The organism is Dorea sp. Marseille-P4042 (assembly GCF_900290215.1).
In the GTDB taxonomy this organism is placed as follows: domain Bacteria; phylum Bacillota; class Clostridia; order Lachnospirales; family Lachnospiraceae; genus Dorea; species Dorea formicigenerans.
The window spans coordinates 574,912-632,582 of the sequence record NZ_OLMI01000003.1 but is presented as its reverse complement, the minus strand read 5'-3'; the positions used below and the strand labels follow the sequence as shown (position 1 = coordinate 632,582).

Below are 57,671 nucleotides of genomic sequence, written 5' to 3'. Positions count from 1 at the left end.
AAACTGTTCAGACGATTCTCCATCCAGATCTGGTATCCGTATCCGTAAGTTCCTTCGATACTGTCAACCTGTTTTGTGGTCGATTCGCGGATCCAGTCGGCCGGAATAATCTGCTTTTCGTGCCACATGCCGTGGTTTAGATAGAGCTGCCCTAATTTTGCCATGTCTTCCGGACAAATAAAAAGTCCCCAGCCGCCTTTTGTGATGCCTTTTGGGCAGGTCTCCCAGAGATACCGGGTGATGCCAAGAGGCTCAAATAGACGTGGCCGCAAGTATTCCTCCAGCGTCATCTCAGTTTTTGCGTTGACAATTGCAGAAAGGACATAAGTATTCAGACTGTTATACTGAAATTCTGTGCCAGGTTTTCCCGTTACAGGTGCATTTAAATAACTTTCCATCCAGTCATTACCAGAGACAATCCCAGATTCGTTAAATGTTACACCACTTGTCATTGTCAGAAGATGCCGTACTGTGATTTCCGGTCGGAAGATTTTGAACAGTGGATTGACTTTTCCGGGAAAGATATTGTATATGTTTTCATCTAAAGAAAGCTTCCCCTCATCGATCAGCAATCCGATTGCCATACCGGTAATACTCTTACACATGGAATGGGAAATGTGCCATATGCCGCTCCGGTAAGGCGCAAAGCTGCAGTCACAGATTACATTTCCATGTCGCAGTACAAGAAAGTGATGCATATCCGTGTATGGAGATGCAGATAAGTTACTTAGTAAATGTATCAGTTTCTCGGAAGAAACACCCTGGCTCTCCGGTGTAGCGCGCAGGAAAGCCTGTTCATACGGAAGGCTTTCCGGAAACGGGATTTTCTGTGGTGTGAAATCAACTTTACTAACTCCGTCGGTCTTGCCGAGAATCATATTTGTGATCATTTCAATCACAGCAAGCTGCTCTTTTGCCATGGCAGGTCACCTCCATATAAAAAAATAACATGCAGCAGAGCACATCCATCTCTGCTGCACAGTTTGCAAGTAAAGCTCTTGCTTATAGTATAACATTATTCTTCCCCGACTACCCAATCTTTTTTCAGATACCAGACAGCGCCTTGCCAGTAAGTCTCTTCCGGAAGTGGATCCGTAAAAAGATGCTGCCAGCTTTTCTTGATTTTCTGAGCCAGAAGCGGATAAAATGAGGACTTCATAATGTCCAGTGGCTCGCGGACGCCCTGACGCTTATATTCCTGCTCAAAGGCGGCGATTTCTTCATCAGTTCCAACATATTCCATGTTCAGAATTTTATTCCATGTTCTCCGGTCAAAAAGAATCAACTCGTCTTTGGAAATTTCCAGGTGCATACGCCGGCAGCCAGCATTTGGAACTGCCCATTTTTTATCACGGTACATCCAGATTGGTGATTCAGCTTCTTGTGGCTTTGGAATGATCTTTACAGCTTCCTGGCGGAAAAACTTGTAAGCAGTGTCAAAAATCCAGGCAGTGTCTTGATATTTCTTTGTGATATAAGCCTGTTTTACATAGTTTACGCCATCTTTATCTACAATATCCCAGACAAGGTCAGGCTGCGTGCAATACATCGTGATAGTGTCTGAGGCTGATGATATATTATTCTCCGTCATAAAAACGTACCTCCTTGATCCACTCTTTCTTTAACTTCCAGCAGGTTCCGACCATGAGGGACGGATCATCCGGCTGAATCGTAAAAATTCGATCCCAGCTTTTGATAATTTTTTGCCGAAGCAGCGGGTAGAAGTTTCCTTTACTGGTTGTAACTAATGAATCTTCGGAGGCGATTCCATATTTTTTTAACTCTTCCATGTGGGCCTTTTCATCGGCCTCATCCAGCGGCACATAGAAATAATTGACGCGGTAGCCCCATTTGTCAAAATTGCAGATCAAATATTCCCCCTCTGGGATCTCGACTTCGAATATGATTGCGTGTTCGGTTGGCTGTAACATCATATCCTCACTAACACTGAGCCAGATTGGATATTTCAGATCTTCTGGGATATCAATATATTTTCTTGCAGCTTTTGTGTACCATTCATACAATTTTAGATAGAATTCGGAAATGGTGTCATTTTTTGCCTCGATATATTCTTTCTTTACAATATATTGACCTGTTTTTTGAAGCTCATCCCAGACAGCTTCATGTTGTCTTGTCCAAAACCGCATAGAAAAAACCTCCGTTATGATAAGTATAAAAACAGTTTCCTCTCGGGATGCTTTCGTGCTATTGAGAAATGTTTTGAAAATACTTAATTGTTAATTCTATGGTAAAACATCTGAAAAAGGTTTGCAAGACAATAATAAGAATGCTTATTAAATTTGTGGGTTTCGATCATATAAAAAAGATATATGGAAATGTATATGAGAATATGTTTTTTGTGGCAGAATAAAAACTGCGTGGTATAATGAAAAATATATCAGGGAACGTTAGGAAGAAAAGATATGAGAGTACTATTAGTTGGGAATACCGGATACATAACAAAAGAATTTGTGCAGGAAGCTTTTCCCGAGAGCGAAGTATTTATAATGGGGAATTCGCTGCTAAAGACAGAGCGGAAAAAGCATTTGATCGTGCGTCCATTTCCAGAGCAAGATGAAGAGCTGGAAGATATTTTTCACACTTATGATTTTGAACTTATGGTTTATTTTTCTAATTATATTACATTTCATGGAACGATGGAAGGTGAAGCGGAGAAGCTTCGAAAAGTGTTAAGTTATTGTAAACGCAGTAAAGAGATACATGTAATCTATCTAACTGGTCCGGAGGCGGGGTATGCAGCTACGACCGGAAAGACACTTCTTGTCCGTGGAGCCGAGAATCTGTGTTGTCAGTATGGGAAAATGTACCAGATTCCGGTCAAAATCGTAAGAATTCCGTATCTGTATTCCGGAGTTTATAAGGAAGATTATTTTTATAAAGTGTTTGCAGCTATCCGTAGTGGGGAGCCGGTGGAGATTCAGGAATCACCTGATCAGCCACTCCAGTTTTTGAACTCCATGGATCTGGCAGAACTTTTGGAGAAAATGAGTGATAACTGGGACGAGGAATATCACTATCTGAATGTACCAAATGTATTTTCAAATACTTTTCGGGAGCTGGAACAGAAAATAAAAGAGATAGATGCAAGTGTACGGATCGAGAATAGAGGACTTCCCCCGGTTGAAAAAATTCCACCGGATGATAGAGTTGTACGTTTTAAGTATGGCTGGTTTCCAAAGATTTCACTTCTGGAGGATTTTTCCGACATCTATGATCAGTATCTGGACGCTATCGGAGAAAAGGAGCGGCGGATCGATCGCTGGAAAATCTGGCTTGATAAACACAGGCCAATAGTAAAAATAGTAGAACTGGTCGCTGGATTTTTCCTATTCGAATTTTTGAATCATCTTGCCGGAAATCAGGCGCAGTTTAAGATGATTGATCTGCGGCTTGTATTTATTGTGCTTTTTGGAAGCTTGTATGGAATTAACTACGGGATTGCGGCTGCAGCTCTTGAGACGGTTTCGCTTTTGGCAGCTTATGAAAGAGAAGGTGTAGGGTGGACAACATTGTTCTATGAACCGTCCAACTGGATCCCATTTATCTTTTATTTTGCAGTAGGAGCAATCTGTGGATATGTACGGATGAAAAATAAAGAAAATATAGAATTTGTTACGGATGAAAATAAACTGATCCAGGAAAAGTTTTTGTTCATGCGAGATATGTATCAGGATTCTATCTATGACAAGAGAACGTACAAGAAGCAGATTATGGGGAGCCGGGACAGCTTTGGAAAGATTTTTGATATTACAAGAAAGCTGGATACGGTGCTTCCACAGGAGCTTTTTATAGAAACGATACATGTGATGGAGGATATGCTGGAGAACCATGCAGTTGCTGTGTACTCCCTTGGAAAAAACAGTGAGTTTGGACGATTGGAGATTGCATCGAAAGAAATTAGAAGTGAGTTTCCCAATTCTATACGGATCAGTAAGTATCAGGCAGCTATTTCGGAGCTGGAAGATGGAAATGTGTGGGTAAATCGTGAGCTTCTCCCGGATTATCCGGCTTACATGGCAGGAATCAGGAAAAACAAAGAACTTGTGATGATTGTCTGTATTAAGGAAGTCCGCAGCGATCAGATGACGCTTTATTATATGAATCTGTTCAAAATCCTCTGCGGATTGGTGGAAGTGGCACTGCTTCGTGCACTGGAGTATCAGGAGGCAGCGAAGAATATGCAGTATGTGGAAGGGACACATATTTTGAAGACATCCTATTTTATGGAACGATTGGAAACATTTCATGCGATGCAAGATGAGATGGTGGCGTCCTATATTCTGTTGCGGCTGGAACATCCGGGCAAGTCAAAAGAGGAGGCAGATCAGATCCTGCAGCACCTGATCCGTGCGAATGACGTATGGGGGATTTCTGAAGAAGGAGAATTATACCTGATTCTGTCTCAGACGGACAAGGAATCACTTCCAATTGTAAGCGGGCGGCTTAAAAAAGCCGGAATCATCACCTATGAGACCGGTATCGCCCAGATTGCACGAGGTGGAGGAGAAGTATGATTCAGATTGTAGTTGGAATAGTACTGATTCTTTTGCACATCATCTGTTGTATTCTTGTATGGGTAGGAATCTGTACTCATATTATAAATGTAAAGAAATATCTCATGTTCCCGGTCGTTTTTGTTCCGGTGTGGGGAGTTTTGTGTGTGTTGATCCTGCATTTTCAAATCTGGATACAATCAGATCAGAGAAAAGAAGTAGGCGTAGAGAAGATGAAGGTAAATGAAGAAATTTACAAAAATATCTTTCAGTCCGGGACGGAACAGGAGGGAAATATTGTTCCGCTTGAGGAAGCGCTGATCGTAAATGAGCCGGAACTTCGAAGAGAGTTGATCATGAATGTTTTAAATGACAATCCAGAGGAGTATGTGGAGCTTTTGAAACAGGCGCGTATGAACGAAGACGTGGAGGTTGTACATTATGCCATCACTGCCATGGTAGAGCTGTCGAAAGAGTATGATTCAAAGCTTCAGGAGTTGGAGAGGCTTCATCAGATTTCGCCGGAAGATCCGGAAGTTATGGAGCAGTATTGCGAATTTATGGAGGAATATTTAAGCCAGGGACTTCTGGAAGAACAGATAGAACGAGTACAGAGGCAGCGATATGAACAGCTTCTGGAAAAGAAGTTAAAACATCAGGAAGATCTGCACACTTGCGTATGCAAGGTCAAGAATCTGATGAAGCTTGGAGATTTTGGAAAAGCACATGAGATTTTACAAATTATAGAGAAAAAATGGCACCGACACGAAGCGTATTGGATTTTGAAGGTTCAATATTGCGTAGAACAGAAGCAGGGAGAAGAACTGAAAAGAACACTAGATAAGATGAAGAAAGAGCACATTTATCTTTCTTCAAAAGGAAGGGAGGATCTGGCCCTTTGGATCGATTCATAAAGAGTATGAAAGCATTTCCATTTAAAGGAATGTTGGTAATATGGGGAATATTCATGTTGATGGGGGTTGTGCTTTTTGCGGAACGCTCTGGCATCCATTATGAAGGAAGCAAAAGCCAGAGTGCATATCTAAGTGAGAACCAGATTGTGACGGAAAAAGAAGCAGTAAAAGAATTAAAAAAGACTTGCCTGGTCATTATGGACAGCCAGCAGGAAAGCAGCCAGCTTGCGTGGGAACAATTTGAGCGGATTTTTCAGGATATGAAAGTAGGAACAGATGTGGCAGATCTTAAGACCGATACGCTTCCAAATCTGGATTCCTATGAGACAGTGGTCGTACTGATGAGTGACCTGGAGCCATTAAAGGAAGGTATTATTGAAATCAGCAACTGGGTGAAAAGCGGCGGAAGTGCCATGTTTGCCATGGCACTGCAAAAGGACACGTATGCGTCACTGATTGAGCAGAAATTGGGAATTATCTCTTCTGGATATGAAAATAGTTTTGTGGACAGCATTTATTTTGATTCGGATTTTTTGATTGGCGGAGGAAAAAACTATGCAATCACGGATGGATTTGATTCTGCGAGACAGCTTGAGTTAAGCGAGAAGGCACAGGTCTATGCGTGGGCAAAAGAGCCGGGAGGAATTCCTTTAATATGGGAAAATGCATACGGCGACGGAAAGTTTGTAGTAGATAATTTTGGGTTATATGAAAAAGCGGTAAGAGGCTTTTATGCAGCGTCTTACAGTCTCCTGACAGATATAGGAGTCTATCCGGTGATCAATGGATCGGCCTTTTATCTGGATGATTTTCCATCACCGGTACCAAGTGGTGACGGGACATATGTCAAACGAGATTATGGGACAAGTATTCAGGAATTTTATTCGAATATCTGGTGGCCGGATATGCTGAATCTTGCATCCCAATACGGACTTAAGTATACCGGAGTGATGATTGAGAACTATGAAGATAAAACTGACGGAGAGATCACGAAGCAGACGGACAATGAGCGTTTTCAATATTTTGGAAATATGGTACTTCATCAGGGTGGTGAATTAGGTTATCACGGTTACAACCATCAGCCATTGTGTCTGGGTGATACAGATTATGGAGATGTTCTTCCGTATAAAACATGGAAGAATGAAAAAGCAATGGAGTCTGCTATGTCAGAACTTATGCGGTTTGGTAAAAAAATGTTCCCGGGAACGCAGATGTCGGTCTATGTTCCTCCGTCAAATGTGTTGTCAGAGCAGGGGCGGAAGATGCTGGCGCAAAAGTTTCCGCAGATTAAGACGATAGCTAGTAATTATTTTGCCGGAGAATGTGCTTATACACAGGAATTTGAAGTGTCAGATGACGGTATCGTAGAACAGCCAAGAATCATTTCCGGAGCCATCCTTGATGATTATATGCAGATGGCAGCAGTGTCTGAATTAAATATGCATTTTGTGAACAGTCATTTTATGCATCCGGATGACTTGCTGGATGAAGACCGTGGGGCAAAGCTTGGCTGGGAAAAATTAAAGAACCGGTTGGAGGAGTATATGGACTGGCTCTATGATTCAGCACCAGAACTTCGTAATCTGACCGGATCAGAATTGTCCGGGGCGATTGAACGATATGGTGCACTGACGTATGAGAAAAATGTGACAGATAAAAGTGTGGAACTGAAGCTGGATCATTTTTATGATGAAGCATATCTGATGCTCCGGTTCAACGATGGGATACCGGGCAAAGTTACAGGTGGAGAACTGGAGCATGTAACAGGAAATCTTTATCTGCTGCATGCAGTGAATGATGAAGTTACGATTGAGAAGAAATAAGAGGACAGTACGTTGAGAATTTGTTTGATTTTGGAAGGATGTTATCCATATGTGCACGGAGGTGTATCCACATGGATGCATCAGTATATCAAAGAGATGAAAGAGCATGAATTTGTCTTGTGGGTCATTGGAGCACATGCCGAAGATAAAGGAAAGTTTGTGTATGAACTCCCGGAAAATGTGGTGGAAGTAAAGGAAGTATTCTTAGATGATGCTTTGCATGTGAAAGATACCGGGAAACTTCTACATATATTTACCAGGGAAGAACAAGACAGCCTTCGTGAGCTGATGGATTGTGGGAGACCGGACTGGGAAGTACTGTTTCGCTTGTATCACGATAAGAAGATCAATCCAATGTCATTTTTAAAAAGTGAAGAATTCCTGGAGATTCTGGAAAAAAGCTGTCAGGAGAAATATCCGTATACTGCGTTTGCAGATGCATTTCACACGATGCGGTCTATGCTGCTTCCGGTACTGTATCTTCTTGGAAGTGAAGTGCCACAGGCAGATGTCTACCATGCAATCTGTACTGGTTATGGCGGTATGCTGGCATGTCTTGGCGGCTATGTTTATCAGAAAAAAGTGCTTCTTACAGAGCATGGGATTTACACAAGAGAGCGTGAAGAAGAGATTATCCGGGCAAAATGGGTCATGGCTACATACAAGAAGCAGTGGATTTCATTTTTCTATATGCTGTCGGACATTATATACAGCCGGGCATTTCAGGTTACGGCGCTGTTTACGAATGCCATGCGGACACAGATACAGATGGGCTGTGATGAGAAGAAATGCAGAGTGATTGAAAATGGAATTAATTATGAGCGCCTGTCCCAGATTCCGCTGAAAGAAGAGGATGGTCAGGTAGATATTGGGGCAGTGGTCAGAATGGCACCGATTAAAGATATCAAGACAATGATCTATGCTTTTTTTGAACTATGTGCAAGGCGGAAAAATGTAAGATTACATATCATGGGTGGTGTGGATGATGAAGAATATGCCCAGGAATGTTACACGCTTGTGAAACAATTAAAGCTTGAAAATGTTATTTTTACAGGACGAGTTGATATTGTAAAATATATGGAAAAACTGGATTTTACGATTCTGACCAGTATCTCGGAAGGGCAGCCGTTGTCGGTTCTTGAATCCCTGGCGGCAAGAAGACCATGTGTAACAACGGATGTAGGATGCTGCAGAGAGCTTTTGGAAGGAAAAGAAGGAGATTTTTTTGGACCGGCAGGGTACTGTGTGCCGCCGATGTACCGGCAGGGACTCGCAGCTGCCATGGATAAGATGTGTGAATCCAGAAGCTTAAGACTTCGCATGGGAGTAAACGGACAGAACCGTGTAAATAAATATTACCGCCACGAACGAATGATGAAGGAATATAAAAAATTGTACGGGGAGGTGGAGACTGCTTATGGCTGGAATCGGATTTGAACTGAAAAAGCTGTTTAAAAAGAGTGGTCTTGCTGCAACCGCAAGAGCTTACGGATATGCCGGTATTATCTGCGCCGGACCGATGATTCTTGGAATCGTACTGCTTCTTGGAATCATGTTCCTGTGCAATCAGACGGGTGGAACGAGATTTGAGAGGGAACTGTTGATCTGCATGGTCACATACTCGTTACTGGCTTCCCTGACTGTGACAAGTTTTCTTTCTATGGTCGTGACCAGATTTCTGGCAGATATGTTATATGAAGAGAAGCTTGAGGCAATTCTTCCTTCTTTTTGGGGTTCTACTGGAATTATGTTAATAGCCGGAGGAATTCTGTACGGAATATTTTTAATCTTTTCCGGTGTGTGACTTGTGGATAAACTGTTGTGTTTTGGGTTGTTTGGTGAGTTGATCGTGACCTGGAATGCTATGAGTTACCTGACTGCGATCAAAGATTACAAAGGGATTCTACTGTCATTTAGTGCAGCACTTGTTGTTTCTTTTGTCGTTGGATTTTTATTGCTTATCGTCGGTATGCCACATATAGAAGCGTTGATGATTGCAGTCTGTGTCGGTTATGGGATCATGCTTCTGTGGGACGTGGTGCTTTTGTACCGGTATTTTCCATCAAGTGATGCCAGTGCATTTTTATTTCTGCGGTGGGTAGATGAATTTCAGCCACTGGCATTTACAGGATTATTTGTGAATCTGGGATTGTTTACCCACCTTGTGATTATGTGGGCAGGACCACTTGGGGTGCAGGTGAAAGGATTATTTTACGGAGCGCCGTACCATGATGTGCCGGCATTGATCGCATTTCTTACGATTCTGATCACGACAGTAAACTTTGTCGTTTCGGTAGAAGTGAATTTCTATCCAAAGTATCGTAATTATTACAGCCTGTTCAACGATAAAGGTGCAATTAAGGATATTATGCAGGCAGGAAATGAAATGCGGGAAGTGCTGAATATGGAGTTGAAGTACACGGCGGTAAAACAACTGCTGACAACGGCGCTTGCTATTTCCATCGGAGGAATTTTATTGAAATATCTGCCTCTCGGATTTAATGATCTGATGGAAGGGTATTTCCGGACCTTGTGTGTCGGCTATGGAATCTATGCAATTGCCAATACCATGCTTCTTTTATTATTATATTTTACGGATTATAAAGGGGCATTTGCAGCGTCCGCAGCATTTGCCGGGTGTACAACCGTATTTACCCTATTGTCACTACTGTTTTCACAGGTGTATTATGGATTTGGATTTTTGCTGGGAAGCGCAGTGTTTTTCCTGATTACTGCTTTGCGGCTCGGATATTTTACACAACGGCTTCCTTATTACATATTAAGTGTTCAGCCAATTGTAGAGGAAGATAAGTCAGGACGATTTACGCGATTGGGGACTTTTTTGGAAGAAAAACTAGAAGGAGGAGAAGACCCAGGTGAAAAGAAATAGACTCATATCGGCAGTATGTGTACTGTCGCTTGCTTTATCACTTTGTGCGGGCGGCTGTTCAGAGAAAAAAGAAGAAGCAACCTCTGACATTAAGACAGAAACGCAGACAGTGAAAAAGGCGGAGAAAGAAGATATTAACAGTGTGCATCTAAGGGATAAGGACACGCTGTATGCAGATGATGATGAGACCAGTGTAGTGACGATGTATCTTACTGTCTCCCGGGGAAATGCTTCAGAGAATACAGATCATTCCTGGAGTGAGATCAATAGCTATTCAGTAGAAGATTATGAAAATATGGGAGTGGACCGTTATCAGGTGGCAGGACTTTTACAAGTCGGGGATGAGAATGGACCGACCAGTGGAAATGTGGGATATGCAGAAGAAGTTCCCAATGCAACGGTTCAGATCCGCGGACAGACCTCCAGCAGTAATGCGCAGAAAAATTATAAGATTGAGTTAAAAAAGAATAAAGGAACGTGGCGTGGACAACGGGTCATCAACCTGAATAAGCATCAAGGAGAAGGAATGCGTTTCCGCAATAAGATGGCTTACGACTTGATTAAAGGCATTCCTCAGATGATGGGACTTCGCACGCAGTTCGTACATTTGTATGTCAAAGATAACACAGATGGAAGTTCCGATGTCTTTCAGGATTATGGCCTTTACACGCAGGTGGAACAGTTGAATAAGACAGCGCTTAAGACGCATGGTCTGGATTCAAAAGGTCAGCTTTATAAAGTCAATTTCTTTGAGTTTTACCGGGAAGAAGATGTGATCAAAACGACAGACGATCCAGGATATAACCAGGAAGCATTTGAAGAGCGGCTGGAGATTAAAGGTGATTCCGACCACACAAAGCTGATTCATATGCTGGATGCAGTAAATGATTATTCGATCCCTATTAATCAGGTGCTGGAACAGTATTTTGACGAGGAAAATATCGTATATTGGATGGCGTTCCAGATTCTGACTGGAAATGTGGATACTCAGAGCCGGAATATGTATCTGTACAGTCCTCAGAATTCAGATACATGGTATTTTATCGACTGGGACAATGATGGATTTTTCATGCGATCGGAATACGGGCTCCGCGGCTGGTCCGACCAGGGAAGCTGGGAGTGTGGAATCAGTAATTACTGGGGAAATGTACTGTTCCAGAGATGTCTGAAATCAGATTCATTTCGGAAAGAATTAGATAAGGCAATCATTGAGATGAAGGATTATCTCAGTGAAGAACGGTTGAGCACGATGATCAGCCAGTATGAAAATGTGGTGAGACCATATCTTTATTCCATGCCGGATCAAATGCATGCGCCTCTGACACAGGCCCAATATGATACGGTGGCAGCAGGAATTCCGGAAGAAGTGGAGAAGAACTATGAATTGTATTTGGAAAGTCTGGAAAAACCACAGCCATTCTACATTGGAACCCCGGCTATTCAGGATAATGCGCTGAATCTGAACTGGGATGTGTCCTATGATTTTGATGCTGAAGATATTACTTATACCGTAGAACTTGCGACAGACTACCAGTTCCAGAACGTGATCTTCCGGCAGGAAGGAGTGGCAGTTCCGGAAGTACAGACAGGTATTCCGGCAGCAGGCCAGTACTTTGTACGGGTACGTGCAACCGATTCATCTGGAAAGACACAGGACGCATTTGATTATTATACAACCGACAATGGCAAGAATTATGGTATGAAATGCTTCTATGTGACAGCAGACCAACGTATTGAGGAAGATATTTATGAAGAAAATTAAGAATATCAGTCATGCCAGGATTGCAGAACATATGAAGCAGTTAAAAAATGCTGAGATACCGGAGCATGCCGGAACGGCAGAACATTTTCGGAATGAGTGGAAATACTTGATCAGTACGAGTGAGAAGGAATTATTGGAACTTCGTATGAAACATTTACTGAAAAAAGATCCACATGCTTCAGATGGGGGCTATATGATCCGGAGCCTGTACTTTGATGATTATTGGAACAGTGCTTATGAGGAGAAAGAATCCGGCGTACTGATGCGTAAAAAGTACCGGATCCGAATCTATGATTACAGCGACCGTTCCATTAAGCTGGAGCGAAAAAAGAAATTTGGCAGTTACATTTACAAGGAAAGCGCACCACTTACGAGAGAAGAGGTGGAAAAAATCCTGGCGGGGGAATATGAATTTTTGCTGCACAGTCCATATTCTCTGTGCAGGGAGTTTTATATTGAATGTGTCAGTAATATGATGCGGCCTCGGACTATTGTAGATTATGACCGGGTGCCGTGGATCATGGATGCAGGAACGGTGAGGATTACGTTTGATTGCGACGTGCGGGCAGCTGTGGGAGGGTATGGTATATTCAATCCGACACTTGCTACACTGCCGGTTCTGGAGCCTGGAAAGCTTGTAATGGAAGTGAAATTTACAGAGCTGCTTCCGCAAATCATACGAGATCTTCTGCCACCGCAGTCAGCAGAGTTTACAGCAGTATCAAAATACGTATTGTGTTATGAAAAGACCCGGTATCTGAATGGATTTGAATATTGGGCAGAAAATTAAAATACAGGAGAAAAACGAATGAGTGTACAGGATGTAATAAAAAAATCAGTACTGGAATCCGGTGTATTCGATAAATTCGATGTTCCGGGAATGCTTACGGCACTTGCCATAGCGCTGCTCCTTGGCGGAGTAATCTACTTGGTCTATCGAAAATTTTACGTAGGAGTGATTTTTTCCAGAAGCTTTGCAATCACACTTGTAGGAATGACGGTTCTTACATGTATGGTCACACTGGCAATCAGTACGAATATTGTGATTTCCCTTGGTATGGTTGGTGCATTATCTATTGTACGTTTTCGTACAGCAGTCAAAGACCCGATGGATCTTCTTTATCTGTTCTGGGCGATAACGACAGGAATTACAGCCGGTGCAGGTATGTATGTGCTTGCGGTACTGGCGGCAGTGATCATGATTGTTATGATTTATTTATTTTATCACAGACAGCAGAGTGGAAAGATTTATATTGTAGTAATTCATTATACCGGAGATGATGCCGGAGATGAAATCATACGCAGCTTTGGAAAAATTCGTTATTTTATCAAATCAAAGACGATGCGGAAAGAAAAGACAGAGATGGCAGTTGAAGTATTCTGCAGGCAGAATCAGATGGACTTTACGGAAAAAATCCGTAAGATTGAAAATGTGGATGATGTAACGCTGATCCAGTATAATGGCGAATATCACGGATAAAGGTAACTAAAAAAGGTCCACCGGACCTTTTTGTCATATGCTTGGCAACGTAAGAAGCCCACGGGTCATGTGACCTGTGGGCTTCTTGCCGTTGTTTTTATAGTTATCTAAAGGAATGAGAGTTAAGTGCGTTTTGCACTTTATGAGGGGGAGATAGTTGATATTGATTGATGTCTCTCTCAACTATCTGTCATTAAGTATACAGAGGAAATGTGTCTAAAGTATGTGCGTGGCCTTAAAGAAATCGAAAATTTCTTAAGGAAATCTTATGGAAGTCTTATGGGCATATTTACATTGTTATACTACTGATTGCTTATATCAATCAAATGAAAAAGTAACCGCCCCCAGCCAAGGATACGGTTACAATAAAAAATCTTTGGACTAACCGCTTATCGGTAGCACCTTTCTAATTACAATATAGCAAAATAATTATTTAGTGTCAATATAAATTATTTGTATTTATAATATACAATAAGAATTATTGCGTGAAACATAGATTATAATGTTTCGTAGGAAACGAGTTCCTCCATTGTTATTCTGGCATCGTCGAAACGATTCGGGGCGCCGCCTTCGGTACTGTCATAGCCGATTACCAGAATATTGATCGGCTCCAGATTATCTGGAAGCTTGAACTCTTCTTTAATTACATCTGGCTTGAAGTAGCATACCCATACGCTGCCAAGACCAAGATCTGTTGCCTGAAGCATCATGTGGTCAGTCAGAATTGCAGCATCGATATCGCAGCTGTTTTTCTCATCGAATGGTCTTACCCACGCTTTATTGTGGTCAGCACATACAATAATAGCCAACGGAGCACCGTAGATATTTGCAGCTTTTCCGATCTTTTCAAAGCCATCCACGCTCTGGATAACAATCAGGTGAACAGGCTGTTTGTTGGCAGCTGTCGGCGCAACGTGGGCAGCTTTTAAGATTTTCTCAAGCTTTTCAGGCTCTACTTTCTGGTCTGTATATTTTCTTACAGAATAACGGTTCGTAATAATCTCTTCAAATTTCATAGTTAAAATCTCCTTCTAAAAATAAGCAGTTGTAACGCTTTTTGATATTCACTTGGTTTTTTTATTGTTGTATTTCACTTGTTTTTGTATTTACTTGATGTCGTTTCAGGTACCTTATGTTTTTATTATATTGCTTATTTTCGAATTGACAAGAACGCACTATTTTGTAATATACTATAGGAAAGGGAATATAATTTCTTCTCAGAAATATACTACCCATTTGGTAAGTATAAAAATGGAAAGGTTTTGAAAGGTTTATGAAAAAGAAGATAATGGTCGAGAAAAGTACCTGTTCTGTTGGCGCTACAATCCAATTGATAGGTGGAAAATATAAGGCAGTGATTCTATGGCATCTGATGGGACATACTTTGCGCTACAGCGAATTGCATAAATTAATAGCGGCAGCAACTGACAAGATGCTGGCGCAGCAGCTTCGGGAACTGGAGCGGGACGGACTTGTGCACAGAGAAGTCTATCCGGTGGTGCCGCCGAAGACAGAGTACTCACTGACAGCGTTCGGAGAAAGTATCGCACCTATTTTAGATGCTATGTGTACCTGGGGAAAAGAGCATCTGGAGCTGGTAGAGCTGGAGAAAAAAGTATAGAAAATAAGGATACTCTGATGATAAAGTATAGAAAATGGGAGGGAAATCTATGCAGCGGAAAATAATAGAATTCTTATCTACTGTCAGTGGAAAAATAACAATAATTGTTGTTATAGGCATTCTTGCCGTGGCAGGGATACAGACTGTAAGGAATCAGGCTGCAGAAAGTCAAGCGGAAACGGATATTGCGGATGATTCGGATGATTCAGATGAAAGTGTTCAAAAAGAAGTACCTGAAGCGGTGAAGCTTACTGGAAAAGAGTATATAGGAAATGAATTATATTATTACAGAGAAAAGCCAAAGGTACCGGTTGGCTGCATAGAGGCGGTTTTTTATGATTTGGACGAAGACGGGCAGGACGAGATTGTGTCCGTTGAAAATAAAGACACGGATTTTGATTTTGTCCCGACCCTTCACGTATATAAAGAAAAAGGGGATAAATGGAAAGAAGCAGCATCGACAGAAATTGACTTGTCGAAAATAATAGACGATGATTCATTTGCTCAAAAATACGTGAAATTATTTACATATGATAACCAAATTGCAGTTCAATACAAAACAGGAGTGAACGAATCTGTTGTGGATATATATTCATATTCTGATTCCGGGGAAATAAAATGTAAATTGGATGCAAATGTCCGGACAACAGATCTGCACCGTGACGGAGATATTTTTTGTGAGTTGTTTACGCAGAAAATCACAAAGGAATGGATAGATGAATATCAGTCTGGCTGGTCGGTAAAGAGTCATGATTGTTATGTTGTTAATTTTGTCAATTATTCTAATCTGAGCACATACCAGGCAGATGATTTTGGGTTTTCATATCCGTCTTATTACGATCAATATGTAGATTTTACGCCAAAAACGGAGGAAGACAGAGGAGAACAGTATTTAAGAATATGTGCGGATGTAAAAATGTTATCGCCTGTTGAGTATGGAGGAAAGAAAGTATCTGTATTCGATATAGCAGAAACAGCATATGAACCAAGAGATTATATGACTGACTATGAATATAGTGATTTTCCAACTTTGGAAATGTCGGAGGTCAAGCTTTTATGGAATAATGAAGAAAAATGTATCCAGTATACTATGGCTGGAGATGAAACTGCTGTTTTATATGAGGTTGCATCTGAAAATCGTAATTTGAAAAAATTCAGTGTTTATATGATGATGGTGAGTGATTCAGAAGAAGTATGTTACCATTTTAAGACTAATTTGGAAGGAACGACCTATCCTGTAGAAGCAGGAGAATAAAATTTATGTACAAATCATATACGCAAAAAAAGAAACCTTGTAATCAAGGTTTCTTTTTTAGAGGCGCCAACCAGATTTGAACTGGTGATAGAGGTGTTGCAGACCTTTGCCTTACCACTTGGCTATGGCGCCATATCGAATGCTTATTTAGAATAGCAAAGATTTCCGGTTTCGTCAACCCCAAAATGAAAAAATATTTCGAAAATTCGAATCAATTTGAAGTAGTCAGGATTATCATTAAAATTACCGGCAAAAAGACTTTCGAAAAATTTCATAATTTGACGTTATTGACAATGGCGTTACAGATAGTATAATTTGTAATATTGATGTCACGAGACAGTCTTTTGACATTATGGTTGGACTTTTCTCCAACGTTATTATTACGAATAAAAGGTGTGAAAATTATGGAAAAAGATAAAGATTTCCTAGGGACAGAACCGATTGGAAAGCTTCTGCTCCGGCTGGCAATCCCAACGCTGGCAGCGCAGCTTATTAACATGCTGTACAACGTGGTGGATCGAATTTACATCGGTCATATCCCGAAGGTAGGAGCTTTGGCTCTTACGGGTGTCGGCGTGTGTATGCCGCTTATTATGATCGTGTCAGCATTTGCAGTGCTGGTAGGAAATGGCGGTGCGCCGAGAGCTTCTATTTACATGGGACAGAATAATAAGGAAGATGCGGAGAAGACACTTGGTAATTGCTTTGCAACACAGATTTTGGTGGCAATCGTGCTGACAATTGTGCTGCTTCTTGGCAATCGCACATTTCTACTGGCATTTGGAGCCAGTGAGAATACGATTTCATATGCGGCAGCCTACATGAACATTTATGCAGTGGGAACGATTTTTGTGCAGTTGACACTTGGGTTAAATGCATTTATCACTGCGCAGGGATTTGCAAAGACAGGAATGTTATCTGTGCTGATTGGTGCAGTGATCAACATTGTGCTTGACCCGATTTTTATCTTTGGATTACATATGGGCGTGCGAGGCGCAGCGCTTGCAACAATCATATCACAGGCATGCTCCTGTATCTGGGTCGTCAGCTTTTTGTTTGGAAAGAAGACATTTTTAAAGATACAAAGAAAGAATATGAAGCTGGAAGCAAGAATTATATTACCAAGTCTTGCGTTGGGACTCGCAACATTTATTATGCAGGCGAGTGAAAGTATTATCACGGTGTGCTTCAACTCATCTTTGCTAAAATATGGCGGGGATATTGCAGTTGGAGCCATGACGATCCTGACCAGTGTAATGCAGTTTGCGATGCTGCCATTACAGGGACTTGGACAGGGAGCACAGCCGATACTCAGCTATAATTATGGAGCAAAAAATGTAGACCGCGTTCGGGGAACATTTCGCCTGCTGTTAAAGGTAAGCGTTGGATATGCAGTGATTCTGTGGTTATGTGTAGAACTTTTTCCACAGATTTTCGTCAGCATGTTCACATCAGACGCAGCACTGCTTGCATTTAGCAAGACAGCACTTCGTGTATATATGGCAGCAATGTTTATGTTTGGAATCCAGATCGCATGCCAGATGGGATTTACCTCTCTTGGCTGCGCGCCAGAATCCATTATTGTCGCAGTAATGAGGAAATTCGTACTGTTGATTCCATTAATTTATATTGTTCCACACATCTGGAGTGCAGATCGAACCATGGGAGTATATCTGGCAGAACCAATCGCCGATTTCTTCGCAGTAACATTCACCATGATCCTGTTCAGTAACCGGTTTAAGAAAGCATTGAAAAAAATAGAAAAGTAAAAAAAGGACACCCTAAATCAATAATGGGGACGTAGTACTTTGAACGTTCGACTTGAATACGTCCCCCATTATTATTCTATATGTAATGTCTGCCGTTCATTCCGCTTCCACCACAGCAGAGTCCGCTTCCACCGCAGCATAGGTTACAGACGAGGTTGGCGATACATAGTTTTACGCACCAGTCGCCGCTGCTTGAGAAGGTTGTCTGGTAAGGTTCTTGTTGCTGGCGGTACCAGTTTCCACCATTTTCCAGTCGTTGTACGAGGGTGGTGTACTGTATATTGTTCGGTTCCATACGAGCTGCTTCGCGTGCATGCTGTAGGGCAATGACGTTATTGCCGATACCGGAGTTAGCGATGGCACTGTAGTAATACCATTGCGCAGTCTTGTTATCAATTCCGTTTAGGACATTGATTGCTTCCTGGTAGCGGCCGTTATTAATGAAATTGGCAGCGGCCTGCATATGAAGGTCACCTTCGTTACTGGTTGCGCCGGATCGTCTCTGCTGATACTGACCGGAGTAACCGCGGAAGTTTCCGAATCCTCCAAAGTCAAATCCTCCAAAGTCAAATCCGCCGAAGTCAAATCCTCCAAAGTCACCGTAGCCGCCATTAGGATTATTTCCATCGTAACCGCCGGAAGAGCTTCCGTAACCATTTCCATAGGAACCGGTAGTACCGTATTCGCGTTCATGCATAATCTGCTGGTAAGCCTGCTGGACTTCTTTGAATTTGGCTTCTGCCTGATCTTTGTTCGGGTTATTGATATTTGCATCCGGGTGATATTTTCGGCTTAGTGCCCGGTATGCTTTTTTTATTTCGTCATCAGTAGCGCCGCGGGAAATGCCAAGGACGCTGTATGGATCATTCATGATTGTTCTCCTTATTCTGGTTTTCATATCGTTTGGACGTAACCATAGTATACCTGCACCACACCCCGGAATACAAGATGTTTCTTAAAATATCTGCGTGAAGCAGAATCGGAAGCTGTTCAAATTCTCTGGAACATTCGGCCATCATCATGGTCAGAAGAGTGCGGCATTCTGTGACGAACTGTTCTGGAGTTTTTTGCAAAAATGCTTCCTTTAGCGGATTGTAGCTGTTATTTCCAATATCCTTTTCTACATCTTCATAGGCGTCCATGAGGTAAATGAATTTGCCAAGGAAGAATCCGATTTTTCGAAGAGATAATTCCCATGCGTCTGGTTCCCAGGCAAAGATTTCAGCCATGATATCACCGAAAAGTCCTGCCATAAGGTCAAGATTTGTCTCACCTTTTTTTTCATATTGATTGATTTCTTCTAATTTTGAGTGGATTAGCCGGACTTTTTCCGGGTAATTACTTTCAATCTTTTTGATCTTCGGCTCCAGCGCTTTTGCAGCAATATATCCTTTTTTCTTTCGCTCATCGGTCCAGTCGTCCTTACATTTATAATAGGAAAGAATGAGATTCATGGAAGCTGCATAATCTGTATATTCGTTAATTTTTGTCGGATGTTTCTCAAGCGGGTGCGCAATGCAGCGAGTCTCACCGGCTATAGTCTTTGGTTCGTAAAGCCCGGTGAGCAGGACAATGAGAAATGTCATGTCGTAGGACAGTGTCAGTTGGCCACGCTTTCCGTAACATTCTTTCAGACGGCGACAAAGACCACAATAGTACGCCTGGTACACATCGTAGTCTTTGAATTTCATTTCAGCTTTGTTGATTGCAATATATCCAAACATAAAAAGCCCCTTTACTTAGCTCTTCTTGATAAATGTTGTGTTACATTTCGGACAGCGGATTTCAATACGGCCTTTGCCTTTTGGTACGCGTATTTTCTGTTTACAAGTCGGACATTTGTAAATGTGATGTGTCTTTCTCTGTGCCATTATACTTTTCTGTGAGGCGAAGAAATGTCGAACTTTCGCTGCTTTTGCCAGATAAGCCTGGTTCTCACAGGCACGTTTATAAGTTTGTCTTGAGAACATACGGAAATATGTGTAGATCAAAAGTGCCCAGCACAGCAGGGATAATACACTCCCCAGTCTTGCAGGTACAAAGTTCGCCAAAAGCATCAGTACTAAAGAGACTATAATTGTAAATTTCCCAAAGGAATCTAATCCATATCTTCCATACATAAAGCGTTGTAATTTTTCTTTCATCAGTATCGTCCTCCTATGTAAATATCATACGCGCAGGCAAAAGAAAGTCAATAAACTGCAAATTAAAAAATTATAAAATAATTGCAGCAGGTAACGCAGATGTGCTACTATAGAGGAATAAAAAAGGAGCAGCGTATGAGTAAGAATAGAAGAAGACCACATCGTGGCCGCAGAGAAAAGAAAAAGAAAGCCGGCATGTTATCCAATATCATCCTGATCGTGGCACTGGCTGTATTTTGCGTTTCAGCCTTTCAACTTGTGAAGATTGTCGGAGGTTATGCAAAAGGCCGTGATGAATATAAGAAGATTCAGAGCATTGCGATTAATAAAGAAGACAGTGAGCCGGAAAAAGGCTTTTCTGTTAATTTTGATGAATTAAAAGGAATCAATCCGGATACAGTCGGGTGGATCCGTTTTTACCCGGAGCCATCAATTATTAATTATCCGATTGTTCAGACAACAGATAATGAAAAATATTTACACAAAACATTTTCGGAAAATGATAATACACTTGGAACGATTTTTTTGAATGCGGACAATAATGCAAATTTCAATGATCGTAATTCAATCATATATGGGCATCGTATGAAGGACGGTTCTATGTTTCGAAAGTTAGATGAATATAAAGAGAAATCTTTCTGGGAAGCAAATCCGTATTTTTACATTTACACGCCGGACGGAAGAGAGATTGTATATCATATTTACAGTGCGGCGACAGTCAAGGATACAGACGATGTGTATCTGACAGGCTTCGAGAACGACGAAGCATATCAGTCTTACCTGGATATGACGAAGCGGATCGCGATTTATGATACGGGTGTGGAAGTGACGACTGCAGATTCCGTTGTGACACTATCAACATGTACAAGCGCCAGCGACGAGCACCGATTTGTAGTGATTGGAGTAAAAGAACAAGAAAATCAGATGGGACAGACAAAGTAATTTATTTAAGAAATGGCTGAACAGTATAATGGAACAGAAAATAGAAAAAGTTGAAGACCCGGCAGATTACAAGGGAGGGGACAGCATGGGATATAATTATGAAGTCGGCGATATAGTAACATTGAAAAAACCACATCCTTGTGGAAGCAAAGAGTGGGAGATATTACGTGTAGGTGCGGATTTCCGATTGAAATGTATGGGATGCGGACATCAGATTATGACAGCACGGAAACTGGTCGAAAAAAATACAAAAGATTTGAAGAAAAAGGCTTGAAATCGGGAATCTTATATGATATAGTAGATAACCGTGATACAATATTTTTCTGCCCATTTAAGGGTGGAATTCCTTGCTCCCACATAAGCGGGCGGGGGCCAAAAGACCAGAAGGAGGTGCAGGACGACATGAATAAGTATGAATTAGCTGTTGTTGTCAGTGCAAAAATCGAAGATGACGAGAGAGCTCAGGTTATCGAGAAAGTAAAGGCTTTAGTAGAGCGTTTCGGTGGCAAGATCTCTGACGTTGATGAGAGCGGTAAGAAGAGATTAGCTTACGAGATTCAGAAAATGAAAGAAGCATATTACTACTTCATCCACTTCGATGCTGAGGCTGATGTTCCAGGCGAGATCGAGCAGAGAATCCGCATTATGGACAATGTCATCAGATATTTATGCGTAAGACAGGAAGCATAATCAGGAAGAAGAGGTAATTATATGAATAAAGTTATTTTGATGGGACGCCTGACCAGAGATCCAGAAGTGAGATATTCACAGGGTGGAGAGAATTCTCTGGCAATTGCGAGATATACGTTGGCAGTAGACAGAAGATTCAAACGTAATGGTGATGATCAGACTGCTGACTTCATCGGTTGCGTTGCGTTTGGACGAAACGCTGAGTTCGCTGAGAAGTATTTCCGTCAGGGACTGAAGGTTGTTGTGACCGGACGTATCCAGACAGGAAGCTACACGAACAAAGATGGACAGAAGGTGTATACAACAGACGTTGTAGTGGAAGAACAGGAATTTGCTGAGAGCAAAGCTACAAGTGATGCCAATGCGGGAAGTTTTTCCCATGCAGGTGGTTTCCAGCAGGCACCGGCTCCGACGCCGGCAGCTGATGCAGGTGACGGCTTCATGAATATTCCGGATGGAATTGATGAAGAACTCCCATTTAACTAAGGTTCGTTGAATTTAGAAGATTCAAAGTATTAGGAGGCAAATAAAATGGCTTACGATAAAACAGCTCGTCCAGAGGGCGGATTCAAAAGAAGAAATCCAGGACGCAGAAGAAAAAAAGTATGCGTATTCTGTGGTAAAGAGAATAACGAGATCGATTACAAAGATGTAGCAAAGTTAAGAAAGTATGTTTCTGAGAGAGGAAAAATCCTTCCAAGAAGAATTACAGGAAACTGTGCAAAACATCAGAGAGCTCTTACAGTAGCAATCAAGAGAGCTCGTCACGTTGCATTAATGCCATACGTGCAGGATTAATCAGTAGTTAATATTTGCCGTCACATCCATAAGGATGTGGCGGTTTTTGCATAGTAGAGAATTTTTACTATGCAAAAAGTATTATACAAAAAGCTTCTGACAGAAATATATACAAATAGACGTGACTTCAAAAGTATGGTATGATTTCTGTAAGTGAGTATTGTTATGTCAAAAAGAATATCGTAATTACGAAAGTTCAAATAGGAGGTATGTAATAAATTATGAAGAAACCAGTATTAGTAATTATGGCGGCAGGAATGGGAAGCCGTTACGGTGGACTGAAACAGATTGATCCGGTGGATGCGAAAGGACGCATCATTATGGATTTTTCCATCTTTGATGCAAAACGCGCTGGATTTGAGAAGGTAATTTTTATCATTAAGAAAGAGCAGGAAGACTTATTCCGCGAGGCAGTTGGCGACCGCGTGTCAGAATACATGGAAGTGTCTTATGCATATCAGGAAATCAATAATATTCCGGCAGGTTTTCAGGTGCCGGAAGGACGTGTGAAACCATGGGGAACAGCACATGCAGTTTATAGCTGTAAGGACATGATCGATGGCCCGTTTGCAGTTATCAATGCAGACGATTATTATGGAAGAGAGGCGTTCCAGCTCATTTATGATTATCTGAATAGCCATGAAGACGATGATAAGTTCCGTTACACTATGGTAGGCTACAAGCTTTGCAACACTGTTACAGAAAATGGATATGTATCCCGTGGTGTGTGTGAGATGAACGAGGCTGGGGAACTGATCGGAATTCGTGAAAGAACACGTATTGAGCATCATGAGAACGGAATAGCATTTACAGAAGATGACGGTGCTACATGGACACATCTAGACGATGACACAACGGTTTCTATGAATATGTGGGGATTCTCAAAAAGTATTCTTGATGAGATTGAGAAAGGATTCCCGGTATTCCTTGAGAAGGGACTGAAAGAGAACCCTATGAAATGTGAATATTATCTGCCGGGAGTAGTCAGCGACCTGTTAGGAGAGAATCGTGCGACAGTTGCAGTTCTGAAATCAGCAGACAAATGGTATGGAGTTACATACAAAGAAGACAAACCGGTTGTTATGGAAGCAATCCGCAAGATGGAAGAAGAAGGACTGTACCCGGCTTAAAATATGTAAAGTTGCCGAAGCAATTGGGAAGTGCTATAATAAGACAAAAATGAAACTTCTTGATATCAGTTCAGAAAGCAGAAATTGATATTGAGTGGAAAAATCATTACAAAGTAATGGAAGGTAAGATATCAATTCTTATATGGAGGAGATTAAGATGGCAAAAATATTAATTACAGGTGGAGCAGGATATATTGGAAGTCATACTGCATTGGAACTTTTGAAGGAGGGTTACGAGGTAGTTGTATATGATAATCTCTGCAACTCCTCCCAGGAGTCTATGAAGCGCGTAGAAGAGCTTACAGGTAAGACAATCACGTTTTACGAGGGAGATATTCTGAACGCTGAAACTTTAAAAGCCATGTTTGAAAAAGAGCAGGTAGATGCAGTTATTCACTGTGCAGCGCTTAAAGCAGTCGGAGAATCTGTAAGAAAGCCTCTGGAATATTATCAAAATAATATTACAGGAACACTGACACTTATGAAAGTCATGCGCGAAGTTGGCGTGAAGAATATTGTATTTAGTTCTTCTGCAACTGTATATGGTAATCCGGAGACAATGCCGATCACAGAGGACTGCCCGAAAGGACAGTGTACGAATCCATATGGCTGGACAAAATCTATGATGGAGCAGATTATGACAGACGTTCAGGCTGCTGATCCGGAATGGAATGTAGTATTACTCCGTTACTTTAATCCGGTCGGAGCACATGAGAGCGGACGGATCGGGGAAGATCCGAAAGGAATCCCGAACAATCTGATGCCATACATTTCTCAGGTGGCAGTTGGAAAACTTGAAAAATTAGGAGTATTTGGTGATGATTATGATACACCGGACGGCACAGGAGTACGTGATTACATTCACGTTGTGGATCTGGCAGTTGGTCATGTAAAAGCAATCAAATACATTTTCTCGAATCCGGGACTGGATATCATCAATCTGGGAACAGGTGTTGGTTATTCTGTATTGGATATGGTAAAAGCATTTAGCAAGGCATGTGGAAAAGAAATTCCATATGAAATCAAACCGAGACGTGAAGGAGATATTGCAATGTGCTATGCGGATCCTTCGAAAGCTGCGAAAGTACTTGGCTGGAAGGCTGAGAGAGGTCTGGAACAGATGTGCGAAGATGCATGGCGCTGGCAGTCACAGAACCCGGAGGGTTATAGAGGATAAAGACTATGGATAAAGGCTTGAGCAAAAAGCGAGGGGCGCATATCAGCGGCAGACTGAAGAACTACATGCGTTGGCCGATCGCGATGGCGATCATGCTTCTCCTATTGAATTTGTGGATCTATTGCATTGATATCAAAGCTGGTACACTCATGTTGATATTTATGCTGATTTATATAGTCGGCATTGGGATTCTGTATGGATACAGCCGATCACTGATCATGAAAGATCTGATTGAATTTGCAGCTCAGTATGGTGTTGTACAGAATACGCTTTTAAAGGAATTGTCTGTTCCATATGCAATTCTTCTGGAGGACGGACAGCTTTTGTGGATGAATGATCAGTTTGAACGGTTGTTTGGAGATAAAGCGCAGAAAGATAAGTATTTGAGCAGATATATACCAGAGCTGAACCGGAGCATTTTCCCAAAAGAAGAAAATGACGTGGTAGAGATGGATGTCTACTATGAGGACCGTGAGTATAAGGCGGAATTAAGACGTGTGTCTGTGGAAGGATTCAGCGAGACAGAGCAACTCCTGGAATTGCCGGCAGAGCGAGAGTATTTTATTGCGGTTTACCTTCAGGATGTGACGGAACTGAACCGGTATATTAAGGAAAATGAAGAGCAGCGGCTGGTTGCAGGCTTGATCTATATTGATAATTATGATGAAGTCATGAATAGTGTAGAGGAAGTCAGACAGTCACTTTTAGTTGCGCTGGTGGATCGCAAGATCAACCAGTATATTGCAAAAGCAGACGGAATCGTAAAGAAAACCGAGACGGACAAATATTTTATTGCTTTGAAGAAGCAAGAGTTCAAGAGACTGGAGGATGACAAATTCTCTCTTCTTGAGGATGTAAAAACAGTCAATATCGGTAATCAGATTCCATTGACACTGAGTATTGGTCTGGGACTCAGTGCGGGTAATTATTCCCAAAGTTATAATTATGCCCGTGTTGCCATTGATCTGGCTCTTGCCAGAGGCGGCGATCAGGCTGTTATCAAAGACTGCCATGGTATTACATATTATGGCGGCAAGCGTGAGATGACTGCAAAGAACACGCGTGTCAAAGCCCGTGTTAAAGCAGAAGCATTGCGAGAGTATATTACAGTCAATGACAAGATATTTGTCATGGGACATACACTGACAGATGTAGATTCTTTTGGTGCAGCTATCGGTATCTGCAGAGCGGCAAATGCTCTTGGGAAAAAGGCAAATGTGGTGATCAATGAGGTGTCAGCATCTCTTAGACCGCTCTATAATATGTATATTGATAATCCGTCTTACCCGGACGATCTGTTCCTGACATCAGAACAGGCATTGAACCTGGCGGATGAGAATTCCATGGTCGTAGTTGTGGATACGAACCGCCCGAAGATGGTAGAATGTGAAGAACTTTTGTATCTGGCAAAGACGATTGTCGTACTGGATCATCACCGTCAGAGCAGTGATAGTATTGATAACGCATTATTGTCTTATATTGAACCTTATGCCTCGTCAGCATGTGAGATGGTATCTGAGATCCTGCAGTACATTGTAGATGATATTCAGATTCCGAATCTGGAGGCAAGCAGTATGTATGCCGGTATCATGATCGATACGAACAGTTTTATGAATCGTACCGGAGTGCGTACATTTGAAGCGGCAGCATTTCTCAGAAGATCCGGAGCAGATATCACGCTTGTGCGTAAGATGTTCAGGGATGACATGGAAGGATACCGCGCAAAAGCTGCAATTATCAGCAACGCAGAGGTATATCAGAAAAAATTTGCCATTGCGACAGGTACAGATCTTCAGGTGGAGAGTCCGACGATCATCGGAGCACAGGCGGCAAATGAACTTTTGGATATCAGTGAGATTAAAGCGTCCTTTGTATTGACAGAATATAATGGAAAGATTTATGTGAGTGCCCGTTCCATCGATGAAGTCAATGTTCAGGTCATTATGGAAAAGTTAGGAGGCGGCGGTCATATGAATGCTTCGGGAGCGCAGTTCAATCATACGGATATGGACGAGGCTGTTGCATGTCTGAAGCAGGTTCTGGATAATATGATAAAAGAAGGAGATATATAGACATGAAGGTTATTTTGAAAGAAGACGTAAAAGCCCTTGGAAAAAAAGGGGATGTAGTAGAGGTAAGTGACGGATACGCAAGAAATTTTATCCTGAAGACAGGAAAAGGTGTAGAAGCGAACGGTAAGAATTTAAATGATTTGAAACTTAAGAAGGCGAATGATGATAAAGTAGCACAGGAACACTATGAGGCTGCTGTAGAATTAGGAAAGAAGATCGAGGCAGGTAAGATCCAGGTTTCCATCAAAACCGGAGAAGGCGGAAAAGTATTTGGCTCTGTATCCTCCAAAGAAATTGCAGCAGAGGTAAAATCTCAGCTTGGGCTGGAAGTAGATAAAAAGAAAGTGCAGTTAAAAGATCCAATCAAATCTCTTGGAACACACAATGTGCCGATTAAATTACATCCAAAAGTAACTACAGAGCTGAAAGTTGTAGTTACAGAGGAAGCTTAGGAGGAAACCGTACATGGAAGAGGCACTCATTAAGCGGGTCATGCCCCACAGTGTCGAAGCGGAACAGTCAGTAGTCGGAGCGATGCTGATGGACAAGGATGCGATCACCACTGCATCAGAGATCATCAGTGGTCAGGATTTTTATCAGACATCTTACGGAGTGGTATTTGATTCCATGGTGGAACTTTTTAACGAAGGAAAGCCGGTCGATCTGGTCACACTTCAGGAACGTCTGAAAGAAAAAGATGTACCGCCGGAGATTTCCAGTCTGGAATTTGTAAGGGATCTGGTCAATGCAGTACCGACCTCTGCAAATGTAAAATATTATGCGGAGATCGTGGCAGATAAGGCAATGATGCGAAAACTTATTAAGCTGACCGAGTCAATTGCAAATACTTGTTATGTCGGGAAAGAATCTCTTCCGGTAATTATGGAACAGACGGAGAAATCGGTATTTGAATTATTACAGCACCGCAATACCGGAGATTATGTTCCAATCAAAGATGTTGTATTAAATGCGCTGGAACGAATCGAGAAAGCTTCAAAGAATAAAGGAACTGTTACAGGAATCCCGACAGGATTTATTGATTTAGATTACAAATTATCCGGCCTTCAGCCGTCAGATCTTGTTCTTGTAGCGGCCCGTCCGTCTATGGGTAAGACAGCGTTCGTACTGAATATTGCCCAGTATGTTGCATTTAAGAAAAATAAAGGTGTTGCCATTTTCAGTCTTGAGATGTCAAAGGAACAGTTGGTGAACCGTATGTTTTCTCTGGAATCTCAGGTAGATGCACAGGCACTCAGGACCGGTAATCTAAAAGATTCTGAGTGGGAGAAGCTGATCGAAGGAGCCGGAATTATCGGAAAGTCACATCTTGTGATTGACGATACACCAGGTATTTCCGTATCCGAACTTCGTTCAAAATGTAGGAAATATAAACTGGAGCAGGATCTTCAGCTTGTCATCATTGACTACTTGCAGTTGATGAGTGGAAGTGTAGGTGGGAAATCCGAATCCAGACAGCAGGAGATTTCTGAAATCTCACGTTCACTAAAAGCTCTTGCAAGAGAGTTAAATGTACCGGTCATTGCATTATCACAGCTCAGCCGTGCGGTAGAGTCGAGACCGGATAAGCGTCCGATGCTTTCTGACCTCCGTGAGTCCGGAGCTATCGAGCAGGACGCCGACGTTGTAATGTTTATTTATCGTGATGAGTATTATAATAAAGATTCCGAATTTAAGAAACAGGCCGAGATTATTATAGCAAAACAGAGAAACGGTCCGGTAGGGACCGTTAATCTGGCTTGGCTTGGTGAATACACGAAGTTTGCAAATTTAAGCAGGCAGGAATAGCCGTTTTAATTTGCCGATTGGACCAGCTTCAGCTGCAGCTTTCCGATAGGATTGCTGTTGTCTGATGAGCTGGTCTATTTTTTTAAACTGTTCTTCCTCCTGCCGTTCCTTTGCATCCAACAGAAAAGACATTTCCCGACTGAACATCTGCATCAAGACTTCGTTATTGTTTTCCAGCATTCTTTTCATATGTAATTGCTCACGAGTGCGCCGGATATCAGGAATGACGGCTTTTAGTTCTTCAAAAGGGACTCCTTGTTCATAGAGTTCTTTAATACAGCCGTAAAGCCTGGCATCGTCCCGGGTCTCTTTTCTTAGTTGTTCCAGAGCATTGCCCATAATAAAACCCCCTTATTCAATTAAGATTTCTTTGCAAAAGGATAGATTTCCTTTGCCTGTCCCAAGAATAGCATATGAAAAGTGCAAAAAAAGTCAAAACGTGGGGCAAGAAAAAAGAATGTTCCTGAACCGGAACATTCTTTTTGTGTTAAATCTTATATGTGTGGAATCTTATGCCTCGGAAATTGCTCCTACTGGGCACTGTGCTGCACATGCACCACAGTCGATACAAGCATCAGCGTTGATCTCGTATTTGCCATCTCCTTCAGAAATAGCGCTTACTGGACATTCTGCTTCGCAGCTTCCACATGAAATACAATCGTCTCCAATTACGTGTGCCATGGGTAATTACCTCCTTTTTAATAAATATGTTGAATAGACGTAGACATTTTCGTCTGCTACTATCATAATACAAAAAAATCAATTATACAAGCAGTATATTGTGAAAAAAATAATCAATAAGACATGTGAGAGAAATATTTAAGAAATTCTTTAAAAAAAATTTCAAGCTTTTTTCATGAATATGGTGTATAGTGTTTAAGTAGAAAATAAGATGCATGACAATTGTTAAGGGGATTGGTATTATGAAGAAAAGATGCAAGATGATCATCGCACTGCTTAGTGCAGCTATGGTGCTGACTGCATGTGCGCAAAATACATCAGACACAGATAGCAATAAGGCAAATGATACAAAGACGCAGGATACTTCAAAAGATGCGGCACAAGATGATACGGAGACAGAAAAGACGAAGGAATATCAGGCAAAGCTGGACATGATCGAACCTTCTGCATACAGAGATGCCAGCGGATTATCGCTTGAAGAAGGCGCTTATATTTCCATTATTGGAAAAGGGACAAATGACGATTTCTGGGTGCAGGTAAAAAAAGGTGCCGAGCAGGCAGGTAAAGATATCAATGAGCAGCTTGGCTACAAAGGGAAAAAAGCAGTCAAGGTCGTGTATAGCGGTCCATCTGATAAGGGGAATGTGGATGAGCAGGTTAATATTCTGGATGAGGAGTTATCCCGTTATCCGGCAGCTTTGGCAATTTCTATTGCAGACGCCAAAGCATGCGAAGTGCAGTTCGATCAAGCCGGTTGGAATGGGACACCAATTGTAACGTTTGATTCAAGCAGTGATTATCCGGGAATCAGTGCATTTGTCTCAACAGATAACAGTTCAAGTGCAACAGAAGCAGCAAACCGACTGGCGGAGGCAATGGGGGAATCCGGAGAAGTCATGCTTTTTATGCAGGACTCGAAATCGCAGGTAGCCCAGACAAGGGAAAATGCATTTGTAAGCCAGATTCAGAGCACATATCCGAATATCACGATTGTAGAGACATACCATATGGATCAGATTGACACTTACAAAAACCAGATGATACAGGAGTTAGCAACGGACAAGCAGGCAGCGGATATTACGGAAGAGGAAGTGATTGATTATTTGTTTGAAAAACACCCGAATGTAAAGGGATGTTTTGCAAGTAACAGTGACGCTATGGAACTGGTGCTCGATGAGATGGAGAGAAAGAATGTATCACCATTCATAGTCGGATATGATGTGAATGATGATTCGATGGAAGCATTGAAAGCAGGAAAGATTGACGGACTTGTTGTACAGAATCCGTTCGGTATGGGGTATGCGGCAACGATTGCTTCTGCAAGAGCAGCGCTGAATATGGGAAATGAAGCATTTGTCAATACAGGATATGTGTGGGTAACAAAGCAGAATCTGAATGATGAAGCGGTTCAGAGTATCCTGAATTAAGAGGAAAATGATATGATTACGAGTACGTCGAATGCGAAAGTCAAACGGCTGGTGAATTTAAAAAAGAAGAAAAAGCTCAGAGATGAAGAAGGTGTCTTCCTTGTAGAAGGTATCCGCATGTTCCGGGAAGTGCCAAAAGACCGTCTGGTGGAAGTCTATGCATCGGAAGAGTTCTGGAATCGGGAGCGTAAGGCTGTAGAACAGGTATTGGCAGGAACGAAAGTGCAGCCGGAGATTCTGGCAGATTTTGTTTTTGAATATGTGTCTGACACGAAGACGCCGCAGGGGATTCTTTGCCTGGTGCGTCAGAAACAATACAGCATCACTGAGATTGTGAAGGAAAAAGGTGGGGAATTACCACTTCTTCTTGTATTGGATCAGATCCAGGATCCAGGAAATCTGGGAACCATTGTACGGACAGCAGAGGGCGCAGGAGTGACGGGGATTGTAATGAGTCAGGACTGTGTAGATATGTACAATCCGAAGGTAGTCCGTTCTACGATGGGGGCGGCTTATCGTGTACCATTCTGCTATGTGGATGATCTGGCAGAGGAAGTAAAGCAGATGAAAGAAGCAGGAATCTGCACTTATGCGGCCCATTTGGAAGGGGAAAATTCCTACGATGAAGAAGATTATCGCAAAGCCAGTGCATTTCTGATAGGAAATGAAGGAAATGGTCTCCGTGATGAGGTGGCAGATCAGGCACAGGTGTATATCCGTATTCCGATGAAGGGACAGGTAGAGTCTCTGAATGCGGCAGTGGCTACGGCAATTCTGACATTCGAGGCAGCAAGACAGAGACGATAAGATAAATAAATGATGAGAAAAAAGCAACGAATGCCGAGAGGGATTCGTTGCTTTATTATGCAAAGTATAGTAATATGATACTAAGCCGTTAAGCTGGGATTTTCCTCAAAATGACATGGAAAATGATATGGAAAAGGACAGCTTTGGAAAGCACAGAGTGATAGAAGGATTTGTGTCAGTACTATGTGCTGTGAATTTTGAATGAAGGAGGGTCAGATTATGCAGACGACGGTTATCTGGTTAAGCTTATTTGTACTGTTTCTGGTTATCGAGATCATTACGATGGGGCTTACGACTATCTGGTTCGCAGGAGGAGCGTTAGTTGCATTTCTTGTGGCAGTACTGGGGTTGGGACTAGGAGTGCAGATTATAATATTTGCAATTGTATCTTTGGCACTTCTGGCAGTGACAAGACCGCTTGCCATGAAGTACTTTAACCAGGAGAGACAAAAGACCGGAGCAGAGCTTCTGATCGGACAGAAAGCACTTGTAATTGAAGAGATTGACACACTTTCGTCAAAAGGACGTGTGGAGGTGCGCGGGCAGGAGTGGGCTGCGAAGACAGATGCCCCGGAAGGAAAGATCCCAAAGAATGCAATTGTAGTAGTTGAAGGTATTCAGGGAGTGAAACTGATTGTAAGTAATGGAGAGGAGACGAAGATATGATGGCAGCAGTAATGGGAACATTTTTAGTGATTATTTTAATTATTGTTATGGTATTACTGATTTCCTGTGTGAGGATCGTAAGACAGGCGCAGGCACTTGTGATTGAGAGACTGGGAGCATACCAGGCAACGTGGGGAACCGGACTTCACTTTAAACTTCCGATCGTGGATCGTGTTGCAAGAAGAGTGGATATGAAAGAGCAGGTTGTAGATTTTGCGCCACAGCCGGTTATCACAAAAGATAATGTAACAATGAGAATTGATACCGTTGTATTTTACCAGATTACAGATCCGAAGATGTTCTGTTATGGAGTGGCAAATCCGATCATGGCGATCGAGAACCTGACAGCGACAACTCTTCGTAATATTATCGGAGATCTGGAGCTGGATCAGACACTGACTTCCCGCGAAACGATTAATACGAAGATGCGGGCATCTCTGGATGTGGCAACAGATCCATGGGGAATCAAAGTGAACCGTGTAGAGCTTAAGAATATTATTCCTCCGGCAGCTATCCAAGATGCCATGGAAAAGCAGATGAAAGCAGAGCGCGAGAGACGTGAAGCAATCTTACGTGCGGAGGGAGAAAAAAAATCTACGATTCTTGTTGCAGAGGGACATAAAGAATCTGCAATTCTGGATGCTGAGGCTGAGAAGCAGGCTGCAATCTTACGTGCAGAGGCGCAGAAAGAGGCGATGATTCGTGAGGCAGAAGGTCAGGCTGAGGCAATTATGAAAGTACAGCAGGCAAATGCAGACGGTATCCGCTTCCTGAAAGAAGCAGGAGCAGACGAGGCAGTTCTTACAATGAAGAGCCTGGAAGCATTTGAAAAAGCTGCAGATGGAAAGGCTACAAAGATTATTATTCCATCTGAGATTCAGGGAATCGCAGGACTGGTGAAGAGCATCAAAGAAGTCGCAGTTGATGATACACAGAAATAATAAATATGACAGAATGACAGCAAGCCGGATAAGAGACGGCTTGTAAATATACAGAAAGAAGGACATAAGAGAGATGGATTTAAGGGGAAGAAATTTTCTGACACTGAAAGATTTTACACCAGAGGAGATCACATACATGCTGGATCTTGCGGCAGATCTCAAAGATAAGAAGAAAAAAGGTATTCCGGTCGATAAATACAGAGGCATGAATGTAGCGCTGATTTTTGAAAAGACAAGTACAAGAACACGTTGTGCATTTGAAGTGGCAGCACATGACATGGGCATGGGAACAACTTATCTTGATCCGACAGGATCACAGATCGGCAAGAAAGAAAGTATTGAAGACACAGCAAGAGTTCTCGGAAGAATGTTCGATGGAATTGAGTACCGTGGATTTGGTCAGGAGATTGTAGAAGACCTTGCAAAATATGCAGGAGTTCCAGTATGGAACGGACTGACAAATGAGTATCACCCGACACAGATGCTGGCAGATATGTTGACGATCCGTGAGCATTTCGGACATTTAAAAGGAATAAAACTGGTGTACATGGGTGATGCAAGATACAATATGGGTAACTCTCTTATGATCGCATGTGCGAAACTGGGAATGCATTTTGTAGCATGTACCTCTAAGAATTATTTCCCAAATGCAGAGCTTGTTGAAACTTGCCAGGGATATGCAAAGGAAAGCGGAGCAACCATCACTCTGACAGAAGATGTAGAGAGCGGAACAAAAGATGCAGATGTTATCTACACAGATGTATGGGTATCTATGGGAGAGCCTGACGAAGTCTGGGAGGAGCGTATCCGCGAGTTGTCACCATATAAAGTAACAAAGAAAGTTATGGAGAATGCAGGAGAGAAAGCAATCTTCCTTCACTGCCTGCCGGCATTCCATGATCTGAAGACAAAGATCGGAAAACAGATTTACGAGAAATATGGTCTGACAGATATGGAAGTTACAGACGAAGTATTCGAGTCTTCCCAGTCAAAAGTATTTGATGAGGCAGAGAACCGTATGCATACGATCAAAGCAGTTATGGTAGCGACACTCGGCGAGAGATAAGCATAAGATCAATGAAATGACAAGGCATTCGAGAAATGTCTGAATATAGAAAAAGATAAGAAGAGATAAAAGATGAAATCAGAAATATTACGCTTATTAAAAGAAAGTGATGATTACATCTCCGGGCAGCAGATGTGCGACAGATTCCATGTGTCCAGAACGGCTGTATGGAAAGCGATAGAACAATTAAAAAAAGAAGGTTACGAGATAGAGGCGGTGCGCAATAGAGGGTACCGCCTTCTCGAAAGTCCGGATATTATGTCGGAGGCGGAGATCCGAAGCCTTATGGATACAGAATGGGCAGGAAAGAATATCGTTTATTTTGATGAGATTGATTCTACGAATAATCGGGCAAAAGAGCTGGGTGAGAAAGACGGTGCTCATGGAACACTTTTTGTGGCAGATCGTCAGGTGGCTGGAAAAGGGAGAAGAGGCCGTGTGTGGGAATCCCCAAAAGGAATTAGCATTTATATGACAATTCTGCTCCGACCAGATCTGATACCGACAAAGGCACCGATGCTGACATTAGTTATGGCACAGAGTGTGGCAGAAGGTATCCGGGAAGTGACCGGCATGGAGATTGGAATCAAATGGCCGAACGATATTGTTATGAATAAAAAGAAAGTCTGTGGAATTTTGACAGAGATGAGCACGGAGATTGATTATATCAACTATGTGGTCATCGGTGTAGGAATCAATGTCAATCAGAAAGTATTTGACGAGGAACTGAAAGAGAAAGCCACCTCCCTTATGATTGAGACAGGGGCACCGGTAAAACGTTCCGCACTGATTGCAGCTGTCATGAAGCATTTTGAAATAAATTATGCACTTTTTATGGAAAATGGTGATTTGTCCGGATTACAGGAGAGTTATAATGAGATGCTTGTAAACCGGGGAAAAGAAGTACGGATTCTGGAGCCGGGAAATGAATATAATGCCCATGCATATGGAATCAACGAGACAGGAGAATTAATCGTACGCACACAAAAAGGCGAAGAAAAACATATATTTGCAGGAGAAGTATCTGTAAGAGGGATTTATGGGTACGTATAATCCCGGGACATAAGCTTGTGTGACGTGAGAAGCCTGACAGGATTTTGCCTGGTGTTACACGGCTTAGAAATTATAAAAAAGGAGTAGTTTATGTATCAGGATAAGGTCGTGCTTTGTGGCGCGAATTCATATGAAGAAAAATATTATCTGAACCCGGATTTTGACAGACTTCCGGATCATGTAAAGGATGAGCTGAAGATCATGTGCGTACTGTATGTAAATGATGTAGGCGGAATTCTGACACTCGTATTTGAAGAAGACGGAGAACTGTGTTTCGAAGTGACTTCCGAGGACTTTGATCCAACATTTGATGATATTGGAAGCCATCTGAAAATCAAGCAGATCCAGAGAGAAAAGCAGGATCTGTTAGAAGCACTGCAGTTGTATTACCGAGTATTTTTTCTGGGAGAGGAGATTGAATAGATGCTGTTAGTTATCGATGTTGGAAATACAAACATTACATTAGGAGTATTTAACGGTGAGAATTTGTCAGCAACATTTCGCATGACTACGAAGATACAGAGGACCTCTGATGAGTATGGAATTGCGCTAAATGAACTGATCTGGCATCAGGGATTTGAAAAGTCAGATATTGATGCCTGTATTGTAGCATCAGTTGTGCCGGACATTATGCATTCTCTTGGAAGTGCCATGATCAAATATTTCGGAATCAAGCCAATCGTAGTTTCCGCCGGAATCAAGACCGGGCTGAAGATAAAGACTGAAAATCCAAAACAGGTCGGAGCAGACCGTATTGTTGATGCAGTGGCAGCATATACACTTCACGGCGGACCAGTCATCGTGATTGATTATGGAACTGCTACAACTTACGATGTAGTAGGAGTGGATGGAACATTTGAGGCAGCAGTTATCGCTCCGGGAATCCGCACCTCTGCACAGGCAATGTGGAATCAGGCAGCAATGCTCCCGGCAGTCGAGATTAAGAAACCAGAATCAATTTTAGCAAAAGAGACCATTTCCTGTATGCAGGCCGGAATTGTATTCGGACAGATTGGGCAGACAGAGTATATCGTCAAGAAGATAAAAGAAGAGTCCGGATATGTAGATGCAAAAGTTGTAGCAAGCGGCGGTCTCGGTAAGATCATTACAAATGAGACAGATATCATCGACGTATACGATCCACAGCTTACATTAAAAGGATTACGGATGATTTACGAGAAGAATAAACGTTAAAATAATAACGGGGGACGTAGTAAAATGCCAAAGTACTACGTCCCAAATTAGTAAAAGGGTGTCCCTAATTAATAAAAGAGGTGTCTCAAATTGGAAATAGGAAATTTAGAATTAGAGAATCCGTACATTCTGGCTCCTATGGCAGGCGTGACAGACCTGCCTTTTCGTTTGCTCTGTAAAGAACAGGGGGCGGGGCTTTTATGTATGGAAATGATCAGTGCAAAAGCACTGCAATATAAGAACAAAAATACAAAAGTGCTACTTGCGATCCACCCGCAGGAGTATCCGGTATCATTACAGTTATTTGGTTCAGATCCTAAGATTATCAGCGAGCAGGCGAAGAGAATTGAAGACCTGCCGTTTCAGATTCTGGACATTAATATGGGGTGTCCGGTTCCAAAAGTCGTGAAGAATGGAGAGGGGTCTGCGCTCATGAAGAATCCGAAGCTGGTGTTTGAAATCGTATCACAGCTTGTGAAAGCGATTGAAAAACCAGTGACGGTTAAGATTCGAAAAGGTTTTGATGATGATCATATAAATGCGGTGGAAATCGCGAAGATTGCAGAGGAAGCTGGGGCATCAGCGGTTGCAGTTCATGGAAGAACAAGAGAACAGTATTATTCCGGCGAGGCGGATTGGGATATTATCCGTCAGGTGAAAGAGGCAGTGCATATTCCGGTTATTGGAAATGGAGATGTGACGTCTGCCGAAAAGGCAGCAAAAATGCGGAAGATCACAGGCTGTGACGGCGTGATGATAGGACGTGGTGTTCAGGGAAATCCATGGATTTTCCGAGAGCTGGCTGAGTATGACAGAACCGGAACAATTCCACCAAGACCGACACAAGAAGAAATTCGGAATATGATGCTTCGGCATGCAAGAATGCAGTTGGAATTCAAAGGAGAGTACCTTGGAATCCGAGAAATGCGTAAGCATGTGGCATGGTATGTAAAAGGAATGAAAGGTGCAGCGAAGTTCCGCGCACAGATCAATCAGGTAGAATCTTACGAAGAGCTGGAAGAATTGTTGAAGATGTTAATAAAATAGAAAGAATTTGTAATTGCAACATCATAAAAAGACTATAGACTGCGTATACTTTATCGTGCAAAATGATTGACAATAGTCGGCTGGTTTTGTATAATAATGAAATTGTGAAAGTATCTTTATTTTCAAGAAAGGGAGCAAAAGAATACCATGGAAGCAAAGAAGAAATTACTTACTTATGCAGGATTAAAAGCACTTGAAGAGGAGTTAGAGAATCTGAAAGTTGTTAAGCGTAAGGAAGTTGCTGCAAAGATAAAAGAAGCCAGAGAACAGGGAGATTTATCAGAGAATGCGGAGTATGATGCTGCAAAAGATGAGCAGCGTGATATTGAGGCTCGTATCGAGGAGCTGGAAGCAATTCTCAAGAACGCTGAAGTCGTTGTAGAAGATGAAGTTGATTTTGATAAGATTAACGTAGGATGTACAGTAAAGGCATATGACATCACATTTGACGAAGAAATCGAATTCAAATTGGTAGGTTCAACAGAGGCTAACAGTCTGGAAGGAAAGATTTCAAACGAGTCACCAGTTGGACATGCCCTGATCGGCAAGACGATTGGAGATGTTGTAGAAGTGGAGACACAGGCTGGAGTTATGCAGTACAAAGTACTGGATATTACACGTACAGTATAAGAAAAGGAAGAGAGGAGAATCGCAGTGGGAGATCAGCAGAAGAATACACAGGAACCTGACGTAAGTCAGCTTAGAAAGGTTCGTCGTGAGAAACTTGCAGATTTACAGGCAAACGGAAAGAATCCATTTGAGATCACAAAGTATGATGTGACTTGTCATGCAACAGATATTAAAGAAAATTTTGAGGAGATGGAAGGAAAACACGTATCCGTAGCAGGACGTGTGATGCAGAAGCGTGTTATGGGAAAAGCTTCTTTCTGTAACATTTTAGACCTCAGCGGAAATATTCAGTCTTATGTTGCAAGAGACAGTATCGGAGAAGAGTCATATAAGGATTTCAAGAAACTGGATATCGGAGATATCATTGGTATTGAAGGTGAAGTATTCAAGACTAAGACCGGTGAGATTTCTATCCATGCATCTGCAGTAAAACTTCTGTCTAAGAGTCTGCAGATTCTTCCAGAGAAGTTCCACGGACTGACAAACACAGATACACGTTACCGCCAGAGATATGTAGATCTGATTGTGAACCCGGAGGTTCGTGACACATTTATTAAACGTTCCAGAATTATCAGTGCAGTTCGCCGTTATCTGGACGGACAGGGATTTATGGAAGTTGAGACTCCGATGCTGGTTGCAAATGCCGGTGGAGCTGCAGCAAGACCTTTTGAGACTCATTTTAATGCACTGAATGAGGATTTGAAGCTTCGTATTTCTCTGGAGCTTTACTTAAAAAGACTGATTGTTGGTGGACTTGAGAGAGTTTACGAAATTGGACGTGTATTCCGTAACGAAGGTCTTGACACAAGACACAATCCAGAATTCACTCTGATGGAGTTATATCAGGCATATACAGATTACAACGGAATGATGGATCTGACAGAGAATCTGTACCGTCACGTTGCACAGGAAGTACTTGGAACAACGAAGATTGTTTACAAGGGAATCGAGATGGATCTCGGAGAACCATTCGAGCGTATCACGATGGTAGACGCAGTTAAAAAATATGCCGGAGTTGACTGGAATGAAGTTGAGACTCTGGAGCAGGCAAGAGAACTTGCAAAAGAGCATAATTTAGAATTCGAAGAGAGACATAAGAAAGGCGATATCCTGAACCTCTTCTTCGAGGAGTATGTAGAGGAGCATTTGCTCCAGCCTACATTCGTTATGGATCACCCGGTAGAGATTTCTCCACTTACAAAGAAGAAACCGGAAAATCCAAACTATGTAGAGAGATTTGAGTTCTTTATGAATGGCTGGGAGATGGCAAATGCTTACTCTGAGTTAAATGATCCAATTGATCAGAGAGAGCGTTTCGCTGCACAGGAAGAGGCATTTGCTGCCGGAGATGAGGAAGCAAACCATACAGATGAAGACTTCCTGAATGCACTGGAGATTGGTATGCCGCCTACAGGAGGCATCGGATTCGGTATCGACCGTATGTGTATGCTTCTGACAGGAGCTGAGGCTATCCGTGATGTGCTTCTGTTCCCGACAATGAAGAGCTTGGATAAATAAACCTAGTGTTTATGCGGGATTGAGGCATTTGAGTACGTCAAAGGACGCATTAAAAGACGTATTTTGGCATAGTCATTTACATCAGTATGAAAGAGTACACAATCTGAAAAGAGTAAGATTCAATCAAATATGAACTACTAAGAGGACATTTTCTAAAGAAATTTAGAAGATGTCCTCTTTTTTGCGTTATGGAGAAAATACGTCATTTGTTATGAAGTCAAAGTGAAAGGAGCACAGCAATGGATGAATCAAAGAAGAAAGATAGATATGAGGATGCAAAAAAGTTTGTAAGATATTCAGATGGTGCAAAGATGTACAGTATGGGAATGACAAAATTTCAAGAAGTGGCTAAGGATGCCAAGGCTTGTTATAAGATTGGTCAGCTTGTACTTGTTAATACAGAAATATTGGATAAGTATCTTGAAACTTTTCATATTACAGATTCTGAGTTTTATAAGTAGGTGATGTTATGGTAAATACATTGAGTGGTTCAGTTAGTGCCTATAGAAAAGAAACTGTAAAACCAAGATTTATTCGTATTGATGAAGTAATGGCTTTATTAGATGTAACACGAGATGAGGCAATGGATATAGCATTAGCTGCTGGAGCAAGATATCAGCTTGCAAAGATTATATTAGTACATAAGGAAAGGTTGATGAAATTTATGAAACATTTTGCAAGAGTGCCTAGTTCAAACAAAATCGTAGAAAAGAAGTTTGTAAGAATTGGGGAAGCTTCAATGACTTACAGCATAGGGCATCATAGATTTATTGAAATGGCTAGAGCAGCTGGAGCTGTATATAAGATAGGCGAAGCAAAAGGAAATACTATTCTGATTAATCTGGAGGTGTTTGATGAATATATGGAGCAATTCAGAGAACCGCCAACAGAAATGAAACATCCATTGCCAAATGTGAAAGGAGACTGATGAATGAGTTACTCATATAAGTGCTATTCAGATACAAAGGATTTTATGAAAAAATTTGTCAATGCAGAGGAAGGAGCGATTATTTATGGGATAAGTAAATCTAGAATCATAGTAATTGCGAGAGAGGCAGGAGCAGTCTATAAAGTCGGTAATTCAGCATTAATCAATACGGAATTATTTGAAAAATATCTTGAACGATTCAGAGAGCCGGCAAGAGAACTGCCTAAGCATACATGGAACAAATTAAAGGAAATGACAAATACACCAAAAACTGGTGAAAATTCGTAAAAATACACCAGTGGTGTCACTTCCGTAAAATTAAAGTGCATTGTAGAATATCAATTGTCCAAGAGAGATTGGACATAACAATTGAATAATCAGTTACAGATTTGCAAAGTAGTTTGCACTGCAGAGTATCTGTAGGTAGTAAATTTACGGGGCATGTACCTGGAAGATGAAAGTCACAGCTATCATATTAGTAGCCTGATGGATCGAAAGATGAAGGGTGAGAAGTTGGATGGAAATCTGGAAAAAGGATTCGGCATGTTGCGTAAGGATAATCAACCACAGAGGGCGAGAAGTTCGTCCTTATCCTCAAAAGGCTAAAAGAGGAGATAGTGCTTCTGATAATTCAGAAGGGCGTCGTGAAACACATTTTGTGGCTCGTCTGTAACTCCCGGAGGTGAGAACACCTCTTTGTACACGGGGCGATATAGGAGTCTAGAAGACTGGCGTGTACCTACATGCTTAGCATTAAGCATAGCCATGTAGACTATATCACTTCCAAATTCAAATTTTGTCTATATGGCAACTAATTTGAAGGAGGATAAAGTGATGATGGGATTTAGCATAGCATTTATAATTATTGTTCTTATCGTATTGTATTCATTAGCAAGGACAGCAGGTGAGTCGGACAGAATATTGGAAAATATAAGAGAGCAATCACTCCTTGGAAGGGAGGAGAACTCTGGTGGGAACAGTTGAAAAAAGAGATAAGCATAAGAAACGCAGGTTTGTATCTCCAGAAGAAAAGCTTGAAAGAGAATTAAAAGATTGTATGCATTGTAGATTCTTCTGGGGACATAACAACAGATGTGCCAATGGAACATGTTGTAAACCATCTAAGAAAAAAGAACAGAAACTTCCGACGGAATGTGTCGGATGTCCATATTATCAAGGGAATGGTTATTGTTTTCCTTGTATGCGAAAGCTGATAGGAAAGTAGGTGGTTAAGATGTTCAAGTGGCTGTTTAAGAAGAAAGGATGTGCAAAACATATGAATAACAAATTAGAAGTAATCGGCATTGATCATGGCTGGTCAATGATGAAAACAATCTCTCAGGTATTTGTCACAGGCGTTAAGGAGATTACAACTACTCCGGCACTTTTCGGTGATGTACTTGAGTATGAAGGAAAGTTTTACAAGGTCGGAACTGTAAGGCAGGAAGTAAAGGATACAAAGGTCGAAGATGACAGCTTTTATCTTCTCACTCTTGCAGCAGTTGCTAAGGAACTTAAAAGAAGAGGTCTTGCAGAGGCAAAGGTATTCCTTGCAGTAGGACTTCCACTTACAAGGTTTGGAGCAGAGAAGAATGATTTTATCAAGTACCTGACAAAGAATAAGCGTGTAAGCTTCAAATATGAGAATGAGTCCTATCATATTGAAATTGATGATGTGGCAGTATTTCCTCAGTGCTATGCAGCAGTAGTGGACAAGATTCCTACAATGGCAAAGAAAACGCTGATAGTAGATATCGGTAGCTGGACAATCGACATTATGCCGGTAATCAACAAGTCACCGGATGAATCAAAGTGTGTGACGATACCAAAAGGTCTTATTACCTGTATGCGTTCTATCAATGAACAGTGTGTAAGACAACTTAACGGAGAGGTAGACGAGTCAGAGATACAGAACATCATGCGATATGGCAGGTCAGATATTGATGATGAATACTTTGCCATTATTAAGGCAGAGATAGAGGATTTTGTTGATAAGGTATATAACTCAATCCGTGAGTTTGGGTATAACTTAAAGACTACACCGATTGTATTTGTCGGAGGCGGGGCAGTTGTGATGAAGAATTTTGGTAGTCATGATGCCAAGAACATTTCCTATAACCTTGATGTAAAGGCAAATGCAAGAGGATATGAGCAGCTTGCCACAATGGGACTTAAAAGCACTAAGCGATTATCATAAGGAGGCAGATGATGGGAAGAAGACTTGAATATGAAGTAAAAACTTCTGTCCGCCTCAACATGAGCAATCCTCAGCATGTGAAAATCAATGATGTGATTCAGAACCTTGATCCGAAGATTTTCAAATCTAAGAACCAGTTCATTATAGATGCGATTCAGTTTTACATTGATAATTATGGAAAAGAAACCTTTGTTATCAAGAAGAAGGAAAAAGAGAGGGCTGAATATATCCGGTCAGAAGATATTGATGACATTAAGGAAGAAGTCATTGAAGCAGCAACCAATGAGGCTAGAAAAGAGGTAATAAAGCTGTTAGGCGGAGTGATATCCGGGATGAATGTTGGTCAGCCGGTAATTATGCAGGCAGCCAATATTGAAGCACAAGAACCTACAGAAGATGTTATGGACGATGCAGATGTTGCAGGTCTTGCAATGGGATGGATGTCGAAAGGAGACTGATTATTATGAGAAGAGTTATGGGAGCCGTAGGAACAGTGATTTTAGAGATACTCAAGTGGATATTAAGGATAATTCTTGGAGCTTTGAAGCTGGTCTTAGGACTTGTCAGAATAATTCTTCTTCTATTCGCAATGGTGGCAAGGGTATTTCTTTCATTCGTAAGAATGGGCACATTCTGAGAGGAGGTGAGCGTATGCAGGTAAAGGGTTTATTCTTGAATTATAAGAAAAACAGAAGACTTATGCAGTATTTCTTTAAAATAAGAGAGCTGGTATAATGAAAGGAGTTTAAGATGCACAGAATACGGGACAGTCCTATGTGTCCCGTGCATTACAGATAAATAATTCACCGCAAGGGTGGATGGCACGGAACACAAAGCCCGTCCCTCTTGCGGAGAAGGGATGGGTGATTACTATGAAGAAGATAAGTATTATCTTATTATCCGCAGTACTGGTCTTTTCCATGGCTGCTTGTAATGGTGGTAAGGAAAAGGCTGATAATCAGACAGAGAAAAAGACGGAAAGCGTAAAGCCAACTGAAGAAGTAGCAATGGCAACGGAAACTGTCACACAGGTCACAACCGAAGCTGGAAGTGAAGAGACAGAGAAAGATATTGCCGAGGCTAAAGAATCAGAAGAGAACACTGATAAGGAAGATAACCGGTCCGTTGATAATGAAACTGCTTCAAAGCAGGAAGAAAAGTCAGAGCAGAATGACGAGCCGGAACAAAAAGCTCCTGCAAGTGGTAATAAGGAAGCTGGTGGAAATCAGAGTAATGCAGGTAATGGTGGTCAGACTACAGACAGTCCGAAAGACAATGTGAGCAACCCACAGCCTGCATCCGTGGCATACAGTCCACAGAATGTTGTGTCACTTGCAACAGCAAAGTGTCAGGCAGGAGGGATGATTACCACACAGCAGAATTTACAGAACCATTTGAATGATGGCAGTATCACGCAGGAAGAGTACAATGAGTATTATCCTTACGATGGTATGGAAGGCTCTTATTATAGTGTGTTTGTAGAGACAGACCTCAACAAAGCAAGTACCATTGATGGACAGCGGTTATCATCTGAGGATGCAATCGCAGAATATATTGCAAGTATGTTACTTTTGGAAGCAGATCCGGTATTCTACATCAGTTATGATGGAGTTTACACGACAGGCGGCACAGACTATTACGAGTTTCGATGTCACAGATAAATAAAAACGAATAGAAGCAGAAGGAAGAAAGATGTAAGCCATACACTTATGTCTTTCTTTTTTTTGTGCGTAAATTAAGGAGGAATGAGCACATGAAACAGAAACTAAAGCGTTTTATGGCAGGATTTATGGCTATGCTCACACTGGTTGGAACACTCTTTACGAATGGTACAACAGCATTTGCAGCCAGTCCGCAGGCAAATATTGCGTTCTGGAATGCGTCAGTCAAAAATTCCGGAGAAGTAAGTGAGCTGAAGCCCGGATATAATCATGGCAAGATCCTGTATTCAATTCTTGACGGCAATTCGGCATATTGTATGAATTTCGGATTAAGAGCAGATGGCGGTCAGCTTATGAACAGCTACGATGATGCGAGCACATCAATGTCAGCACAGCAGAGAAAGCTTTTAAGTTACTGCCTTTATTATGGGTTTAACAGTACACAAAAGGCGGCACCAAGCAACAGCCAGTGCGATGAGTATATCGCAACTCAGGCAATGGTATGGGTAATTGTAGCAGATATTTTTGGAACCGGAAGTGGTGATTCGGCAGCGAGAAAGCTCTGCAACACAGCACCTAGTCCTGATTCTTCATACAGCTATTATGAGAGACTCAGAGACAATATCAGCAGTTCCTACAATGCAACACTTCCAAGTTTTGCATCACGCAGAACCAGTGAGGCACCAACTTATGAGTTGAAGTGGAATGAGGGAAGTCAGAGATTTGAAACAACATTATCTGACAGCAATGGTGTTTTATCAGATTTTGATTTTGGCATCAGCGGATATTCTGTTGATAAGAATGGCAACAGTATTACAATCTCTTCAACGAGCGTGAATACTACAGCTACAACAGGAACATTCACATCCAATGCTGGCAAGGTTGAGACAACATCAAGCTGTGTATTCTGGCTTACAGGAAAGAGCGGATATCAGGAGTTTATTTCTGAAAGACCGACAGCAGATCCTATCAAAGCCTATATCAAGGTCAAGACAGAAAATATCGGATATGGAGAGCTTACAAAGACAGATGAGTCAAGCGGAGTGAAGCTTTCCGGTGCAGTCTATGGAATCTATTCTGACAGCGGATGCACAAACAGAGTACAGACCATGACAACAGATGGAAACGGATATGCAAAGTCAGCTGCACTTGTTGCAGGCACTTATTATGTAAAAGAGATTACCGCTCCAAAGGGATATGTCCTTTCCGGTAAGGTTCATACACTTACTGTAAAAGCAGGACAGACAACGGGAATCTCTGCAACAGATAAAGAGCAGCTTGGAGCAATCACAATCTACAAAGAGGGTGAGGTGCTTAGCTCATGGAATGGAAGCAATTTCACTTATGAGAAAAAGAAGCTTCCGGGAGCAACATTTAAGGTAACTGCCGGGGCAGATATTTACAAGGCAGATGGCACAAAGGTGTATAGTGCTGGTGATGTAGTGGCAGAGAGCCTTACAACTGGAACTGATGGACAGGTGGTATTATCCGACCTTCATCTTGGAACTTATGTGGTTACTGAGATTAAGAGTATTGACGGATATACAATCAATACCACACCTCAGACAGTAGCAGTTGAGTATAAGGATCAGACTGTGACGGTACAGTATGAATCAACTACGATTGAGAATACAAGACAGAAAGCGGATGTATCTGTCGTAAAGAAGGACTCTGACACAGAGAACCCTCTTGATGGCGGCAAGTACACACTTTATGCCGGAAATGACATCAAAAACTATGCCGGACAGGTTATTGTGACAAAGGGCACAGCTCTTGAGACAGTAACTACAGGCGAGGATGGAAGTGCAAGATACAGCGTGGATTTGCCAATCTCTAACGGATATTATGTCTCAGAGACACAGGCACCATATGCGTATATCAGAAACAGTAAAGATGTTTACAGCTTTAATTTCAATGTATTAGCTGAAACACAGACAAAGGCATCATTCAGCCACACATTTGTGAATGACAGAACGACAGCAAAGATTCATATCTACAAGGGAGACAAGGAATCAGGCAAGGCAGTTGCCCAGGGAGATGCAAGCCTTGAAGGTGCAGTTTATGGTCTTTATGCGAGAAACGATATCGTGCATCCGGACGGAGCAACAGGAGTCGTATTCAAGGCAGGAGACCTTGTAGCAACACTTACAACAGATAAAAATGGCGAAGCAGAGGTCAATAACCTTTACCTTGGAAACTATTATGTGAAAGAAATCACTCCATCAGAGGGGTATCTCTTAGACGAAGAGGAGCACGATGTAGTATGCGACTATGAGGGAGACCTTGTAGCAGAGGTATCAAGAAGCACAACCTCAGCAGAGCAGGTCATCAAGCAGCCATTCCAGCTTATCAAGGTATCTGACAATGGCGATGATACTGAAGCAGGCTTGTTGGCAGGTGCAGAGTTCACAGCATACTTAAAATCTTCTTTATCCATAAAGGCAGATGGAAGTTATGACTTTGATAAGGCTACTCCTGTGGTAATCGGGGAAAACGGAGCAACAACAATCACATCCGATGACAAGGGACATGCAGTTTCCATTGCAATTCCTTATGGAACTTATGTGGTAGTAGAGTCAAAGACTCCGCATAACATGAAGACAATCAAGCCATTTGAGGTGAAAATCAGCGAGAACCATCCTGACAAGCCTCAGACATGGAGAGTATTCCTTGACAGGGAGTTTACAGCAAAGCTTCGTGTAATCAAGAAGGATTCTGACACAAAGCAGACAGTACTTGTACCAAATGCTGAGTTTAAGATTTTCAATCTTGATAAGAACGAATATGTAACCCAGTACACAACTTATCCGTCAAAGGTAGAGCATACTTCATTCTTTACTGATGAGGACGGAGATTTAATCTTACCGGAGGCACTTAAAATCGGTAACTACCGCATTGAAGAGGTCAAAGCACCATTTGGATATGTTGTAAATGATAAGTATGTCAACATCTCTGTTGATACTGATACAGCATTTGAAACAGATGGTGATACAAATGATGCAATCATTACTGTGGAATATTCCGATGCCCCTGCAGTCGGAGAGCTGACTGTAGAAAAGAAGGGCGAGGTACTTGACGGATTCAAGGGTGGACTTCTTGCAAGCTCATATGAGAAAGAGTTTGTTTATAAGGAAGGCTCACTTGCCGGAGCAAAATTCAAAGTTTATGCTGCCGAGGATATTTACACAGCAGACAACCAGAAGGATGCAGACGGAAACCGCATTAAGTATTACAGCAAGGGAGACATTGTGACAACTCTTACAACTGGCAAGGATGGAAAGGCAACAGCTAAGAATCTTCCTCTTGGACAGTACAGAGTTGTGGAAGTGGAAGCTCCATACGGATATGTATTAAATCCGAATGAGCAGAAAGTGACATTCACATATGTGGATGATAAGACACCTGTTATCAAGGAAAGCCTTACTTTCTCAGATGACAGACAGAAGCTTGATATGTCAGTGACTAAGCTTGATTCAGAAGATAATACACCGATTGCAGGTGCAGTATTTGGTCTTTATGCAGACGAGGATATCAAGAATGTAGATGGCAAGGTAATTATCGAGAAAGGCACACTTCTTGAGAAGACAACATCTGATGAGAATGGAAAGATTGCTTTTGTTAAGGATTATCCATTTGCAAAATATGTTGCAAGGGAGCTTGTAAAGCCTGCCGGATATGTGACAAATGAGGAAGCAGTAAACTTTGATACAAAATATCAGGGACAGGATGTTAAGACTGCTGTATATAACAGCGAGTATAAGAACACTCCTACAACCTTTGAGTTTACAAAGACAGATATCACAAGTGGTGCAGAGCTTACAGGTGCAACACTTACTGTACTTGATAAGGATGGAAATGTGGTAGACACTTGGACATCTGATGCCAAGGAAGCACATGTAATCAAGAAACTTGTCGTAGGAGAGACTTACACACTTTGTGAGGAGTTTGCTCCATACGGATATCTGAAAGCAACCGATATTCAGTTTACTGTAGAGGATACAGGAGATGTGCAGCATGTAGAAATGAAGGATGAGGTTCCGACTGGTTCTATCGTGATCAACAAGGATGGCGAGTTTGTAACAGATACCACTCTTATGAAGGGACACTGGTATGATTTCATTTTCAATTACTTCAAGGACAGTCTTGCAGGAGTAACCTTTGATGTATATGCAAAAGAGGATATCGTGAGTGCAGACGGACTTGGAAGCATTTACCATAAAGCTGGGGAAAAGGTAGCAACTATCGTAACAAACGATAAGGGCATTGCCAGAATTGATGACCTTTCTCTTGGCAAGTATTATCTTGTAGAGACAAAGACATTAGATGGATTTGTACTTGATGATACACCGATTGACGCAGACCTTTCCTATATCGACCAGAATACAAAGGTTGTATTTGCAGGAATGGATGTGACAAATGAGCGTCAGAAAGTGCAGATTACTGTTACAAAGACTGATTCAGAGACAAAGAAAGAGCTTGAAGGTGCTGTATTTGGTTTGTTTGCGAAAGAAGATATCGTAAATAAGGATGGAAAGGTTATTGTCAAAGCAGATACACAGATTGAGAGAGGTGTTACTGGAAAGGATGGCAAAGTAACATTTACTTCTGACCTTCCACTTGGACAGTATTATGTCAAAGAACTTGAGGCACCAAAGGGCTATGTGAAGTCAGATAAGACATTTGATGTGGATGCTTCATATCAGGGAGATAAGGTAAAGGTTATCGAGTTTGAGGCAGCATTTGAAAATGCACCGATCAAGGTAGAAATTTCAAAGACTGATATCACAGGCAAGAAAGAATTGCCTGGAGCAAAGCTTTCAGTTATTGATGCTGATGGAAAGCTTGTTGAGAGCTGGACATCAGAGGCAGGAAAGACGCATATGATTGAGAGACTTCCTGTCGGAAAGTACACACTCAGAGAGGAATCTGCACCATATGGATATAAGATGGCAAGTGATGTAACCTTTGAAGTAAAGGAGACAGCAGAAATCCAGAAGGTATCCATGAAGGATGGGCAGGCAGTCGGAAAGATTGTCATTGAGAAAACTGATAAAGTAACCGGAAAGCCGATCGAGGGTGTTGTATTTGAAGTAAGAGATAAGGACGGAAAGGTGCTTGACACACTCACTACTGACAAGAATGGTCATGCAGAGAGCAAGGAGCTTCCTATCTGTACTTACAACGAGGATGGAACATTCAAGGAAGAGATCCATTATACAGTAGTAGAGACAAAAGCAGCTGACGGATATATCCTCGATGAGACAGCTCACGATGTAACTCTTCGATATGATGACAATGCACCGGATGTTGTTGTAACAACTCTTAAGCTTGTCAATGTACCGACAGAGCCTAAGCTTCCACAGACAGGCGACAATGCAAATCCGCTTCTTTATCTTGGAATTGGTGCACTTGCACTTATTACAGGTGTTGGAGTAGGACTTCGTGGAAGAAAGAAAAAGAATAAACAGTAACAATTAACCTTGCGGGGAATGTAAGCCAGTGACTTATGTTCCCTGCTTTTTTAGATTAAGGAGGAATCGTAATATGATGAATTACGAGATTTTTAAGGAAGTAGTAAAAGAAAAGTTTATGGATTATATGCCTGAGAAGTTCAAAGGAATGGAGCTTGTGGTAGAACCCGTGGAAAAGGTGAATGTGACTCTTGATGGCATCATCTTAAGAGAGGAAGGCAGGAATATTTCGCCTACGATTTATATCAATGACATGTATAAGAAGTATCAGAACTGTGGTGATCTTGAGGAAACACTTATGGCTGCATGTGACTTTATGGAAAGGGCATATGAGCAGGCTCCGGTTGTTGATGTGGACAGCATTATAAAGGATGCTAACGAGAAGATTGTATTCCAGCTCATCAATACAGAGCAGAATAAGACATTTTTGGAGCAGGTGCCGCACAGAGAGTTCCAGGATCTTTCTATTGTATATAAGGTAATTATCAGTGCCGATAAGGATGCGGTGCAGAGTTCTAAAATTACAAATGCATTTGCGAAAAGACTTGGGATGAGCGAGGAACAGCTCTTTAAGTGTGCTGCTGAAAACACAAGAAGAATCTTCCCACCTGTAGTACGAAGCATGAATGACATTATGAGAGAAATGTTCGCAAGGGATGGGATGCCACAGGAGATCGCAGAGATGATGATAGCTGAGATTCCACCGGAGCAGACGATGTGGGTGATTTCCAATGAAAAGGGTATCAATGGTGCAGCATCCATGCTTTATGAGAATGAGCTTCATGAGCTGGCAGAGAGTTTAGAGAGTGACCTTTATATTCTCCCTTCAAGTGTGCATGAGGTTATTGCTGTATCTTCAGATATGGGAAGCCCTGAGATGCTTGCACAGATGGTAGTTGAGGTAAATATGCAGGAGGTGTCTTTGGACGAAAGACTTTCCAATCAGGTATATCACTATGATAAGGATTTAAGAAAACTCACACTTGCAACTGATACACCAAACAAGAGACTTGATGGTATCGTTGCAGAACCTCCCCTTGTATATGATGCGAAGGAAAAGTCCAGATAGGAGGCAGTTATGGAGCAGGAACTTACAATGGAAGAACTCATTGCTCTCATAAACAGCCAGAAAGGTGACTTTGTTATCCGTGTCGAGTTTGGAGAGGAGGCGGTGTCTGATGCCAAAGAAGAATGACTTCAAGCTTGATGTGGTTTCGGTAAGACTTGTAAAGGATGCTCCGATTTATTCGGAGCACACCTTTAATAATCCAGCGGATATAGCTGCTGTCATGGGAGACTGTATGTGCCAGTTTGACAGGGAAGTAGTGTGCGTGGTCAATCTAAGGTCAGATTTAAAACCTATCAATGTGCATTTTGCAAGTGTTGGTTCTTTAAATGAGGCAATGGCACATCCGAGAGAACTGTTTAAATCAAGTATCTTAAGCAATGCTGCAAGCATGATGTTAATCCATTGTCATCCATCCGGAAACGTATTCCCAAGCAAGGCAGACACGATGATGACGGACCGCATGAACAAGCTGTGTGAGCTGATGGGAATACCTCTCATTGACCATATCATAGTCGGTGGAGACAATCGTGAATTTTTCAGTTTCAGGGAAAAAGGCATGATTGATAATCCGAAGATTACACTTAGCACTGATTATCGGACACTTGATATCAAGTCACCACTTGTAGCAGAGCAGGGAAAGGCAAGGTGAGAGCATGGATGGAAGATTTACTGATGAAGAGCTTGCCATAGCAAAGAGTGTTGACCTGTGTGCAGTCGCAGAAAGTCTTGGTTATACAGTAAAGAGGATTGGAAAATATCACACTTTAAAGGAGATGGATTCCATCCGTATCTATAACAGGAGTCATTGGTACAGGTGGTCAAGGCAGTTTGACAAAGGCAACAATGGCGGCTCACAGATAGATTTCTTACGGGTGTTCTGCGGAATGAGTGTAAAAGAGGCTGTTTCCTGGCTTTTAGATTTTGCAGGATACAGAAGAATCGAGAATCCTGTAAAGCAGCCACTTGTTCATCAGGTATCGCAGAAGCAGACAGAGGAGAGAAAGCCATTTGTCCTACCGGAACCGGCAGGAGACAATTCCTATCTTATTTCCTATCTGAACCAGGAGAGAGGAATCAGCAGGGCTGTCATAGAACTGTTTTTAAAAGAAGGACTGATTTATGAGAGCAGGCATTACCACAATGTTGTTTTTAAAGGAAATGATAAGAATGGAGTGACAAGATTTGCAAGTATGCGTGGAGTGTTTGATAAGCAGGGCAAGCCATTCAAGTGTGATGTCGCAGGAAATGATAAGAACTATGGATTTAATGTGGTAAATGTAAACAGTACAGAGCTTGTGGTATTTGAGGCTGCAATCGACCTTATGAGTTATGTGGATATCTTCACGGATTATGAATCAAATAAGCTGGCACTTGGGATGCTTGCAGATGCACCACTTGAAACATTTCTTCGGGAACATCCGCAGATAACTTCCATCCGGTTCTGCCTTGATGGAGATGAGCCGGGGAGAAAAGCAGCAGCTGAACTTATGAGAAAATATTATGAGCTTGGATATGAGGTAGAAGACTGTCCGCCTCCAGCCGGATATAAGGATTACAACGAGTGGCTTGTTGCGGCAAAGCTTAATCTGAATCAGATGAAACAGAGAGCAGATGAACCAGTCAGGGCATGAGAAATCGGATTTTGATGTGTGGGGGCAGAAAGCGCCCCCAAAACAGCAAAGTGGGGGCAGAAAGCGCCCCCAAAATGTCAAAGTGGGGGCGAAAAGCGCCCCCGCAATTCGGACACGACAAAATCCGGATGAAAGTCAGTATAAAAGTGGGGGCAGAAAGCGCCCCCAAAATAACAAAGTGGGGGCAGAAAGCGCCCCCAAAGTAGCAAAGTGGGGGCAAAAAGCGCCCCCACTTCCATAAACAGAGGGTTTTAGGGAGATTTTCTCCCTAACTAGATGGCATTAGGACAGAGATGTCTCTAATGCGTATCTAGCAGTCGCCGGGGACTAACTGGAGACTGGAGCTTTGGTGAATATTTACTAAACACGGATAAGGAGGTGCAAGGAAGCAATGGATGCAGAAGTTACGCTATTTTCAAAACCAGAAGAACTGATTGCCTGGGCAGACACATTTGATATCTTACTTAACCCTTCGATAGAAGATGCTGCAATATTGCTTAACTATATGGAAGGTCATGATTATGCTATTGGCATAGATTCTGATGGGAAGATGTACAGACAGGATGTAGCTGAGGAGAATGGTGAAATTGAACCATACCCGATAGATGATGTTATAGATACTGTTTGTGAATGGAACTATGAACTGATACTTGATGCTGATGCACACAGGAATGATCCAAAGGATTTTAAAGATTACAGTGAGTTTCAGGATAAGTATGACAGTTTGAAAGCAGATGAAAAGAGGCTGGACAGGTTGTTTGAAAAGACCTGTTATGCAAAGGAGATTGATGAAATGGCAGCTGCTTTGGTGGAATCATTCATTAGTCATCTAAGTAGCAGGGATGATTTGGAAAAAGCTGCGGTGACAGTTGCAGAAGGAATTAAGGATTATAGTACAGATAAGAGAGGAAGGTGAGTCTATGGCAGATAAAGTTCATTGTATTAGGAAAACACTAAGACTAATGCCAGAGGAAGCCAAGATGCTTGCAAAAAAGGCATGTGATAATGGAATGAATGAGGCTGAGTATATCCGTCTTCTTATCAGTCAGAAACCAAATGATTATCCGGAAGTAAGGAAGATTCTGAAGGAACTCATTAATGAAGTTAACAGAATTGGAATAAATATCAATCAGATAGTATTTAACAATAATGCCGGGCTGTATTCCAAGGAAGATAAGACACAGCTGATAGCTTATATGCGAAAACTGAATCAGAAGGTAGATGAGGCGGTGGTAAAGATTGGCAATCAGTAAAATCCTTAATATGAAGGATTGTGGTGGGCATTTTCACGGAAAACATCTGAAGAGATCTCTTGATTATGTGATGAATCCGGAGAAAACACAGGATGGAAGGCTTATAGGTGCAATCAACTGTCAGGTCGATTCTGCTTTTGAACAGATGAAAGCTACAAAACGGAAGTTTGGAAAAGTTGATAAAAGGCAGGGATATCATATCATTCTCTCATTTAAGGAAGATGAAGTGAATCCTGATACGGCATTTGAGATAACCCGCAGATTCGTGGAAGAGTATCTTGGAAAATCATATGAGGCAGTATATGTGGTGCATGATAATACAGCACATGTTCATTCACACATTGTATTTAACAGTGTGAGTTTTGTGGATGGGAAAAAGTACCGCTATGAAAAGGGAGACTGGGCAAAGTATATCCAGCCGATCACGAATAAGCTGTGTCAGGAATATGGTCTTTCAATCATTGATGTTGATGATGGCAGTAAGGAAAAAGAGCATGAAATCTATAAGGACTGGAGCGAATATCGTGAAGGCAGTTTTGTATGGGCAGATATGATTAAGAGAGACCTGGATTCCTGCATTCTGCAGGCTGGAAATTATGAGCAGTTTCTGGAGCTGTTATCTGACAAAGGATATGAGGTCAAGCAGGGAAAGTATCTGGCGGTAAAGCCACAAGGAATGACGAGATTTCGCAGATGTAAGACATTAGGGGACATGTATTCTGATGAGGCAATCCGAGAAAGAATAGAAAAAGAAGATATTTCATTTTACAGGGAACAGCAGAAAGAGGTACAACCGGTTCTGTGTAAGTGTAAGGTGAGAAGATACCGAAGGGCAAAGATGTCGGAGCTTCAAAAGAGATACTATGCAAAGCTATACAGGATAGGAAAGCTGAAAAAGAAGCCATACAGTCAGGTATGGAAGTATAAGGAAGATATCCGTAAGATGCATAAACTGCAGGAGGAGTATTTGTTCCTTGTAAATCATGACATTCATTCAGCAGAGGAGCTTGTCAGTGTAATCAGCTCATTGACAGATAAAAGAAAAGAAGTTTCAGCAGAGAAAAGCCGCATTTATAAAGCTAGGGAGAGAAGTCGAGAACTTTTTGATATAGCAGATGATATGAAAGAGTTAGAACCTGCTGAGAAGTCTTTCCTTCAGGGAGATGTATTTTTTACGGATGAACATCTGCAATGGGAAACTTTGAAACAGAAGCTTTTATCACAGGGATATAGCCTAGAAGAGGTGGAAGCACTGCGTAAACATTATAAAGAGGAGTATTCCAAAGCATGTGCAAAAGAAAGAGCAGTATTCAAAGAGTTGAATATTGGTAAATCTATATGGAAGAGTCTTATTCCAGACAGCGTATCAGATGGAAAAGATGCACAGTACAACAAAGAGACAATACGAGACAGGAAAGAGCAGCCAGAACGTTAGGCTGTTTTTTTAGTAGTTAGGAGGCATATATGGAAGAAAACAGAGAACCGCTTAGTGCGATAGCAATCGAGAAAAAATTGCAGCTTCTCCGAAATAAGCATTTTAGTGAAGATACGATTGCTCTTGTAAAAAGTGATTATGAATATGGACTGACAGAGGAGGAGATCAGCCTTTATCTCAATAAGTCATACGACATTGAACAGATGAAGATTTTATCGGAGTGTCTGCATAAGGATGTTCCAAAAGATGTGATTGATATTATCAAGAATACCAAGTATTCGGTTCATCAGATGCAGGTGTCTCTCGAATTTTATGAAAAGGGTGTACCTGTTCAGACAATTAAGGAGGTCATGGACAAAGGGGAAAAACCTATTACCATGCGCCGATTATATGAGGAAGTTCTGGAACAGCTGAATAAAGTCAAGGAACAGATTCCAGAAGAGTCTGAGTATGTGAAAGCACTCATTTCTCAGATGGATGAAGTGGTTGAAAAGATCAATCACCAGAATGAAAGGTATGATGCCCTGAATAAGAAGCTTTCTGAAATAGAGACTTCCAAAGATGATGAGGAAGTCAGGGAGCGTCTGGTCAAGGAGAACCAGGATAAGGATGCTCTTATCAACAGTCAGCAGAATGAACTGAATAAGGCAAGCAGTACGATTGCAAGACTCAGGGATGATATTGAGAAAAAGGATAAGGAGATGAAGCGTATGGGAGACAGAATAGAGTCATTGGAAGATAAGATCATAAGTGTTGCCACAGAGAATAAGAAAGAGGCAGAAAGTAAGGCAGAGCCGCAGGAAAGCCAGTCCATATCACAGGCAGATAAAAAGATGGTAGATACAGTTGCAGTTCCGCAGAATATGCAGGCTGTGGCAAATGGGATTCCGGTCTATTATCAGATTCCGGTAGTTGATGGTACTGGAAATGTGGTGCAGAGACTTCCGATTGAGAGAAGTGTGAGAAAGAGCAGCAACAGCGGAGTGGCGAGCCTTTTTGCAAGACTGTCATTTAAGAAAAAATCAAGAGCTGACATTGTAAAGCTGGTTGCATCGGGAGACCTTGTTCCGGCGCAGCTTGTGCAGATTAAGAGTGCAATAGAAAAGGGACTTACTGAGTCACAGCTTGTAGAGCTTATAAACAACAACATTTCAGCGGAAAAGATGAAGGAGATCATTGAGATTGCTGTGCTTGAAAACAGCATGGCAGATTAGGAGGAACTTATGAATTTAGCAGTAGTAAATGAAGCAGTAACAGAGATGAATGGTGTGGAGCATCAGTTTACGGAGGAAGAGAAAAACTTTGTAGTCCAGTTCGCATTCAGAAGCGGCAGCAAGGAAGATACGATTTCTCTAATTGAAGCTTTGGCACATTCAGCGGATAAGGCTGAGTCGGACGAGATTATGGTCACATACAGGTCTAAATATGATATGAAGCCTGCATGGGTGGAACAGGTGGAAAACCTGCTTGTGGCACTTGAAATGTACCGTATCGAGGAGGAGAAAGCAATCAATCATCTGGCAGATATTTTGACTGCTTATGGTATTGATGTATCTGCCGAGGAAATCCGTACTACAGAGACAGAAACACTTAAAACAACAGTCAGAGAGAAAGTGGAGGTGCGATAATGGCAGAAGAGATTCAGGAAGCGGTGCAGATCATCCGTGTAGCTTATGATGGCATTGAGATTGCCATGAAGGTAGGAAGCGGCGGCATTGCTGCCATGCAGAAGGCAATAGATTTCTTAAAAGGGATGCTTGATTATGAGAAGTCTCTTGGTAAGACATCTATGAGAAAGCTGCTCTTAAAGGGTGGCGATTTACAGGTATTGCAGTTTAATACCGAAGATATGAAAAAGGTCGAAAAGATGGCAAAGAAGTATGGAATCCTGTATTCGGTACTTCCGGATTGTAACAGGAAAGACGGATTGAGTGAGGTTATCTTCCATACTGAGGCAGTTCCCCGTGTAAATATGATGATACAGAAGCTCAAGTTTGGTAAGATTGCCACATTTGACGATTATCTGAAGAATGGAGATGAAAAGTCCCTTGGCAAGCTGATGGATTTTTTGAAGAAACAGCAGGGAAACGAGAAAAGCCACACGATAGAAGGGGATAAGATTAATTCCGCCATTGACGGACTGATTGAGAAAGTCGGAATGTTTGCAATGGAAAAGAAAGCTATCAGTGTGGATCAGGTCAAGGAGAAT

59 protein-coding genes, 1 tRNA gene and 2 pseudogenes (2 of these 62 only partly in view) are annotated in these 57,671 nt (G+C 41.8%); 52 read left to right on the top strand and 10 right to left on the bottom strand.

The genetic code is table 11. The features are described from left to right. The 3 genes from C7E02_RS16605 to C7E02_RS16595 form a co-directional block, all read right to left on the bottom strand. A protein-coding gene (locus C7E02_RS16605) for a serine hydrolase domain-containing protein (RefSeq protein WP_105310197.1) crosses the window boundary here: on the bottom strand, positions 1–920 show its 5' portion. Its footprint begins 895 nt before the window's first position; 920 of the gene's 1,815 nt are visible here — the first part of the coding sequence; its start codon is at positions 918–920; the stop codon falls past the left edge of the window. 95 nt (positions 921–1,015) lie between these two features. Further along, complete coding sequence (locus C7E02_RS16600) at positions 1,016–1,591, bottom strand: DUF3841 domain-containing protein (protein WP_105310196.1); 576 nt, start codon at positions 1,589–1,591, stop codon at positions 1,016–1,018. After that, the gene (locus C7E02_RS16595) at positions 1,578–2,147 is read right to left on the bottom strand and encodes a DUF3841 domain-containing protein (protein ID WP_005340648.1); all 570 of its coding nucleotides are present in this window, start codon (positions 2,145–2,147) and stop codon (positions 1,578–1,580) included. Before C7E02_RS16595 ends, C7E02_RS16600 begins: the two co-directional genes overlap by 14 nt. Before the next feature lie 276 nt (positions 2,148–2,423). Here C7E02_RS16595 and C7E02_RS16590 point away from each other — a divergent pair, with 276 nt between their 5' ends. The 8 genes and pseudogenes from C7E02_RS16590 to C7E02_RS16555 all read left to right on the top strand — a co-directional run bounded on the left by C7E02_RS16590 (position 2,424) and on the right by C7E02_RS16555 (position 13,383). Continuing rightward, complete coding sequence (locus C7E02_RS16590; RefSeq protein ID WP_105310195.1) at positions 2,424–4,535, top strand: NAD-dependent epimerase/dehydratase family protein; 2,112 nt, start codon at positions 2,424–2,426, stop codon at positions 4,533–4,535. Beyond that, positions 4,532–5,428 (top strand): tetratricopeptide repeat protein, encoded by an 897-nt coding sequence (locus tag C7E02_RS16585; RefSeq protein ID WP_105310194.1) that lies wholly within the window; start codon positions 4,532–4,534, stop codon positions 5,426–5,428. Before C7E02_RS16590 ends, C7E02_RS16585 begins: the two co-directional genes overlap by 4 nt. Beyond that, on the top strand, positions 5,413–7,251 hold the full coding sequence (locus C7E02_RS16580) for a DUF2194 domain-containing protein (protein ID WP_005340635.1): 1,839 nt from the start codon (positions 5,413–5,415) through the stop codon (positions 7,249–7,251). The genes C7E02_RS16585 and C7E02_RS16580 overlap by 16 nt, the downstream gene beginning before the upstream one ends. Positions 7,252–7,263: 12 nt before the next feature. After that, positions 7,264–8,688: a GT4 family glycosyltransferase PelF gene (gene pelF, locus C7E02_RS16575; protein WP_005340628.1), complete on the top strand. Its 1,425-nt coding sequence runs from the start codon at positions 7,264–7,266 to the stop codon at positions 8,686–8,688. Then, a pseudogene (gene pelG, locus C7E02_RS16570) lies at positions 8,669–10,141 on the top strand (exopolysaccharide Pel transporter PelG). The gene pelF and the pseudogene pelG overlap by 20 nt, the downstream one beginning before the upstream one ends. Further along, positions 10,128–11,903 (top strand): CotH kinase family protein, encoded by a 1,776-nt coding sequence (locus C7E02_RS16565; RefSeq protein ID WP_029731055.1) that lies wholly within the window; start codon positions 10,128–10,130, stop codon positions 11,901–11,903. Before pelG ends, C7E02_RS16565 begins: the two are co-directional and overlap by 14 nt. Beyond that, positions 11,890–12,693, top strand: coding sequence for a polyphosphate polymerase domain-containing protein (locus C7E02_RS16560; protein ID WP_105310193.1), 804 nt, complete (start codon positions 11,890–11,892; stop codon positions 12,691–12,693). Before C7E02_RS16565 ends, C7E02_RS16560 begins: the two co-directional genes overlap by 14 nt. 18 nt (positions 12,694–12,711) lie before the next feature. Further along, on the top strand, positions 12,712–13,383 hold the full coding sequence (locus tag C7E02_RS16555) for a DUF4956 domain-containing protein (protein WP_022278997.1): 672 nt from the start codon (positions 12,712–12,714) through the stop codon (positions 13,381–13,383). Between the two features lie 497 nt (positions 13,384–13,880). Here the strand turns inward: C7E02_RS16555 and C7E02_RS16550 are convergent, their stop codons facing one another. Beyond that, complete coding sequence (locus C7E02_RS16550; RefSeq protein WP_105310192.1) at positions 13,881–14,399, bottom strand: nitroreductase family protein; 519 nt, start codon at positions 14,397–14,399, stop codon at positions 13,881–13,883. Positions 14,400–14,656: 257 nt separating this feature from the next. On the opposite strand from C7E02_RS16550, the gene C7E02_RS16545 reads away from it, so the two are divergent. Further along, on the top strand, positions 14,657–15,004 hold the full coding sequence (locus tag C7E02_RS16545) for a winged helix-turn-helix transcriptional regulator (protein ID WP_005340613.1): 348 nt from the start codon (positions 14,657–14,659) through the stop codon (positions 15,002–15,004). Between the two features lie 49 nt (positions 15,005–15,053). Next, positions 15,054–16,259, top strand: a complete 1,206-nt coding sequence (locus C7E02_RS16540; protein ID WP_105310191.1) for a hypothetical protein — start codon at positions 15,054–15,056, stop codon at positions 16,257–16,259. Between the two features lie 61 nt (positions 16,260–16,320). Here the strand turns inward: C7E02_RS16540 and C7E02_RS16535 are convergent. Further along, positions 16,321–16,391 (bottom strand) — tRNA-Cys (locus C7E02_RS16535). 272 nt (positions 16,392–16,663) lie between these two features. Between C7E02_RS16535 and C7E02_RS16530 the strand changes: the two genes are divergently transcribed. After that, the gene (locus C7E02_RS16530) at positions 16,664–18,028 is read left to right on the top strand and encodes an MATE family efflux transporter (protein WP_005340610.1); all 1,365 of its coding nucleotides are present in this window, start codon (positions 16,664–16,666) and stop codon (positions 18,026–18,028) included. A 76-nt stretch (positions 18,029–18,104) separates the two neighbouring features. Here the strand turns inward: C7E02_RS16530 and C7E02_RS16525 are convergent, their stop codons facing one another. From C7E02_RS16525 to C7E02_RS16515, 3 genes are read right to left on the bottom strand one after another with little or no spacing between them, the layout of a single operon-like run. Next, on the bottom strand, positions 18,105–18,899 hold the full coding sequence (locus C7E02_RS16525) for a J domain-containing protein (protein ID WP_005340608.1): 795 nt from the start codon (positions 18,897–18,899) through the stop codon (positions 18,105–18,107). Next, positions 18,892–19,752, bottom strand: a complete 861-nt coding sequence (locus C7E02_RS16520) for a DUF5685 family protein (RefSeq protein ID WP_005340603.1) — start codon at positions 19,750–19,752, stop codon at positions 18,892–18,894. The genes C7E02_RS16525 and C7E02_RS16520 overlap by 8 nt, the downstream gene beginning before the upstream one ends. A 15-nt stretch (positions 19,753–19,767) precedes the next feature. After that, positions 19,768–20,172 carry a hypothetical protein gene (locus C7E02_RS16515; protein WP_105310190.1) on the bottom strand — a complete coding sequence of 135 codons (405 nt, stop codon included), beginning with the start codon at positions 20,170–20,172 and terminating at the stop codon, positions 19,768–19,770. Positions 20,173–20,271: 99 nt separating this feature from the next. On the opposite strand from C7E02_RS16515, the gene srtB reads away from it, so the two are divergent. The 10 genes from srtB (at position 20,272) to dnaB (ending at position 28,787) form a co-directional block, all read left to right on the top strand. Continuing rightward, on the top strand, positions 20,272–21,114 hold the full coding sequence (gene srtB, locus C7E02_RS16510; RefSeq protein ID WP_105310189.1) for a class B sortase: 843 nt from the start codon (positions 20,272–20,274) through the stop codon (positions 21,112–21,114). Between the two features lie 85 nt (positions 21,115–21,199). After that, on the top strand, positions 21,200–21,388 hold the full coding sequence (locus C7E02_RS16505; RefSeq protein ID WP_005340599.1) for a DUF951 domain-containing protein: 189 nt from the start codon (positions 21,200–21,202) through the stop codon (positions 21,386–21,388). A 128-nt stretch (positions 21,389–21,516) separates the two neighbouring features. Next, a complete protein-coding gene (rpsF, locus tag C7E02_RS16500; protein WP_005340598.1) occupies positions 21,517–21,804 on the top strand; it encodes a 30S ribosomal protein S6 in 288 nt (95 codons plus the stop codon). Between the two features lie 21 nt (positions 21,805–21,825). Next, positions 21,826–22,290, top strand: a complete 465-nt coding sequence (locus C7E02_RS16495) for a single-stranded DNA-binding protein (protein WP_005340597.1) — start codon at positions 21,826–21,828, stop codon at positions 22,288–22,290. Positions 22,291–22,335: 45 nt separating this feature from the next. After that, positions 22,336–22,602, top strand: a complete 267-nt coding sequence (gene rpsR / locus C7E02_RS16490) for a 30S ribosomal protein S18 (RefSeq protein ID WP_105310188.1) — start codon at positions 22,336–22,338, stop codon at positions 22,600–22,602. A gap of 221 nt (positions 22,603–22,823) precedes the next feature. Beyond that, on the top strand, positions 22,824–23,732 hold the full coding sequence (locus C7E02_RS16485; protein WP_105310187.1) for a nucleotidyltransferase family protein: 909 nt from the start codon (positions 22,824–22,826) through the stop codon (positions 23,730–23,732). A gap of 157 nt (positions 23,733–23,889) precedes the next feature. Continuing rightward, positions 23,890–24,909: a UDP-glucose 4-epimerase GalE gene (gene galE / locus C7E02_RS16480; protein ID WP_005340596.1), complete on the top strand. Its 1,020-nt coding sequence runs from the start codon at positions 23,890–23,892 to the stop codon at positions 24,907–24,909. Between the two features lie 5 nt (positions 24,910–24,914). Next, positions 24,915–26,981 (top strand): DHH family phosphoesterase, encoded by a 2,067-nt coding sequence (locus tag C7E02_RS16475; protein ID WP_005340595.1) that lies wholly within the window; start codon positions 24,915–24,917, stop codon positions 26,979–26,981. 2 nt (positions 26,982–26,983) lie between these two features. After that, complete coding sequence (rplI, locus tag C7E02_RS16470; protein ID WP_005330803.1) at positions 26,984–27,433, top strand: 50S ribosomal protein L9; 450 nt, start codon at positions 26,984–26,986, stop codon at positions 27,431–27,433. Positions 27,434–27,446: 13 nt separating this feature from the next. Next, positions 27,447–28,787 (top strand): replicative DNA helicase, encoded by a 1,341-nt coding sequence (dnaB, locus tag C7E02_RS16465; protein WP_005330805.1) that lies wholly within the window; start codon positions 27,447–27,449, stop codon positions 28,785–28,787. Here the strand turns inward: dnaB and C7E02_RS16460 are convergent. Together C7E02_RS16460 and C7E02_RS16455 are read right to left on the bottom strand one after the other, a co-directional pair. Further along, entirely contained in the window at positions 28,770–29,126 is a 357-nt protein-coding gene (locus tag C7E02_RS16460; RefSeq protein ID WP_005340593.1) for a hypothetical protein, read from the bottom strand. The two genes, dnaB and C7E02_RS16460, sit on opposite strands and share 18 nt — an antisense overlap. 171 nt (positions 29,127–29,297) lie before the next feature. Further along, positions 29,298–29,468: a DUF362 domain-containing protein gene (locus C7E02_RS16455; protein WP_005330808.1), complete on the bottom strand. Its 171-nt coding sequence runs from the start codon at positions 29,466–29,468 to the stop codon at positions 29,298–29,300. Between the two features lie 242 nt (positions 29,469–29,710). On the opposite strand from C7E02_RS16455, the gene C7E02_RS16450 reads away from it, so the two are divergent. The 31 genes and pseudogenes from C7E02_RS16450 to C7E02_RS16300 form a co-directional block, all read left to right on the top strand. Continuing rightward, on the top strand, positions 29,711–30,895 hold the full coding sequence (locus C7E02_RS16450; protein WP_105310186.1) for a substrate-binding domain-containing protein: 1,185 nt from the start codon (positions 29,711–29,713) through the stop codon (positions 30,893–30,895). Positions 30,896–30,907: 12 nt separating this feature from the next. Continuing rightward, positions 30,908–31,702: a 23S rRNA (guanosine(2251)-2'-O)-methyltransferase RlmB gene (gene rlmB, locus C7E02_RS16445; RefSeq protein WP_105310185.1), complete on the top strand. Its 795-nt coding sequence runs from the start codon at positions 30,908–30,910 to the stop codon at positions 31,700–31,702. Positions 31,703–31,921: 219 nt separating this feature from the next. Continuing rightward, on the top strand, positions 31,922–32,368 hold the full coding sequence (locus C7E02_RS16440) for an NfeD family protein (RefSeq protein WP_005340590.1): 447 nt from the start codon (positions 31,922–31,924) through the stop codon (positions 32,366–32,368). Further along, positions 32,365–33,309: an SPFH domain-containing protein gene (locus C7E02_RS16435; protein ID WP_005340589.1), complete on the top strand. Its 945-nt coding sequence runs from the start codon at positions 32,365–32,367 to the stop codon at positions 33,307–33,309. The genes C7E02_RS16440 and C7E02_RS16435 overlap by 4 nt, the downstream gene beginning before the upstream one ends. Positions 33,310–33,382: 73 nt before the next feature. Continuing rightward, positions 33,383–34,375 (top strand): ornithine carbamoyltransferase, encoded by a 993-nt coding sequence (gene argF, locus C7E02_RS16430; protein ID WP_005340588.1) that lies wholly within the window; start codon positions 33,383–33,385, stop codon positions 34,373–34,375. Positions 34,376–34,447: 72 nt separating this feature from the next. After that, positions 34,448–35,428 (top strand): biotin--[acetyl-CoA-carboxylase] ligase, encoded by a 981-nt coding sequence (locus C7E02_RS16425; RefSeq protein ID WP_105310183.1) that lies wholly within the window; start codon positions 34,448–34,450, stop codon positions 35,426–35,428. 90 nt (positions 35,429–35,518) lie between these two features. Further along, positions 35,519–35,851 carry a DUF6145 family protein gene (locus tag C7E02_RS16420; RefSeq protein WP_005330822.1) on the top strand — a complete coding sequence of 111 codons (333 nt, stop codon included), beginning with the start codon at positions 35,519–35,521 and terminating at the stop codon, positions 35,849–35,851. Continuing rightward, positions 35,852–36,622 (top strand): type III pantothenate kinase, encoded by a 771-nt coding sequence (locus tag C7E02_RS16415; protein ID WP_005340586.1) that lies wholly within the window; start codon positions 35,852–35,854, stop codon positions 36,620–36,622. A gap of 90 nt (positions 36,623–36,712) precedes the next feature. Beyond that, the gene (dusB, locus tag C7E02_RS16410) at positions 36,713–37,669 is read left to right on the top strand and encodes a tRNA dihydrouridine synthase DusB (protein ID WP_005340585.1); all 957 of its coding nucleotides are present in this window, start codon (positions 36,713–36,715) and stop codon (positions 37,667–37,669) included. Between the two features lie 147 nt (positions 37,670–37,816). Further along, a complete protein-coding gene (gene greA, locus C7E02_RS16405; RefSeq protein ID WP_005330829.1) occupies positions 37,817–38,299 on the top strand; it encodes a transcription elongation factor GreA in 483 nt (160 codons plus the stop codon). Positions 38,300–38,323: 24 nt separating this feature from the next. Further along, positions 38,324–39,805, top strand: a pseudogene (gene lysS / locus C7E02_RS16400) (lysine--tRNA ligase); the annotation flags it as partial. A gap of 251 nt (positions 39,806–40,056) precedes the next feature. Continuing rightward, complete coding sequence (locus tag C7E02_RS16395; protein WP_008395358.1) at positions 40,057–40,278, top strand: DUF6462 family protein; 222 nt, start codon at positions 40,057–40,059, stop codon at positions 40,276–40,278. A gap of 8 nt (positions 40,279–40,286) precedes the next feature. Beyond that, positions 40,287–40,745, top strand: a complete 459-nt coding sequence (locus C7E02_RS16390; RefSeq protein ID WP_105310182.1) for a DUF6462 family protein — start codon at positions 40,287–40,289, stop codon at positions 40,743–40,745. A gap of 3 nt (positions 40,746–40,748) precedes the next feature. Continuing rightward, positions 40,749–41,033, top strand: a complete 285-nt coding sequence (locus C7E02_RS16385) for a DUF6462 family protein (protein ID WP_005340582.1) — start codon at positions 40,749–40,751, stop codon at positions 41,031–41,033. A 153-nt stretch (positions 41,034–41,186) separates the two neighbouring features. Beyond that, on the top strand, positions 41,187–41,351 hold the full coding sequence (locus C7E02_RS19470; protein ID WP_015567901.1) for a hypothetical protein: 165 nt from the start codon (positions 41,187–41,189) through the stop codon (positions 41,349–41,351). A gap of 228 nt (positions 41,352–41,579) precedes the next feature. Further along, on the top strand, positions 41,580–41,729 hold the full coding sequence (locus tag C7E02_RS16380; RefSeq protein ID WP_242978960.1) for a hypothetical protein: 150 nt from the start codon (positions 41,580–41,582) through the stop codon (positions 41,727–41,729). Next, positions 41,716–41,970, top strand: a complete 255-nt coding sequence (locus C7E02_RS16375; protein WP_004611518.1) for a hypothetical protein — start codon at positions 41,716–41,718, stop codon at positions 41,968–41,970. The genes C7E02_RS16380 and C7E02_RS16375 overlap by 14 nt, the downstream gene beginning before the upstream one ends. Positions 41,971–42,021: 51 nt before the next feature. Continuing rightward, the gene (locus C7E02_RS16370) at positions 42,022–42,942 is read left to right on the top strand and encodes a ParM/StbA family protein (RefSeq protein WP_105310358.1); all 921 of its coding nucleotides are present in this window, start codon (positions 42,022–42,024) and stop codon (positions 42,940–42,942) included. Positions 42,943–42,953: 11 nt separating this feature from the next. Continuing rightward, complete coding sequence (locus C7E02_RS16365) at positions 42,954–43,400, top strand: ATP-binding protein (protein WP_242978959.1); 447 nt, start codon at positions 42,954–42,956, stop codon at positions 43,398–43,400. A 5-nt stretch (positions 43,401–43,405) separates the two neighbouring features. Continuing rightward, positions 43,406–43,579, top strand: a complete 174-nt coding sequence (locus C7E02_RS16360; protein ID WP_203226979.1) for a hypothetical protein — start codon at positions 43,406–43,408, stop codon at positions 43,577–43,579. Positions 43,580–43,760: 181 nt separating this feature from the next. Further along, entirely contained in the window at positions 43,761–44,603 is an 843-nt protein-coding gene (locus C7E02_RS16355; RefSeq protein WP_105310357.1) for a hypothetical protein, read from the top strand. A 92-nt stretch (positions 44,604–44,695) separates the two neighbouring features. Further along, a complete protein-coding gene (locus tag C7E02_RS16350) occupies positions 44,696–50,074 on the top strand; it encodes a SpaA isopeptide-forming pilin-related protein (protein WP_105310178.1) in 5,379 nt (1,792 codons plus the stop codon). Positions 50,075–50,147: 73 nt separating this feature from the next. Continuing rightward, positions 50,148–51,143, top strand: a complete 996-nt coding sequence (locus tag C7E02_RS16345; RefSeq protein ID WP_105310177.1) for a DUF5688 family protein — start codon at positions 50,148–50,150, stop codon at positions 51,141–51,143. Positions 51,144–51,252: 109 nt separating this feature from the next. Continuing rightward, on the top strand, positions 51,253–51,792 hold the full coding sequence (locus C7E02_RS16340; RefSeq protein ID WP_004611525.1) for a JAB domain-containing protein: 540 nt from the start codon (positions 51,253–51,255) through the stop codon (positions 51,790–51,792). A gap of 4 nt (positions 51,793–51,796) precedes the next feature. Further along, entirely contained in the window at positions 51,797–52,774 is a 978-nt protein-coding gene (locus tag C7E02_RS16335) for a DUF3991 and TOPRIM domain-containing protein (protein ID WP_105310176.1), read from the top strand. A gap of 391 nt (positions 52,775–53,165) precedes the next feature. Continuing rightward, complete coding sequence (locus C7E02_RS16325) at positions 53,166–53,690, top strand: hypothetical protein (RefSeq protein WP_005340559.1); 525 nt, start codon at positions 53,166–53,168, stop codon at positions 53,688–53,690. Positions 53,691–53,694: 4 nt separating this feature from the next. After that, on the top strand, positions 53,695–54,027 hold the full coding sequence (locus C7E02_RS16320) for a plasmid mobilization protein (RefSeq protein ID WP_005340557.1): 333 nt from the start codon (positions 53,695–53,697) through the stop codon (positions 54,025–54,027). Positions 54,028–54,037: 10 nt separating this feature from the next. Further along, positions 54,038–55,462, top strand: a complete 1,425-nt coding sequence (locus C7E02_RS16315; RefSeq protein ID WP_105310356.1) for a relaxase/mobilization nuclease domain-containing protein — start codon at positions 54,038–54,040, stop codon at positions 55,460–55,462. 29 nt (positions 55,463–55,491) lie between these two features. After that, on the top strand, positions 55,492–56,676 hold the full coding sequence (locus C7E02_RS16310; protein WP_105310175.1) for a hypothetical protein: 1,185 nt from the start codon (positions 55,492–55,494) through the stop codon (positions 56,674–56,676). A 9-nt stretch (positions 56,677–56,685) separates the two neighbouring features. Then, entirely contained in the window at positions 56,686–57,090 is a 405-nt protein-coding gene (locus tag C7E02_RS16305; RefSeq protein ID WP_006858865.1) for a hypothetical protein, read from the top strand. After that, positions 57,090–57,671, top strand: partial view of a PcfB family protein gene (locus C7E02_RS16300; protein ID WP_105310174.1) — the 5' portion only. The gene runs 537 nt beyond the window's last position; 582 of the gene's 1,119 nt are visible here — the first part of the coding sequence; its start codon is at positions 57,090–57,092; its stop codon lies off the right edge, out of view. Before C7E02_RS16305 ends, C7E02_RS16300 begins: the two co-directional genes overlap by 1 nt.

What these genes read in the sequence shown, in the direction of transcription:
- C7E02_RS16600 (WP_105310196.1), bottom strand. Translation starts at nt 1,591, where the DNA reads ATGACGGAGAATAATATATCATCAGCCTCAGACACTATCACGATGTAT.
- C7E02_RS16595 (WP_005340648.1), bottom strand. Translation starts at nt 2,147, where the DNA reads ATGCGGTTTTGGACAAGACAACATGAAGCTGTCTGGGATGAGCTTCAA.
- C7E02_RS16590 (WP_105310195.1), top strand. Translation starts at nt 2,424, where the DNA reads ATGAGAGTACTATTAGTTGGGAATACCGGATACATAACAAAAGAATTT.
- C7E02_RS16585 (WP_105310194.1), top strand. Translation starts at nt 4,532, where the DNA reads ATGATTCAGATTGTAGTTGGAATAGTACTGATTCTTTTGCACATCATC.
- C7E02_RS16560 (WP_105310193.1), top strand. Translation starts at nt 11,890, where the DNA reads ATGAAGAAAATTAAGAATATCAGTCATGCCAGGATTGCAGAACATATG.
- C7E02_RS16555 (WP_022278997.1), top strand. Translation starts at nt 12,712, where the DNA reads ATGAGTGTACAGGATGTAATAAAAAAATCAGTACTGGAATCCGGTGTA.
- C7E02_RS16550 (WP_105310192.1), bottom strand. Translation starts at nt 14,399, where the DNA reads ATGAAATTTGAAGAGATTATTACGAACCGTTATTCTGTAAGAAAATAT.
- C7E02_RS16545 (WP_005340613.1), top strand. Translation starts at nt 14,657, where the DNA reads ATGAAAAAGAAGATAATGGTCGAGAAAAGTACCTGTTCTGTTGGCGCT.
- C7E02_RS16540 (WP_105310191.1), top strand. Translation starts at nt 15,054, where the DNA reads ATGCAGCGGAAAATAATAGAATTCTTATCTACTGTCAGTGGAAAAATA.
- C7E02_RS16530 (WP_005340610.1), top strand. Translation starts at nt 16,664, where the DNA reads ATGGAAAAAGATAAAGATTTCCTAGGGACAGAACCGATTGGAAAGCTT.
- C7E02_RS16525 (WP_005340608.1), bottom strand. Translation starts at nt 18,899, where the DNA reads ATGAATGATCCATACAGCGTCCTTGGCATTTCCCGCGGCGCTACTGAT.
- C7E02_RS16520 (WP_005340603.1), bottom strand. Translation starts at nt 19,752, where the DNA reads ATGTTTGGATATATTGCAATCAACAAAGCTGAAATGAAATTCAAAGAC.
- C7E02_RS16515 (WP_105310190.1), bottom strand. Translation starts at nt 20,172, where the DNA reads ATGAAAGAAAAATTACAACGCTTTATGTATGGAAGATATGGATTAGAT.
- srtB (WP_105310189.1), top strand. Translation starts at nt 20,272, where the DNA reads ATGTGCTACTATAGAGGAATAAAAAAGGAGCAGCGTATGAGTAAGAAT.
- C7E02_RS16505 (WP_005340599.1), top strand. Translation starts at nt 21,200, where the DNA reads ATGGGATATAATTATGAAGTCGGCGATATAGTAACATTGAAAAAACCA.
- rpsF (WP_005340598.1), top strand. Translation starts at nt 21,517, where the DNA reads ATGAATAAGTATGAATTAGCTGTTGTTGTCAGTGCAAAAATCGAAGAT.
- C7E02_RS16495 (WP_005340597.1), top strand. Translation starts at nt 21,826, where the DNA reads ATGAATAAAGTTATTTTGATGGGACGCCTGACCAGAGATCCAGAAGTG.
- rpsR (WP_105310188.1), top strand. Translation starts at nt 22,336, where the DNA reads ATGGCTTACGATAAAACAGCTCGTCCAGAGGGCGGATTCAAAAGAAGA.
- C7E02_RS16485 (WP_105310187.1), top strand. Translation starts at nt 22,824, where the DNA reads ATGAAGAAACCAGTATTAGTAATTATGGCGGCAGGAATGGGAAGCCGT.
- galE (WP_005340596.1), top strand. Translation starts at nt 23,890, where the DNA reads ATGGCAAAAATATTAATTACAGGTGGAGCAGGATATATTGGAAGTCAT.
- C7E02_RS16475 (WP_005340595.1), top strand. Translation starts at nt 24,915, where the DNA reads ATGGATAAAGGCTTGAGCAAAAAGCGAGGGGCGCATATCAGCGGCAGA.
- rplI (WP_005330803.1), top strand. Translation starts at nt 26,984, where the DNA reads ATGAAGGTTATTTTGAAAGAAGACGTAAAAGCCCTTGGAAAAAAAGGG.
- dnaB (WP_005330805.1), top strand. Translation starts at nt 27,447, where the DNA reads ATGGAAGAGGCACTCATTAAGCGGGTCATGCCCCACAGTGTCGAAGCG.
- C7E02_RS16460 (WP_005340593.1), bottom strand. Translation starts at nt 29,126, where the DNA reads ATGGGCAATGCTCTGGAACAACTAAGAAAAGAGACCCGGGACGATGCC.
- C7E02_RS16455 (WP_005330808.1), bottom strand. Translation starts at nt 29,468, where the DNA reads ATGGCACACGTAATTGGAGACGATTGTATTTCATGTGGAAGCTGCGAA.
- C7E02_RS16450 (WP_105310186.1), top strand. Translation starts at nt 29,711, where the DNA reads ATGAAGAAAAGATGCAAGATGATCATCGCACTGCTTAGTGCAGCTATG.
- rlmB (WP_105310185.1), top strand. Translation starts at nt 30,908, where the DNA reads ATGATTACGAGTACGTCGAATGCGAAAGTCAAACGGCTGGTGAATTTA.
- C7E02_RS16440 (WP_005340590.1), top strand. Translation starts at nt 31,922, where the DNA reads ATGCAGACGACGGTTATCTGGTTAAGCTTATTTGTACTGTTTCTGGTT.
- C7E02_RS16435 (WP_005340589.1), top strand. Translation starts at nt 32,365, where the DNA reads ATGATGGCAGCAGTAATGGGAACATTTTTAGTGATTATTTTAATTATT.
- argF (WP_005340588.1), top strand. Translation starts at nt 33,383, where the DNA reads ATGGATTTAAGGGGAAGAAATTTTCTGACACTGAAAGATTTTACACCA.
- C7E02_RS16425 (WP_105310183.1), top strand. Translation starts at nt 34,448, where the DNA reads ATGAAATCAGAAATATTACGCTTATTAAAAGAAAGTGATGATTACATC.
- C7E02_RS16420 (WP_005330822.1), top strand. Translation starts at nt 35,519, where the DNA reads ATGTATCAGGATAAGGTCGTGCTTTGTGGCGCGAATTCATATGAAGAA.
- C7E02_RS16415 (WP_005340586.1), top strand. Translation starts at nt 35,852, where the DNA reads ATGCTGTTAGTTATCGATGTTGGAAATACAAACATTACATTAGGAGTA.
- greA (WP_005330829.1), top strand. Translation starts at nt 37,817, where the DNA reads ATGGAAGCAAAGAAGAAATTACTTACTTATGCAGGATTAAAAGCACTT.
- C7E02_RS16395 (WP_008395358.1), top strand. Translation starts at nt 40,057, where the DNA reads ATGGATGAATCAAAGAAGAAAGATAGATATGAGGATGCAAAAAAGTTT.
- C7E02_RS16390 (WP_105310182.1), top strand. Translation starts at nt 40,287, where the DNA reads ATGGTAAATACATTGAGTGGTTCAGTTAGTGCCTATAGAAAAGAAACT.
- C7E02_RS16385 (WP_005340582.1), top strand. Translation starts at nt 40,749, where the DNA reads ATGAGTTACTCATATAAGTGCTATTCAGATACAAAGGATTTTATGAAA.
- C7E02_RS19470 (WP_015567901.1), top strand. Translation starts at nt 41,187, where the DNA reads ATGTACCTGGAAGATGAAAGTCACAGCTATCATATTAGTAGCCTGATG.
- C7E02_RS16380 (WP_242978960.1), top strand. Translation starts at nt 41,580, where the DNA reads ATGATGGGATTTAGCATAGCATTTATAATTATTGTTCTTATCGTATTG.
- C7E02_RS16370 (WP_105310358.1), top strand. Translation starts at nt 42,022, where the DNA reads ATGAATAACAAATTAGAAGTAATCGGCATTGATCATGGCTGGTCAATG.
- C7E02_RS16365 (WP_242978959.1), top strand. Translation starts at nt 42,954, where the DNA reads ATGGGAAGAAGACTTGAATATGAAGTAAAAACTTCTGTCCGCCTCAAC.
- C7E02_RS16360 (WP_203226979.1), top strand. Translation starts at nt 43,406, where the DNA reads ATGAGAAGAGTTATGGGAGCCGTAGGAACAGTGATTTTAGAGATACTC.
- C7E02_RS16355 (WP_105310357.1), top strand. Translation starts at nt 43,761, where the DNA reads ATGGCACGGAACACAAAGCCCGTCCCTCTTGCGGAGAAGGGATGGGTG.
- C7E02_RS16350 (WP_105310178.1), top strand. Translation starts at nt 44,696, where the DNA reads ATGAAACAGAAACTAAAGCGTTTTATGGCAGGATTTATGGCTATGCTC.
- C7E02_RS16345 (WP_105310177.1), top strand. Translation starts at nt 50,148, where the DNA reads ATGATGAATTACGAGATTTTTAAGGAAGTAGTAAAAGAAAAGTTTATG.
- C7E02_RS16340 (WP_004611525.1), top strand. Translation starts at nt 51,253, where the DNA reads ATGCCAAAGAAGAATGACTTCAAGCTTGATGTGGTTTCGGTAAGACTT.
- C7E02_RS16335 (WP_105310176.1), top strand. Translation starts at nt 51,797, where the DNA reads ATGGATGGAAGATTTACTGATGAAGAGCTTGCCATAGCAAAGAGTGTT.
- C7E02_RS16325 (WP_005340559.1), top strand. Translation starts at nt 53,166, where the DNA reads ATGGATGCAGAAGTTACGCTATTTTCAAAACCAGAAGAACTGATTGCC.
- C7E02_RS16320 (WP_005340557.1), top strand. Translation starts at nt 53,695, where the DNA reads ATGGCAGATAAAGTTCATTGTATTAGGAAAACACTAAGACTAATGCCA.
- C7E02_RS16315 (WP_105310356.1), top strand. Translation starts at nt 54,038, where the DNA reads ATGAAGGATTGTGGTGGGCATTTTCACGGAAAACATCTGAAGAGATCT.
- C7E02_RS16310 (WP_105310175.1), top strand. Translation starts at nt 55,492, where the DNA reads ATGGAAGAAAACAGAGAACCGCTTAGTGCGATAGCAATCGAGAAAAAA.
- C7E02_RS16305 (WP_006858865.1), top strand. Translation starts at nt 56,686, where the DNA reads ATGAATTTAGCAGTAGTAAATGAAGCAGTAACAGAGATGAATGGTGTG.